The following is a 42,347-nucleotide window of genomic DNA, read 5'->3' as shown; positions in this document are numbered from 1 at the left end:
CCCGAGCGTCGTGCTGGGTCACTCGTTCGAGGTCCCGGTGACCCCGAACGTCAAGTTCCACAACATGGTCACCGTGTCCCTCGGTGGCACCGGCACCATCTCGCACGTCATCAACAACACGGGCGCCGCGGTCAACAGCGGTCACCAGGTGACAAACCTGGTGAGCGGCCCGTAGCTGCCGATCAGACCGGCGATGTGGTTCGTCGCCGGTCTGATCGCGGGGTGCGCCGCGGCGCAGGCCGCGGTCCTCCTGGCGCCCACGACCGGCACGATCGCGGTCGTGGGCGCCGCCGTCACCCTGCTCGCCCTCGCCACCAACGTGCGGCTGTTCGCCCAGGCCACCGGCACCACCGGCCGCGGCCGGCTGGCGTGGCTGATCGCCGGGGTCGCGTCGTCGTGCTGGACCCTCGCCTGCCTGCTGTACCTCCTCGACGTCCTCACCGGCAACGACGGCCCACCACCGCGCGCCGGGGACTGGGCCTCGCTGCTGGCCGTGTGCCTCGCCCCGGGGGTGCTGCTCAGCGCGCCCGCCGCGCCGCAGCCCGTCGAGCAGCGGGTCAGGCTCGCCATCGACGGGACGATGGTGTCCGCGGCGCTGTTCGTGCTCGCCTGGCCGTTGCTGCTGCGCGACACCATGCACGAGATCGGCAACCTCGGCGGGATCGTCGCGATCGGCGTGCCCAGCGTGCACATCGCCTGCATCGCCATCGCGATCGTGCTGCTGTCCCGCAGCCGGCTCGGCGGCACCACCGCGGTCACCGTGCTCACCGGCGGCTTCGCGGTCTTCGCCGTCGCCACGCTCGGCTACCTGTTCCTGGGTCGGCGCGGCGGGAGTTGGTACGTCCATGCCATGCCCGCCGGTTTCGGCACCGCCAGCGGGCTGCTGTACTTCGCCGGCCGCTTCCGGATGCCGGCCGGTGGCGAGGAACCGGCCGTCCCGCTCGGCTGGCGGGCCGCCCTGCCCTACCTGCCGGTCGCCGGTGCCTTCGTCGTCGCGGGTGCCGCGTACCGCTCCGGCGCCGTCGACGGCGTCATGGTGTCCGCGCTGCTGCTCGTGGCCGGCCTGGTGCTCGTGCGGCAGCACCTGGTCCTGCGGACCAACTCCCAGCTGCTCGCCGAGGTCCAGCGGGCCCGCGCCGAGCTGGCGCACCAGGCCACCCACGACCACCTCACCGGCCTGCCGAACCGAGCGCTGCTCTACGCGTCGCTGCCCGACCTGCGCGGCGGGCTGGTCCTGCTCGACCTCGACGGCTTCAAACAGGTCAACGACACCCTCGGCCACCCGGCCGGCGACCGGGTCCTCATCGAGGCCGCCGGGGCGCTGCGCTCCGCGGTCCGCGCCGGCGACCTGCCCGTCCGGCTCGGCGGCGACGAGTTCGCGGTCCTGCTCACCGACGTCCACGACGAGCGGGAGGCGGTCGCGGTCGCCGACCGGGTCATCGCCGCGATCGTCGCCCGGGTGTCCGCGTCCGGCTGCCCGGTGCCCGTCGGCGCGAGCGCCGGCGTCGTGGTGGGGGTGGGCGGCGAGGAGATGTTCCGGCTCGCCGACGCCGCCCTGTACCGCTCCAAGGCCGCCGGGAAGGGCCGCGTCGAGCTGCACGTCCCGGCGTGACATCGTCTCCTGGTGCGCACAGTGCTCATCCTCGGCGGCACCGGCGAGGCGCGGCAGCTCGCGGCCGCGCTGCCGGGGTGGCGGGTGATCAGTTCGCTCGCCGGCCGCGTCGCCTCGCCCACCCTGCCGCCCGGCGAGGTCCGCGTCGGCGGCTTCGGCGGCCCCGCCGGCCTGGCCGAGTATGTCCGCCGGGAAGCGGTCGACGTGGTCGTGGACGCCACCCACCCGTTCGCCGCGAGGATGAGCGCTTCCGCGGCGGATTCAGGTGTACCCCTCGTCGTACTGCGCCGCCCCGGGTGGACCGCCGTCCCCGGCGACGTGTGGCACCGGGTTGCCTCGCTGGACGACGCCGCGGCCTTCATCGCCGGGTCCGCGTTCGAGCGGGTGTTCCTCACCACGGGACGGCAGGGGCTGGGCGCGTTCGCCGGGCTGACCGACCGGTGGTTCCTCGTGCGCAGCGTCGACCCCGTGGCCCCACCGCACCCGCCGCGGCTGGAGTCGCTGCTGGACCGGGGGCCGTTCACGGTCGAGGGAGAGACGGCGCTGCTGGGGTCGTACACCATCCAACTCCTGGTGACGAAGGACAGCGGAGGATCCATGACCGCCGCGAAACTGGCCGCGGCGCGCCTCCTCGGCGTGCCGGTCCTCATGATCGACCGGCCCCCGGTCACGCCCGGCGTGCCCGTGGTGGCGGACGTCACCGGCGCCGTGACATTCCTGCACGGTCTCGGCATCGACTGACACGATCAGCCGATGCTGCCCGCGGATCTGCACACGCACACCGAGTTCTCCTGGGACACCGGCACCGGGGACATGGAGGGCTCGTGCGCGAGGGCCGTCGAGCTGGGGCTGCCGGCGATCGCGTTCACCGAGCACACCGACTTCGTCACCTGGCAGGTCACGCCGGACACCCTGCCGGACCGGCTGCGCGAGCACATCACCGACGGCGTGCACCTCACCCCGCCGCCCCTGGACGTCACCGGCTACCTGGAGGCGATCGACCGGTGCCGTTCCCGCTTCCCGTCGCTGCGCATCATCACCGGTGTCGAGCTCGGTGAGCCGCACTGGTTCCCTTCCGAAGCCGCGACCCTGCTGGCCTCGGCCCCCTTCGAGCGGGTCATCGGCTCCCTGCACTCCGTGGCCGCGGCCGGGCGGCACCGCCTGGTCGAGGACGAGTTCGCGGTGCAGGGCGTGCCCGCCGTGCTGCGCGAATACTTCGCCGAGGCGATCCGCATGATCGAGTCCTGCGACACGTTCTCGGCCCTGACCCACCTGGACTACCCGGTCCGGTACCTGCCCGCGGGTTCCACCTTCACGATCTCCGCGTATGAGGAGGAGATCCGGGCCGTGCTGCGCGCCCTCGCCGGCACCGGCCGCGCGTTCGAGGTCAACACCCGCCGCGGCCCGGAACCCGAGTTCGTGCGCTGGTGGCGCGAGGAGGGCGGCCGCGCGATCTGCTTCGGTAGCGACGCCCACCGCCCCGACCTGGTCGCCACGGGCTTCGCCGACGCCGCCGCGATGGTCGAGGCGCACGGCTTCCGCCCCGGTCGCCACCCGTTCGACCACTGGCTGCTTTAGGGTCTTGCGGCATGGGATGGAATACGTCGGCGCTGTTCGTCCAGGGGTCCTCCACGGCTGAAGCGGTCGCGCTGCTGGCCGCCGCGCAGCTGGAGCCCGGCCGGCTGGTCGGGGCGGACGAGGCGACCAGCGGGCTCGCGGACGGGGTGCTGTTCGCGGCGGAGGCCGGCGGCTGGGTCCAGGTGTGGGACCCGGCGATGGAGTTCGCCCCGATCTGCGAACCGCCCGGCACCGCGCTGACCGTCGTCTTCGCCAGCGTCGCCAGCAGCTACGCGTTCACGCTCTTCGAAGACGGCGAGGTCGTGCGGGAGCTCGTCTACGCCGACGCCGAACCCGTCGTGGACGCCGGGACCCCGCTGCCGGTGGAGGCCACCGTGGAGATCCCGTCGTGGGGCCCGGACGAGGACTTCGTGTGGGCCGTCATCGAGGCCGTGACCGGCACCGGCTACCAGGACTCCCAGCAGTTCGAGGTCTGGCGGCGCTGACGTAGCCGCAGGTCGCCCCGGCGGCGTTGCCGTGACCGCAGGTCGCCCGGGCGGCGTTGCCGTGACCGCAGGTCGCCCGGCGGCGTCGCCGTGACCGAAGTCGCGTGCGTGACCGCGACGACGACTTCGACCAGACGGCGACGACGCCGGGCGCGCGCCGGCAAAGCGTTCACGGGCGGCAGAGGATCTCGCCGTGCAGGATGGACAGCCAGCCGTCCGGGGAGGCGGCCCAGGCGCGCCAGCCGTCGGAGAGGCGCTGCAGGTCCTCCTGCGTCACCCCGCCGGCCAGGGCCTGCGTCGCCATCGCCGAGGCGCGGACGCGGTCCGCCCACATGCCGCCCCACCAGGCGCGGTCCTCGTCGTTGGCGAAGCACCAGGCGCTCGCCGTCGCCGTGACGTCGGTGAAGCCCGCGGCCCGGGCCCAGGACAGCATCCGGCGGCCGGCGTCGGGTTCGCCGCCGTTGGCGCGGGCCATCCGCTGATACAGCGCCAGCCACTCGTCGAGCTCCGGCAGCTGCGGGAACCAGGTGAACGCCGCGTAGTCGCTGTCGCGGGCCGCCACATAGCCGTCCGGCTTGCACACCCGGCGCATCTCGCGCAGCGCCTGGACGGGGTCGGCGACGTGCTGCAGGACCTGATGGGCGTGCACCACGTCGAACGTGTCGTCGGGGAAGTCGAGGGCGTGGACGTCGCCGACCACGTATGCGACGCCCTGCACGCCGGCCCTGGTGACCTCCAGGGCCGACGGGGTCGCCTCGAGCGCGGTCACCGCACCCGGTGCGACGACGGCGGCCAGGTCGGCGGTGATCGTCCCGGGTCCGGCGCCGACGTCGAGCAGGGTCATGCCCGGCCGGAGCACCGGCAGCAGATACGCGGCGGAGTTCGCGGCGGTGCGCCAGCGGTGGGAGCGCAGGACCGACTCGTGATGCCCGTGGGTATAGGTCGTCATGTCCCAGACTTTAATATTCTCGTCTCTAATATTGGGAGAGACTTCCCGTATGATGGAACCCGTAAGATCACGACGGTGAGAACGTCGCTGCTCGTGCTGGCCTATTTCGCGTTCATCAGCCTCGGGCTGCCCGACGGTCTCCTCGGTGTCGGCTGGCCCTTCATGGCCGGCACCTTCCACGTGTCGACCGAGTCGGTCGGCTACCTGCTCGTCGCGGCGACCACTGGCTATCTGACCTCCAGCGTCGCCGCCGGCTTCCTGCTCGCCCGGGTCGGCGTCGGCTGGCTCCTCGCCGCCAGCACCGCCGCGACGAGCCTCGCCCTGGCCGGCTACTCCCTGGCCCCCGGCCTGTGGTTCGTCGTGCCGTGCGCCCTGCTCGGCGGCTTCGGCGGCGGCGCGATCGACGCGGGCCTCAACGCCTACGCGGCCGCCAACTTCAACGCCCGGCACATGAACTGGCTGCACGCGTGCTTCGGCCTCGGCGTGGCCATCGGCCCGCTCATCATGACCTCGGTGATCAGCGCCGGATCGCCGTGGCGGCTCGGCTACGCCGCCGTCGCCGCGGCCCAGCTGGCGCTGTCGCTGTCGTTCGTGACGAAGGCGCGGAGCTGGGGGAGGGCGCCGGCGCCCGTGCACGAGACGCCGCAGCGAGGACGGGACACCCTCAAGCTGCCCGTGGTGTGGGTGCAGGTCGTCGCCTTCGGCGTCTACGTCGCCGTCGAGGCCGGCGCCGGCCTGTGGGCGTTCCTGCTGCTCACCGACGGCCGCGGGGTCAGCGACGCGGTTGCCGGCGTGTGCGTCTCCGGATACTGGGCCATGCTGTTCCTGGGCCGCGTCGTGCAGGGCGCCGTCGCCGACCGCATCGGCGTGCACCGCGTCATCACCGGCTGCATGATCGGCATGGCGGCCGGCGCGTTCCTCGTCGCGCTGCCCGGCCCCGGCTGGCTCGCCGCCACCGGCCTCGGCCTGATCGGCTTCGCCGCCGCACCCGTCTTCCCGCTGCTGACGCTCACCACCGCCGACCGCGTCGGCGCGGCACACGCCGACCGGGCGATCGGCCTGCAGATCGCCGGTGCCGGTCTCGGTGGCGCCCTGGTCCCGACCGCCATCGGCGTCCTGCTCACCCGGGCCGGTGTCAACATCCTCGGATCCACGCTGCTGGCTTTGGCCTTGCTGCTGCTGGTGTTGTACTGGGTCAGCCAGCGCCTGGCGCCGCATGACCAGATGCGTCCGGCCTCCGGCCAGGCGGTGCCTGTCGCGGAGACTCCCGACGGCGCAGGATCGACGGCATGAGAAGCGCGTTGCTCGTCATCGACATCCAGGAGTCCTTCCGCCAGCGCCCCAGCTGGGCCGCCGTCTCCAACCCCGACATCGTCGCGACGGTCAACCCGTTGATCGACGCGGCCCGCTCCCGCGGTGACCTGATCGTGTGGATCCTGCACCACGAGGTCGACAACGTCTTCGACCCCCGCAACGGCCACGTCCGCCCGATCGAGGGCCTCGCTCCGCTGCCGGACGAGCCGGTCATCACCAAGACGTCGGCGAACGCGTTCACCACCACCGGCCTGCAGCAGCTGCTCACCACCGAGGGCATCCGGCACCTGATCATCACCGGCATCCAGACCGAGCAGTGCTGCGAGACGACCACCCGGGTCGCCGGCGACTACGGCTACGACGTCACGTTCGTCACCGAGGCCACCGCCACGTTCCCGATCGCGCACCGCGACGAGAAGCACCTGCCCTACGACGAGATCCTGGCCAGCCCCCGCACCCTGTCCACCGACGACATCATCGCCCGCACCGAGTACGCCCTCGCCGGCCGCTTCGCCACGATCGCCACGGTCAAGGAGCTCATCGGCTGATGAAGGTCGTCTTCCTGCTCGTGCCACAGCTGCATCTGCTCGACCTGGCCGGACCGGCGCAGGTCTTCGCCACGGCCCGCGACTTCGGCCTGGACTACGCACTGCACTACGTGGCCGAGCAGGACGACGTGCCGTCGGCGCAGGGTCTCCCGGTCCGCCGCACCGACCCGCTGCTCGACCTGGCGGCGACCGACCTCGTCGTCGTCCCCGGCTGGCGCAGCCACGGCTTCCCGAACAACGGGCGGCTGTCACCGACGGCGCGGGCCTGGCTGGCGGCCCACCACGACGCCGGCGGCACCTGCGCCAGCGTCTGCTCCGGCGCCGACGCGCTCGGGCAGGCGGGTCTGCTCGACGGGCGCCGCTGCACCACCCACCACCTGCTGCAGGACCGGCTCGCGACCCGGTACCCCAGCGCCAAGGTGCTCAAGGACGTCCTGTTCGTCATCGACGAGCGGGTCGTCACCTCCGCCGGGATCGCCAGCGGCATCGACCTCGCCCTGCACCTCGTCGCGACCCGGCACGGCCCCGGCCTCGCCGCGCGGATCGCCCGCGAGATGGTCGTCTACGCCCGGCGCAACGGCGACGAGCCGCAGGACAGCGCCATGCTCCGGCACCGCGGCCACCTGTCCGACGTGGTCCACCGCGTCCAGGACCTCATCGACGCCCGGTTCGCCGACCGCCTGCCGCTGCGCGACCTCGCCTTCGCCGCCGGCGTCAGCGAACGCACCCTGACCCGTGCGTTCGGCGACGCGACCGGGCTGACCCCGCTGCGCTACCAGCAGCTGCTGCGGCTCGAACGCGCCGAACACCTCATCGGCCACGGTGCCACCGTCGAGGCCGCCGCCCGCGCCGCCGGCTTCGAGGACGCCCGCATGCTGCGCCGCCTCCGTGCGCGGTAGGTTCGACTGAACTCGATCCCGACCCCTTGCTGGTGCACGCGGATGCGCTGGCCTCGCTGGTGCCGGGGGAGCGGGCCCTCGCCGCCGTGGTGACGAAACCGCCGATCGGCGTCGACCCGCCGCTGCCGCCGTATGAAGGGCCGCACGAATACAGGGCCGGTTCCGCCGCCGCCGGGGTCGTCGGGGCGGTCCTCCCGCCGTCGCTCCCCGGCGCGATGTTCCCTGGTGGCTGCTGTTCGGCCGGTCGGCCGTAGGACACCCGCCTCGATCGCCGTGGGGGACACCCGCCTCGATTGCTGCCGGGATACCCGCCTCGATCGCTGCCGGGATACCCGCCTCGATTGCTGCCGGGACACCCGCCTCGATCGCTGCGGCGTCCCGCCGCGCCTGCGCCGGAAGCGCCACGGTGCTGCGGCTGTTCGAGCCCCGCGACGCCGCCCACTTCATCTTCGAGCCCGGCAAGGACTACGGCCCGGCCGCACAGCGCCTGCGACCACTGTGGGAGACGCCGCTGCCGACCGTCCGGTCCGCCAGGGTGGGTTGGTGCCGCCTCCACCCGTGCCGCCTGACCATCGAGTTCACGGACGGTTCGTGGACGGCGTTCGCGAGCCTGTTCGAGATGCCACGCCGCAAGGCTCGCACCGCCGTGCGGGCGCTGTCCTGGCCGCTGGTGTCGCGAGCAGGGCACCACCAGCGCACAGGACAGTCGCCGAGGCCGGTGCCGCTGGAGTAGACGGTGATCGGCTTCATGCTGCCCGCCGCTGCGGCGAGCCGCGCCGACAGGATTGCGCCGGCGATGAACACCAGGGCGCCGCCGAGCCCGCCGAGCGCGCGGCCGGCCAGCAGCAGTGGACAGCGACCCGTCGCGGCGGTCCCGGCGAGGGACGTGGCGGTGAGCAGCATGCCCGCCGACGCCGTCCTGAGCGCCAGCCCGGCGGCCCGCCAGAGTCCTCGCACGGACGCCTCCAACGCAGATGGCACCGATCGGTTCGACTCACCCCACCGGGCAATCGAACCGATCGGTACCATCTGGCGCGTCGTGGGTCCCGGTGTCGATCCGGGCACACCGCCGTTATGAGCAGCGGCCGGGCAGCCAGCGCCCGCACCCACGGTGGTCCGCAGCGGACGGCATGAGGGCGATCGTCGGGAGTCGAACCCGAACCACCAGGGCCACAACCTGGCGTGCACATCCGGTACACCACGAACGCCATGCTTTTGCTTCTGCTCTTGCTCTTGCCTTTTTGCGTGCCCGCGGAGGGACTCGAACCCCCAACATCCTGTTTGTAGGACAGGCGCTCTTCCATTGAGCTACCCGGGCAGAGTGGACAACCTCGGTATCGAACCGAGCAGGCGCTGCTTGCAAGGCAGTGCTGCACACCTGTGCGTCGCCCAAGAGCCAACGGTCGGACTCGAACCGACTACCTTCCGATTACGAAACGGATGCACGACCAGTCGTGCTGCATTGGCATTGAGATGGTGGTGGAGCCGAAGACCGGAGTCGAACCGGTGAACCTCTGTCGTACCAGGACAGCGCTCTGACCAAACTGAGCTACATCGGCAGACAAACGCTGGGAGCGGAGGACTCGAACCCCCACAGCGAGGACCAAAACCTCGTGGCCTGCCATTAGCCGAGCTCCCATCGGCATCGTGTCCTCACCCGGAGTCGAACCGGGACCCGCTGGGCTTCAACCAGCCGCGCTACCGCTTACGCCAAAAGGACAAGGAACACCGCGTGGAGAAGCGGGGAATCGAACCCCGGGCCTCCGGCCTGCCGAGCCGGCGCTCTTCCAACTGAGCTACAACCCCATGTGTCGGGAGCCGGGGAATCGAACCCCGCGCTTCCTGGCCCCAAACCAGGTCCGGTCACCAAGCCGGTCGCTCCCGAAATTGCCGTCCGCTGTGGAGTTTTCAATGTGGTGCCGTGTGCCCGCAGCCGTGCTGGGGCCTTGCGAAAGGTGCGTGGTGCGGAAAAAGCGCATGGTGCGCAGGGGCGACAGGACTCGAACCTGCAGCCTTCGGTTTTGGAGACCGACGCTCAACCAGTTGAGCTACGCCCCTATGGATGCATGAAAAACCGCCCGGTCCCTGTGCGGGGCGGGCGGTTGGAAGGCTCGGGTTTCTAGCCTTTCCACCGTCCCGCGGTGCGCATGGCCGGCATGCTGTGCGGGTGGGCCGCCGCGACTCGGGTCACGGGCAGCACAGCGGCAAACGCCGGCAGCTGCCGGGTTTGCGTGGCGGTCCATGTCCTCATCGTGGGCTCCTGTGCGATCGGGTGTGGTCGTTGCCTTGTGCATTCAACGATAAGCGGCCGGCGCGTCATAGCCAACCGATTTTCCGTGCGGATTCTTGACTGCAGGACTACGAATGCCGCGAAGCTTCGCGGGCCATGGCGCGCAGGGCGCGGGCGAAGCCGATCCTGCCGATCGTGGACACGACGGCGGGCGCGAGCCGGGTGAGGCGGTGCGGGCGCACGGTGACATCCTCGAACCACACGACGTGGCTGTGGCCGCCGGGTCGCGGGCTCACCTCGAACCAGGCGATGCCGCGGATCGCGTGGCCGTGTTTGTCGATCTCGCAGCGGCCGGCCGTGTCGCCGGGCTCGTCGCCGCCGGGTGGTTGCCAGTGTGTGACGGACATCGGGTCGTCGAAGCCCAGCGGTCCGATGCCGGAGCGGGCGACGAAGGAGGCGCCGACCCCGTCCGGGCGCGGTGAGGTGACGCGGACGGTCGTCAGCGGCGCCCAGTCGCCGTGTCTGGGCCAGTCCACGAGCGTCGTCCACACCCTCGTGGCGGGCGCGCGCACATCCAGGGTGACGGTGAAACTGGCCATGGACGGTCCCTCCTGCACCACGCGACAAAGCGCCCGTGCGCCAAGCGTCCGCGCGGCAAACACCCGTGGATCCCATCAAAGCACGGGCGAAGCCCAGCCGGAGCTCAGCGCACGGCGTGCAGTGCCTGGTGGACCACGCCACCCGCCGCGCGCAGCGCCTGGCGGGCCTGGTCGACGTCGGCCCGGGTGAGCAGGGTCAGCAGGGCCACCTTCGCCTCGTTGCCGGCGGCGGTGAGGGCGGTCTGGCAGGTGTCGGCGGGCAGGCCCGTCGCCTGGACCAGCATGCGGACCTGGCGCACCCGCAGCTTGGCGTTGCTGGCGACCATGTCCGTCATGAGGTTGGAGTAGGTGCGGCCGAGGCGGATCATCACCGCGGTCGACAGGGCGTTCAGGACGAGCTTCTGCGCGGTGCCGGCCTTCATGCGGGTCGAGCCGGTGACGACCTCGGGGCCGGTGTCGACGGCGATGTGGATGTCGGCGTGCGCGGCGAGGGCGGCCATGGGGTTGGCGGAGAGCAGGACGGTGCGGGTGCCGCGGTCGCGGGCGGCCTGCAGCGCGCCACCGACGAACGGGGTGCCGCCGCTGGCGGTGATGCCGAACGCGACGTCGCCGGCGGTGAGGACCTCGGCGGCGGTGGCGGCGCCCGCCTCGGCGTCGTCCTCGGCCGCCTCGACGGCGTCGGTGAGCGCGCGGATGCCGCCGGCGAGGTGCGCGACCACGTGGCCGGGCTCGACCCCGTACGTGGGGCGCAGCTCGGTCGCGTCGAGGACCGCCATGCGCCCGGAGGTGCCGGCGCCGAAGTAGTGCAGGCGGTGACCGGAGCGCAGGGCGTCGACGCAGCGGTCGACGGCCTCGGCGAGGTCCGGCAGGACGGCGGCGACGGCGGTGGCGACGGTCGCGTCCTCGGCGTTGATCAGTTCGAGGATGCGCAGGGTCGGCAACCGGTCGATCTGGTGGGTCCGAGCGTTGCGTTCCTCCGTCGGGGCGAGCGGGGGAGAGACGGTCACCAGGGGCCTCGTTCCGGTCGCACCCGCCGGCTGCGGACGGCCTCGCGGGTCTTCTCCACGGCCGCCTTGGTCTGTGCGTAGGTCTTCTGGGCGACGCCGACGAACACGCAGTCCACGACGGTGAGCTGGGCCAGCCGGCTGGCCATCGCGCCGGAGCGGAAGGTGGTCTCGCGGGCGGCGGTGGTGAGGGTCAGGTCGGCGATGCGGGTCATCGGCGACTTGGGGAAGTTGGTGAGGGCGACGGTCGTGGCGCCGCGGCGGCCGGCCTCGGCGAAGGCCTCGATCGTGTCCATGGTGGTGCCGGTGTGCGAGATGCCGATGGCGACGTCGCGTTCGTCGAGCAGCGCGGCGCTGGTGAGGGCCAGGTGCAGGTCCGACCATGCGTACGCGACCAGGCCGACGCGGTGCAGCTTCATCTGGAAGTCGCGGGCGACGAACGCGCTGGCGCCGACGCCGTAGATGTCGACGCGGCGGGCGGCGGCGACGGCGTCGATCACCTGCTGGAGGATCGCGAGGTCGAGCTGGGCGGCGGTGTCCTCGACGGCCCGGGCGTCGGCGAAGGCGATGGTCTTCACGACGGTGGCGAGGTCGTCGGTCTGGCTGATGTCGCTGCCGGGTGCCTCGCCGGCGCCGCCGTCGTCGAGCGCGCGCCCGGCTTCTGCCGCGAGTCTCAGCCGCAGCTCCGGGTATCCGGAGAAGCCGATCGCCCGGCAGAACCTGATGACGGTCGTCTCGGACGTCTCGGCGCGTTTGGACAGCTCCGTGATCGTCAGCTGAGCGGCGGTGGCGGACTCGTCGGCGATGATCCGTCCGACGCGCTGCTCCGCCGGGGAGAGCGAGGGCAGCAGCCCTCGGATCTTCACCGCGGTGGACGTTGCGCCGCCTTCGGCCGGCTGCCGGCTCACCTTCATGTGGGAAAGTTTCCGTTCTCGGAACCTTTTCGTCAATGCAGTACGGTGTTCGGGTGCGTACACCACTGGTCGTCGGTGTGGACGCGGGTGCGACGAGCACCCGCTGCCTGGTCAGCGCCATCGATGGGACGGTGCTGGGCCGCGGCCACGCGGCCGGGGCGAACCAGAACTCCAGCGGCGGCCGGCCCGCCGAGGCCCTCGCGGGGGCGCTGCGGATGGCCCTGGACGGTCTCGATCCGGCGGACGTGGCGCTGGGCGTGATCGGTGCGGCCGGTGCCGCGGCGGCGGGTGCGGCGGAGGCACGGCAGGCGGCCGAGGAGGCGTGGCACGCCACGGGACTGCGCGGGGCGCTGCACAGCGTCACCGACCTCGAGGTCGCATTTTCCGCCGGTACATCCCACCGCCAAGGCCTGCTTCTGCTCGCCGGGACCGGTGCCGCGGCGGTCGCGTTCCGCGACGGGGTGCCGTTCGTGCGGTGCGACGGCTACGGCTGGCTGCTCGGCGACGAGGGCTCGGCCGTGTGGCAGGGCCGGGAGGCGTTGCGCGCGGTGCTGTGCGCCCTGGACGGCCGGGGGCCGGCGACGCTGCTCACCGGCCCGGTCACCGCTGCCTTGGACGTCGACGCGCAGGACGACCCGGAGGGGCACGCCCAGGCGCTCGTGCGGGTCGCGTACCGCCGTCCACCCGCCGCCCTCGGCCTGCTCGCGCCCCTGGTGGGTGCCGCCGCCGGCGCCGGCGACGAGGTGGCCCGAGGCATCGCGGCGGCCGCTGCCGGGCACCTGCTGCACGCGCTCGACGTGGTCGCCCGCCGGGCCGGCCGGCCGGACGGGTCGCCGGTCGTCCTGGCCGGGTCGGTGCTGCTGACCGCCGGTCCGGTCGCCGCTCTCGTCCGCACCGGCATCCAGGAACGGTTCGGGGCCGGCCCGGCCGAGGCGCGCGACGGTGCCGCCGGAGCCGCCGCCCTGGCCGTGGCCGCGCTCACCGGGTCGCCGGTCGGCGCGGCCGTGCACGCCCGGCTCACCGTTACCAGGTAATGGTCCGGCAACGATTTCGTCAATATTTTACCGGGCGGCAAGGTTCGCCGTGGCCGCGTGCATACTTCGACATTGACATATATGGGCAGGTCGACAAGCATGATCGCGGCCCCTGGGGTGGTGCCGCAGGGCCCGCCGCCGCTGCCGGACCGCCAGTTGGCAGGAATCTTCCGACTCTTGAAACTTCCGTTGGAAACCTTCATTCTCGTCATCAGCGAGCGCCCCCTCGAACCCCCACGAAGGAGCACGACGGATGAACACGTTGACCCGCAGGGGCGTCCTGCAGACGGCGGCTGCCGCCGGGCTGCTGGCCACCGCCCCGGCCGCGCTGAGCGCCTGCGCCATGGGCGGCGGCGACGGGGACACCAAGACCGAGCAGGACGACAAGACCAACGTCAACCCGCTCGGTGTCAAGGACGACGCCCCGCTCGAGGTCGTCATCTTCAACGGTGGCTTCGGCGAGGACTACGCCAAGGCCCACGAGGCCATGTACAAGGAGAAGTACCCGAAGGCGGAGATCAAGCACTCCGCCACCGCGGAGATCAGCAAGACGCTGCAGCCACGGTTCGTCGACGGCAGCCCACCCGACTTCATCAACAACTCCGGCGCGGCGCAGATCGACTTCAACGGGCTCGTCTCGCAGAACGCGCTCACCGACCTCGCCCCGCTGCTCGACGCGCCGAGCCTCGACGTGCCGGGCAAGAAGGTCCGCGACACGCTGCTGCCCGGATCGCTGCTGCCGGGCACCTACAACGGCAAGGTGTTCTCGCTCAACTACGCGTACACCGCCTACGGCATCTGGTACGACGAGAAGCTCCTCGCCGACAAGGGCTGGCAGTACCCGAAGACCTGGGACGAGATGATCGCCCTGTGCAAGACCATCAAGGCGGCCGGCCTCGCGCCCTGGACGTACCAGGGCAAGCACCCGCGCTACATGAGCTGGCCGATCCTGTCCGCGGCGGCGAAGCTGGCCGGGCCGGAGATCCTGCTCGCCATCGACAACCTCGAACCCAACGCGTGGAAGCACGAGGCCATCAAGACCGCCGCCGACGCGTACTCGCAGCTGGCCGTGGACGGCTTCATCCTGCCCGGCTCGGAGGGCCTGGACCACATCCAGTCGCAGACCGAGTGGTCGCTGGGCAAGGCCGTGTTCATCTCCTGCGGCTCATGGCTGGAGAGCGAGCAGAAGAAGGTCACGCCGCCCGCGTTCAGGATGGCGATCGCGCCGACGCCGAGCCTGACCTCCGGCGACAAGCTGCCGTTCGCGGCGCTGCGGGGCACGGCGGGTGAGCCGTACATCGTCCCGGCGAAGGCCAAGAACGCCAACGGCGGCATGGAGCTGATGCGCATCATGCTGTCGAAGAAGGGCGCCTCGGACTTCACGAAGAAGACCTCGAGCCTGACCTGCGTCGCCGGTGCCGAGGAGGGTGTCGAGCTGCCGCCCGGCCTCACCAGCGTCACCAAGGCGCTGAAGGCGTCCGGCGACAAGGGCTTCAACTGGGTGTACAACTCCTTCTACCGCAAGCTGGAGCGCAACCTCGTCGACGCGGCCTGCGGGGACCTGTTCACCAAGCGGATCAACGCGCAGCAGTTCGTGGACGCGTGCCAGAAGGGCGCCGACGAGATCGCCAAGGACACGTCGATCACGAAGTACAAGCGGAGCTGATCGATGCGGCACGGCAGGCGCCTGTTCGTCTTCACGTTTCTCGTACCGCCGCTGGCGCTGTACGCCGTGTTCGTCCTCTCGCCGTACCTGCAGGCGTTCCAGATCTCGCTGACCAACTGGCGGGGCCTGTCGCCGACGTACGAATACGTGGGGCCGGAGAACTTCACCCGGCTCCTGCACGACCACTACGTGTGGAACGCGCTGAAGAACAACGCCATCATCCTCGTGGCACTGCCGATCATCACGATCGTGCTGGCGTTGTTCTTCGCGTCGATGCTCAGCGTCGGCGGCCAGTCCGGGAAGGCGGGCGTCCGCGGCGTCCGTGGCGCCGCCTTCTACCGCATCGTCTACTTCTTCCCCCAGGTGCTGTCGGTGGCGATCATCGGCGTGCTGTGGAAGGAGGTGTACGCCCCGCGCAGCGGCATGCTGAACGGCTTCCTCCGCGGGATCGGGCTGGACGGCCTGGCCAAACCCTGGCTCGGCGATCCCGACCTGGCGTTCTGGTGTGTCCTGGCCGTCATGGTGTGGAGCAACGTCGGCTTCTACGTCGTGCTGTTCAACGCCGCCATGCAGTCGATCCCCAGGGAGATCTACGAGGCGGCGCTGCTGGACGGCGCCGAACGCGGCGAGACCCTGCGCAAGATCACGGTGCCGCTGCTGTGGGACACGATCCAGGTGGCGTGGGTGTACCTGGCGATCCTGGCGATCGACGCCTTCGCCATCGTGCAGATCATCACCGAGGGCGGGCCGGGCAACAGCTCCGACGTCATCGGGCTGCGCCTCTACGGCGACGCCATGAACGAGTCCAAGTTCGGTTACGCCTCCGCGATCGGGGTCGCGATGTTCTTCCTGACGCTGTCCATCGCGGTCGTGTCGCTGCGCATGACCCGCCGTGACCGGATCGAACTGTGAGGCCCGACATGCGACGTCGAGCGCCACGGGGGCGCTTCGGCGTCGTCAACGCCTTCTCCCACACCTTCCTCGTCGGGTGGGCGGTGCTGACCACGTTCCCGCTCGTGTGGGCGTTGGTCAGCTCGTTCAAGGACGACCGGGAGATCCTCACCAGCGCGTGGAGCCTGCCGGCGAAGCTGCGGTTCGACAACTGGGTCCGTGCCTGGACCGAGGCGAACATCGGCCGGTACTTCCTCAACACCGCAGTCGTCGTCTCCGGCGCGCTGGTGCTCACGATGCTGCTCGGCGCGATGGCCGCCTACGTGCTGGCCCGGTACACCTTCAAGTTCAGCCGGACGATCTACTTCGTGTTCGTCGGCGGCATGATGTTCCCGGTCTTCCTGGCGCTGGTCCCGCTGTTCTTCGTGGTGAAGAACCTCGGCCTGCTCTCCACCCACCTCGGCCTGATCCTGGTCTACACGGCGTACTCCCTGCCGTTCACCGTCTTCTTCCTCACCGCGTTCTTCCGCACGCTGCCGTCGGAGGTCGCCGAGGCGGCGATGGTGGACGGCTGCTCCCACTGGGGCCTCTTCTTCCGGATCATGCTGCCGATGGCCCGTCCCGGCCTGATCAGCGTCGGCATCTTCAACCTGCTCGGGCACTGGAACCAGTACGTGCTGCCGATCGTGCTCATGCAGGGCCAGGGCGCGGAGAGGAAATGGGTCCTCACCCAGGGGCTGACCGCGCTCACCATCAACCAGGGGTACGCCGGCGACTACAGCGCCCTGTTCGCCGGTATGGCGATCGCGATGCTGCCCGTGCTCATCCTGTACCTCGTCTTCCAGCGCCAGGTCCAGTCCGGCCTCACCGCGGGGCACCTCAAGTAGATTCGACGGCGTGGATCGCGACGAGTTCGCCGCCCGGTTCGCGGCGTCGGCGGCGGCCGCGCGGGAGATCGCGCTGCCGATGGTGATCGAGCCGCTCCCGGCGCCGCTGCTGTTCCGGGTGCGGCTCAACCAGTCCTACGACGGCAACCCGCCGGCGCCGAGCGAGGTGCGCTACCCGCAGGACAGCTCGGTCGAGCGGGCGGTGGCGCTGCACCGGTGCGACGCGGAGACGGCCCTGGCCGAGCTGTGGCGCGACGGCCGCGTCCCGCAGTGGATCAACGTCGCGGTCGTCGACGAGACCGGCGATGCGACGGTCGTCGAGCTCGTCTGCTGCGGCCGATTCGACCCGTCCCCGCAGGGCCCGGTGGAGCTGCCACCGTTCAACGTGGGCGGGCCGACGATGGGGTTCGGCCGTGACGAGGTCCCGTTCAACCTCCGCGCGGTCGCCGAGTGCTGGGACGCCGCCGACCTGCGCCGGCTGGCGACCCGGCCCGACGTGGTGCGGTCGCTGACCCTCATGACCGGCGACCTCGACACCACCCTGCCGGCCCTGCCGAACCTGGAGATCCTCGAACACGGGATGTGGACGCTCGGGGACCTCTCGATCTTCGCCCGCTTCCCGAAGCTGCGGGTCCTCCGGCTGCACGCGCCGGCCATCCTCCCGCCGCACGGTGCCGTGCCCGCGTCCGTGCGGGGCCTGCGGATCACCGCCGGCGAGCTCGCCGGGTCCGCTCAGGTCGACGAGCTGGACAGCCTGGACCTGCACCTCGCCCGCGGCACCGACCGGGACGTGGAGCGGCTCCTGGAGGGCGTCGCGGGGCTGCGGTTCCTCGACCTGAGCGGTACCCCCGTCACCGACGCGATCATCCCCGCGCTCGACCGGCTCGACCTGGCCGTGCTCGACCTGCGGCGCACGGCGGTGACCGACACGGCCCTGGCCCGCTTCCGCGAAGCGCGTCCAGGCGTCCGGCTGCACCCCTACGTCCCGCCGCCGGGCTACGTGCCGCCGCCGTCCGGCTATGAGAACGTCCAGATCCGACTGGCCGGCTCTCCGTAGGTCGGGTTTTTCGTAGGTCGGGTCCCCGCCCGGACGGGCCGCACCCCTACGATCACCGGATGACCTCGGATGCCCAGACCGTGCCGTCCCCGGTCGCCGACGTGGTCCGTCGCCGGCTCGCCCGGCCCGCACCCGCCACGCCGGGGTTCTGGTTGGCGGCGATCCTGGTCACGGGGATCGGTCTGCTGCTGCGGATGGTGAATCTGTCGCATCCGAAGGAGACGATCTTCGACGAGGTCTACTACGCGAACGAGGCGTGGGACCTGTTGCAGCACGGGGTGGAGTGGAACCCGGAGGACAGCACCCCGCAGTATGTGGTGCATCCGCCGCTGGGGAAGTGGATGATCGGGCTCGGCGAGCAGATCTTCGGGTACAACTCGTTCGGGTGGCGGATCGCGGCGGTCACGGTCGGGGTGGTGTCGATCCTGCTGATCGTCCTGGCGGCGCGGCGGTTGTTCCGTTCGACGTTGCTGGCGGCGACGGCGGGGTTGTTGATGTCGCTGGACGGCATGCATTTCGTGCTGTCGCGGGCGGCGTTGCTGGACATCTTCCTGATGTTCTGGATCGTGGTCGCGTTCTACTTCCTGGTCCTGGACCGCGAACACCGCCGCGCCCAGTGGCTCAGGCTGCTGGAGACCGGCGGCGACCCCGACCACCCCCGGCTCGGCATCCCCTGGTATCGCCTGGCCTGCGCCGTCTCCCTCGGCCTCGCCGCCGGCGTCAAGTGGAGCGCCCTGTGGTACATCCTGCTCTTCGCCGCCCTGACCGTCGTCTTCGAGGCCAGCGCCCGCCGTACCGCCGGCGCCCGCCACCCCCTCCACACCGCGATCGCGAGCGACGGCCGGTGGGTGCTCGTCTTCGGCGCCCTGATCCTCGTGACCTACCTCGCCACCTGGACCGGCTGGTTCGCCTCCGACGACGGCTACTTCCGCCACTGGTACGCGCAGGCCAACGGCCTCCCGCACGACCGCCTGATCGACCCGCTGGTCAACCTGTGGCACTACCACCAGGAGGCCTACGGCTTCCACACCACGCTCCACGAGAAGCACCCCTACCAGTCGTGGCCGTGGATGTGGCTGCTGCTCGGCCGCCCCGTCAGCATGTACGTCAACACCGACGGCCCCTGCGACGCGACCAGCTGCGTCTCGCAGGTCCTGATGCTCGGCACCCCGGTCCTGTGGTGGTCGTTCCTGCCGGCGCTGATCGCGCTGGGCTGGCTCGCGATCGCCCGCCGCGACGGCCGCGCCTGGCTCATCATGGCGTGCGCCCTCGCCGGCATCCTCCCGTGGTTCCAGTCCATGCCGTCGCACCGCACGATGTTCGCCTTCTACGCGCTGCCCGCCGAGCCGTTCCTGATCCTCGCCGTCGTGTACGTCCTCGGCGCCATCATCGGCCCGCCCCGCCACGTGAACCCGACCAGCGACCGCCGCCTGATCGGTGCGATCGTCGCCGGGACGTACGTGACGCTGGTCGCGGTGTGCTTCGCCTACTTCTATCCGATCTACGCCGCTGTGGACATCACCAACGCTGAATGGCTGTCCAGGATGTGGCTGGGCTCCCGCTGGATGTAACCGCCGCGACCGTCCGGTCTTCATGATGACGGTGATCTCGCGAGGGTCTTGGTCCCAACGGCGGTGTGGCACCACCGAATGATGACCTCGACGGTGCTGGATCGTGTGAGTGCGGGCCTGGCTTGGGATCAGGACCGGGACCACGCCACCCTGTCGCACGGACGCGCCAGCGGCCGGGCGGGAACCCCGAAGTCCCCTTGCGCGAACGTGCATATATTTGAAGGTCTGGTCGGAATCCCTACGCGAACCCCAACCAGCGACCTTCCACGCCCATGCGCGATCGAAGGAGCGCCGGCCCGCGCGACCACCCGGCAAGAGCGACGAACGTCGTAAGGCGCCGGACGATGCGTCGGCGGAATCCCTGCGCCAACCCGCAGTCAGCGGTCAGGCGGCCGTGCCCGTGGCGTCCGGGGCGCCGAGCACCTCCATCAGCCCGAGCAGGTTCAGCACCCGTCGCACCCCCGGGCTGGGGTTCACGATCCACAGGTCGCTGTTGTTGGACCGGGCGTGGGCCCGGGCGCTGACCAGCTTGCCGATGCCCGTCGAGTCGATGAACGCCACCAGGCTCAGGTCGACCTCGACCGCGGTGGCGCGGACGTCGTCAATGGCCCGGTGCAGGACGGTGCGCAGTTGGGCCACGTTCTCCAGGGTGACCTCGCCGGCCACCCTGACCTTGATGGCCTGGTTCGGGAGGGGGTCGACCGTGATGTGCAACTCCGGGAACACCGCGAAACGATCGCCCTGGTTCATGTGGCTCACCTTCTCAATATCCGAGCCGGTCTCACGATACGGGTTGCGCGGCCGTCCCGCATCCGTCGAGGGATCGAACCCGATCAGGCGACGCCGGTGGGGCGGAACTGCACGCTGACGCGAGGGCCCACAGGGCGGGCGGTCTTCGGGATGGAGTGCTCCCAGGTGCGCTGGCAGGAGCCGCCCATGACGACGAGGTCGCCGTGGCCGAGCGGGAAGCGGATGCTGTCGCCACCACCGCGGGGGCGCAGCAGCAGGGATCGTGGGGAGCCGAACGAGACGATCGCGACCATCGTGTCGAAGCGGGCGCCGCGGCCGATGGTGTCACCGTGCCAGGCGACGCTGTCGCGGCCGTCGCGGTAGAGGCACATGCCCGCGGTGACGAAGGGCTCACCGAGCTCCTCGACGTAGTGCCGGGTCAGGTCGCGGCGGGCCTCGGTGAGCAGCGGGTGTGGCAGCTCGTCGCGTTCGCCATACCAGCGGAGGAGGCGGGGGACGTCGACGACGCCGTCATACATCTTGCGGCGCTCGGCGCGCCAGTCGACCTCTTCCAGCAACACGGAAAGGATCGCGTCGGAGCCGAGGACCCAGCCGGGGAGGTGGTCGACCCAGGCGCCGCGGCTGAGCTCGTGGCGCACCATTCCGCCGGCGAGCGGCCCCACGGCGGGCATGACCGTGTCCAGCATCGAGGGCTGATACGCGAGCTCCATCATGCGATCAAGCCTACACCGCATTTCGAACACACGTACGAGCAACACGCCGAACCGGCAAACCCGTATCGTATGGGTCACCATGAGTAGCAGGAAGATCGATCGCAGCTACGAGCCCGACGGCATGGCGGTGCGGGTCACCGGATATGCGCAGGCCAGGGAGGTGCTGCGCAGCACCGGCACGGTGCAGGCGGGCCTCGGCGTGGAGACGGTGGAGAAGCTGCCGCCGAGCATCCGCCGCCCGGTGCTGTATCGCGACGGCGAGGAGCACCGGGAGCACCGCCGGCAGACGGCCAGGTACTTCACGCCGAGACGGGTCGACGAGCACTACCGCGAGCTGATGGAGCGGGTCGCCGACGAGCAGCTCGCGCACCTGCGGTCCGAGCCGACGGTGGACCTCGCCAAGCTCAGCTTCCGGATGGCGATCGAGGTCGTGTCGGCGGTGATCGGCCTGACGGAGAGCCGCCCGGGCCTGGACAAGCGCCTGGACAGGTTCTTCCCGGAGAAGTTCGGCAAGCCGGGGTTCACGAGCCTCCACGGCATCTTCTGGGTGCTCAAGCAGAACTTCCAGTTCCTCGGCATCTACCTCGCCGACGTGCGTCCCGCGGTCAAGGCCAGGCGCAGGCAGCGACGCGACGACCTCATCTCGCACCTGATCGACGAGGGTTGCCGCGACGGGGAGATCCTGGGGGAGTGCCTGACGTTCGCCGCGGCCGGCATGGTGACGACCCGGGAGTTCGTCAACGTCGTCGCGTGGCATCTGTTCACCGATGACGCGCTTCGCCAGCGGTACACCGGCGGCGATGAGACCACGAGAGTGCTGCTCCTGCACGAGTTGCTCCGGCTGGAGCCCGTGGTCGGCAACCTCAAGCGGCGCACGACGGAGGCGCTCGGCGACGGGATTCCGTCGGGCCGGTTGGTCGACGTCGACGTCAGCACGGCCAACCTGGAGACCGGCGTGGAAGGGCCGGGGCTGGCGTTCGGCGACGGGCCGCACAAGTGCCCGGGCGCCTACGTGGCGATCCAGGAGGCCGACATCTTCCTCAGCAAGCTGTTCGCGATCGACGGCCTGCGGATGGTCAAACCGCCGCGGGTCGCGATGAAACCGGATATTTCCAGCTACGAGCTGCGGGACTTCACCATCAGCGTGCGGCCGCCAGCGTAGGCGCGGGCGCGAGGGACACCGCGGTCGGATCCTCGATCATGCGCTCGACCACGACGCCGGCGCCGCCGCGGGCGGCAGCGGTGAAGCCGAGGTGCGACGCGACGAAGTGGCAGCGGGCGGCGGTGCTGGCGACCGCCAGGCGGGCCAGGTTGGCCTGCGCCGAGGGGATCAGGTGGTCGGCGAGCTCGGCGAAGTAGCCGCCGAGCACGATCACCCGCGGGTTGAACAGGTTGACCAGGATCGCGCCGCCGTGGCCGAGCCAGCGGCCGACCTCGGCGACCGCCGCGGCCACCGCCTTGTCACCGCGGCCGAGCCGGCGCAGCACCTCCGCGACCCGCTCCTCGGGGTCCGGGATCGGGCCCTGCTCCAGGCCGTAGGCGGCGTCCGGGGTGGCCCGGCGGACCAGCTCCGCGAGGCCGACCTTGGTCTCCCAGCAGCCGATCCGGCCGCAGCCGCAGAGGTCGCCGCCCGGGTCGAGCGGCAGGTGCCCGACCTCGCCGGAGAAGCCGTCGGCGCCGCGCAGGAGGCGGCCGTTGACGATCACCCCGCCGCCCACGCCGACCTCGCCGGTCAGGTAGACGAGGTCGTCGGTGCCGGCGGCGACGCCCCAGGTGTACTCGGCCAGGGCGGCCAGGTTGGCGTCGTTGTCCACGCCGATCCACAGGTCGGGGTCGAGGCCGTGGGCGAGCCGGGTGGCGACGGGCACGTCGCGCCAGCCGAGGTTGGGGGCGAGCACGACCACGCCGCGGGCCACGTCGACGAGGCCCGGCACGGCGACGGTCAGCCCGACCGGGGTCACGCCGCGGCGGACCAGCTCGGCGAGGGTCCGCTGGGCGGCCTGGGTGAGGTCGTCGAGGCAGCGCTCGACGTCGCGGCCCTTGGCGTCGAAGCTGACCCGCTTCTCGATGACCGTGCGGCCGGTGAGGTCGCTGCCGTGCACGGCGAGGTAGTCGACGTTGATCTCGATGCCGACCGCGCCGACGTCGGGCGACAGCGCGATGCCGCGGCCGGGACGCCCGGCCGCGCCGGAGTGCTCGGTGCCGATCTCGCGGACCAGGCGCCGGCTGAGCAGCTCGTCGACGAGGCTCGACACCGTCGCCTTGTGCAGGCCGGTCGCGGCGGCGATCGCGGCCCGGGAGCGGGGCCCGTTGGTGCGGATGTGCCGCAGGGTCCGGCTCAGGTTGGCCCGGCGCAGGGCGAGCTGGTCCGTGGGCTCGTCGACGGAACCGGCGCCGGCCCTCTCCTTGCTCACCATCGGAGACTCCAATCGAGTGGCCTGCGAAGGTCGAGTGGCCCGCGAAGGCCGGGTGGCCCGCGAAGGCCGGGTGGCCCGCGCGGGCCGGGCACTATCGACGCAGCCCATTCGTCTGTCAGTCCGACGAATCAACCACGAAACATCCCAGCAACACCAGCCCCCCGGGCAACGAATCCAGAACGTTTCGAAACTCATTTCAACACCCGTGTCGAGGTGCCCACGATCCAACGCAAGAACCCCACGCGATGCCACAGAACCCCTCGCTGCCGATTCCAGTGACAACCGTTGACTTCTCGGTAGCAAGTCTGCAACATTTGGGCCAACGCTATGCAAGATTCCAACAAGCTGACGGCAGACTCTCGCCACTCTCCGCAACTCACGCCGTGACCTCACCGCCAACGGGTCACGCGTGCCACACCGCACCACCACTGCACGAGGGATCCCGACCGCCAACCCCGCGGTCCCTCGCGGAGCCGCCAACTCCCGCACCGCACACCCCGTCCCTGGAACGTCACTGAACAAAAGGATCGCCATGAGTAAGAGGCACGTGACGCGAAGGGTGCTCTCGGCGTTCGCCGTGGCAGCCCTGGTCGCGGTTACGGCTCAGATTCTGCCGGCGGAAGCCGCCGGTGGACCCAACCTCGCCAGCGGCCGACCCGCCACGTCGAGCAGCACCAACGGCGCCAACGGCATCGGCAACATCAACGACGGCAACCAGGCCACCTACTGGGAGAGCGCCAACAACGCCTTCCCGCAGTGGGCACAGATCGACCTGGGCAGCGCCAAGAACATCGACCAGGTCAAGCTGAAGCTGCCCAACGACACCGCCTGGGCGACGCGGCAGCAGACCCTGTCGGTGACGGGGAGCACGGACGGCAGCTCGTTCAGCACGATCGCCGGGTCGCTCGGGTACAGCTTCAACCCGGCCCAGCAGAACACCGTCACCATCAACTTCACCGCGGCCAACACCCGGTACGTGCGGCTGAACTTCACCGCCAACACCGGCTGGCCCGCCGCGCAGATCTCCGAGTTCGAGATCTACGGCGTCGCGTCGTCGAGCACCAACCTGGCCGCCGGCAAGACGTTCTCCTCCAGCAGCACCAACGCCGCCTACACGGCCGCGAACGCCGGCGACGGCAACCAGGCCTCCTACTGGGAGAGCAGCGGCGCGCTGCCGCAGTGGGTGCAGGTCGACCTCGGCTCGGCCGTGCCGGTCAGCTCCGTCGTGCTGAAGCTGCCCACCAACTGGGGCACCCGCAGCCAGACGCTGACCCTGCAGGGCAGCACCACCGGCAGCTCGTTCACCAACATCCTGGGCTCCGCGCAGTACGAGTTCAACCAGGGCACCGGCAACACGGTGACCATCCCGTTCACCCAGCTGACCACCCGCTACATCCGGGTGAGCATCTCGGCCAACACGGGCTGGACCGCCGCGCAGCTGTCCGAGCTCGAGGTCTACGGCCCGTCGACCGGTGACACCCAGGCGCCGACCGCGCCCGGGAGCCTCGCGCTGACCCAGCCGGCCAGCGGCCAGATCAAGCTGACCTGGAACGCCTCCACGGACAACAGCGGCTCGATCGCGGGCTACGACGTCTACGCCAACGGCGTGCTGCGCACCAGCGTCGCGGGCAACATCCTGACCTACACCGACGCGCAGCCGGACACGGCCACGGTGCAGTACTTCGTGAAGGCCCGCGACGCGGCCGGCAACCAGTCGCCGAGCAGCAACACGGTCACCCGCACCGGCACCACGCCGGACACGCAGGCGCCGACCGCCCCGTCGAACCTGGCCTACACCCAGCCGGCCAGCGGCCAGATCAAGCTGACCTGGTCCGCGTCGACCGACAACAGCGGCAGCATCGCCCGCTACGACATCTACGCCAACGGCTCCTACCGGGCGAACGTGGCCGGCACGCTGCTGACGTACACCGACAACCAGCCCGACACGGCGACGGTGGCCTACCAGGTGAAGGCGGTCGACGCGGCCGGCAACAACTCTGCGGCGAGCAACACCGTCACCCGCACCGGCACCGGCAACCCGCCGGCCGGCACCAACCTCTCGGTGAACAAGCCGGTCACGGCCAACGGCTCGATCTTCACGTTCATCCCGGCCAACGCCGTGGACAACAGCGTCACCACCTACTGGGAGGGTGCGGGCGGCTTCCCGGCCACCCTGACCTCCAACCTGGGTGCGAACGCCGACATCAGCAAGATCACGCTGAAGCTCGACCCCAGCACCGCGTGGGGGGCCCGGACCCAGAACATCGAGGTCCTCGGCCGTGAGCAGAGCGCGTCCGGCCTCACCAGCCTGGTGCCGGCCCGGGACTACCGCTTCGACCCGGCCACCGGCAACAGCGTGGACATCACGCTGACCGCCCGCGTCGCGGACGTCCAGCTGAAGATCAACTCCAACACCGGCGCACCGTCCGGCCAGATCGCCGAGTTCCAGGTCTTCGGCGTCGCGGCGCCGAACCCGGACCTCGTCGTCACCGGCATCTCCAGCTCGCCGGCCAACCCGATCGAGACCGACGCGCTCAGCCTCACCGCCGTGGTGAAGAACCAGGGCACCGCGGGTTCGGCGGCGACGAACGTCAAGTTCTACTTCGGCACCACGCTCGTCGGCACGGCCAACGTCGGCGCGCTCGCCGCCGGCGCGACCGCCAACGTGACCGCCAGCATCGGCGCCCGCGACGCGGGCTCCTACACGCCGATCGCGAAGGTCGACGAGAGCAACACGGTCGTCGAGCAGGACGACGCGAACAACACCTTCACCGGCTCCGCGTTCACCGTCGCGCCGGTGCAGACGTCCGACCTGATCGCCTCGCCGTCGGGCTGGTCGCCGAGCAACCCGTCGGCCGGCAACACCGTCACCTTCACCGTCGCCATCAAGAACCAGGGCACGCAGGCCTCGGCCGGCGGCGCGCACGGCATCACGGTGACCCTGAAGGACGCCACCAGCGGCGCGACCGTCAAGACGCTGACCGGCTCCTACACCGGCGTGATCAACGCCGGCGCCACCAGCGCCCCGGTCAACCTGGGCACCTGGACGGCGGCCAACGGCAAGTACACGGTGACCACGGTGATCGCCGCGGACACCAACGAGCTGTCGGTCAAGCAGGCGAACAACACGAGCACGACGTCGTTCTTCGTCGGCCGCGGCGCGAACATGCCCTACGACATGTACGAGGCCGAGGACGGCACTGTCGGCGGCGGCGCGCAGGTCGTCGGCCCGAACCGCACCGTCGGCGACATCGCCGGTGAGGCCTCCGGCCGCAAGGCCGTCAACCTGAACAGCACCGGCAACTACGTCCAGTGGACCACCAAGGCGCAGACCAACACGCTCGTCGTGCGGTTCTCGATCCCGGACAACACCACCACCACGCTCAACATCTACGTCAACGGCACGCTGCTCAAGAACATCCCGCTGACGTCGAAGTACGCGTGGCTGTACGGCAACGAGACGGCGCCGCAGAACTCCGGCACCGGCCCGCGCCACATCTACGACGAGGCCAACGTGCTCCTCGGCACCACGGTCGCGGCGGGCGCCACGATCAAGCTGCAGAAGGACGCCGCCAACACCGGTCCGATCGCGGTCGACTTCATCAACCTCGAGCAGGCCACGGTCATCCCGAACCCGGACCCGACGAAGTACATCGTCCCGGCCGGCTTCACCCACCAGGACGTGCAGAACGCCCTGGACCAGGCCCGGCAGAGCAGCACCGCCCTCGGTGTCTACCTGCCGACCGGTGACTACCAGACGGCCAGCAAGTTCCAGGTCTACGGCAAGGCGATCAAGGTCATCGGCGCCGGCCCGTGGTTCACCCGGTTCTACGCACCGTCCACGCAGGACAACACCGACGTCGGCTTCCGGGCCGAGGCGGCCGCCGGCGGCTCCACGTTCTCCGGCTTCGCCTACTTCGGTAACTACATCATCCGCAACGACGGACCCGGCAAGGTCTTCGACTTCGCCAACGTCGCCAACATCACGATCGACAACATCTGGACCGAGCACATGGTCTGCATGTACTGGGGTGCCAACACGGACTTCATGACGATCAAGAACTCGCGGATCCGGGACACCTTCGCCGACGGCATCAACATGACCAACGGCAGCACCAACAACCTGGTGACCAACAACGACGCGCGCTCGACCGGTGACGACAGCTTCGCGCTGTTCTCGGCGATCGACGCCGGCGGCTCCGACGAGAAGGACAACGTCTACGAGAACCTGTCCACGACCCTGACCTGGCGTGCCGCCGGGCTCGCGGTCTACGGCGGCTACGCGAACACGTTCCGGAACATCTACATCGCCGACACCCTGGTCTACAGCGGCATCACCATCAGCTCGCTCGACTTCGGTTACCCGATGAACGGTTTCGGGGCCAGCCCGCCCACCCAGTTCTCGAACATCTCGGTCGTCCGTTCCGGTGGCCACTTCTGGGGCAACCAGGTGTTCGGCGCGATCTGGGTGTTCTCGGCATCCAAGGTGTTCCAGGGCATCCGGGTCAACGACGTGGACATCATCGACCCGACCTACTCCGGCATCATGTTCCAGACGAACTATGTCGGCAGCTCCCCGCAGAACCCGATCACGGACACCATCTTCACGAACGTGAGCATCTCCGGCGCCCAGCGCTCCGGTGACGCATACGACGCGAAGTCCGGCTACGCGATCTGGGCCAACGAGCTCCCCGAGGCGGGCCAGGGCCCGGCGCGAGGCGCGGTCACGTTCAACCACCTGACGCTGTCGAACAACTTCATCGACGTCAGGAACCTGAACCCGACCCTGCTCGTCATCACGATCAACCCGTAACACCGTGCAACGAGGGGGGCCGTCGGTTCATCCGGCGGCCCCCTTCAATCTGCGGACCCCCTCCCGCAACTGCTCCGGCGCCGCGGCGGCGAACGTCAGCCGCAGATACGCGCCGTCGGGCTCCGCCGCGAACCACGGCCGGCCGGGAAACACCACCACCTGCAGTGCCGCCGCCGCGTTGGTCACGGCGACGTCGTCGACGCCCTCGGGCAGCCGACCCCACACGTGCAGCCCTCCCGCAGGAACCAGAGCCAACCGCAGCGTCGGTACGTCCACCGCCAGCGCTTTCACCAGCGCTTCGCGGCGGGCCCGCAACGCGGTCCGCAACGACTTCAGGTGCCGGGGCCAGGCCGGCGACGTCACCAGATCCAGGGCCGCCTGCTGCAACGGGCCGGAGACGAAGAAGTCGTCGAGGACCCGCGCCGCGCGCAACCGGGCCCCGGCCGCCCCACGGGCCCCGATCGCCGCGACCCGCAGCCCCGGCGCGGCGGACTTCGTGAGCGAGCGCAGATACACCACGTGCCCGTGCGGGTCGTCGGCGACGAGGGGGCGCGGGGGATCGCCGTCGATCGCCAGGTCCCTGGCGTAGTCGTCCTCCAGCAGGAACGCGCCCGCGGCCCGGACCGCCGCCATCACCTCCGGCCGGCGGGCCGCGGACAGGGTCGCGCCGTGCGGGTTCGCATACAGTGGCTGGCAGTAGAACAGCCGGGCGCCGGTGCGCTGGAACGCGGCCCGCAGCAGGTCCGGGCGCACGCCCTCGGCGTCGGTGGGCACCGGCACGACCCGGAGCCCGGCGGCGCGGGCGGCGGCGAGCGCGCCGAGATAGGTCGGTGCCTCCACCAGGATCGGGTCGCCGGGCGCGCACAGTGCCCGGAACGCGGTCGACAGCGCCGACTGCCCGCCGGGGCAGACGGTCATGTCCTCGGCCCGCAGCGCACCGCCGGCCGTGCGGGCGAACCAGGCCCGCAGGTCCTCGCGCCCCTCGACCGGCCCGCGCCCCCACGAGGCGGGCTGGCGGGCGGCGCGGGCGAGCGCCGCGCCGAGCACCGCGACCGGCTGCAGGTCCGGCTCGAGGTAGCCGCTGGACAGCGGGATCATGCCGGGCCGGGGGACGGCGAGCAGCGCCTGCATCGCGTCCTCGCCGGCCGGCCGGGCGCCGAGCGCGATCGACTGCCAGCTGAGATCCTGCGGCCCGGCGGCGGGCGCCCGGCGCTGGACGAACGTGCCGCGGCCGGGCTGCGCGTCCAGGACCCCCTCGGCGGTCAGCGTGCGGATCGCCCGGGTCACGGTCACCGGCGAGGCCTGATGGCGGGCGCTGAGCTCGCGGACCGTCGGCAGCCGCGATCCCGGTGCCGCCACGCTGGCCGCCGCCCGGAGATCTTGGATAACGCGGGCCGCTGCGTTATCGTCATTCATGAGAGAGAAGAATAGCGTTACTGCGCCGAAGGCGATAACAGGCGTGGTCCTGGGCCTGCTGGGGGTCCTGTCGTTCAGCATGTCGCTGCCGGCCACCCGGGTCGCCGTCGGCGACCTCGACCCCTGGTTCGTCGCGTTCGGCCGCGCCGTCGGCGCCGGTCTGCTCGCGCTGGCGTACCTCGCCGTGACCCGCGCGCCCCGCCCCACGCCGGCGCAGTGGCGGCGGCTCGCGGTCGTCGCGCTCGGCGTGGTCGTCGGCTTCCCGCTCTTCACGTCCCTCGCCCTCGTCACGAGCACCGCGTCGCACGGTGCCGTGGTCATCGCGCTGCTGCCCGCCATCACCGCCGGATTCGCCGTCCTGCGCAGCGGCGAGCGACCGTCGCCGGCGTTCTGGATCGCCGGTGGCGCCGGGCTCACCGCGGTCCTGGTGTTCCTCGTCGCCAGCGGCGCGGTGCACGGGTCCGTCGGGCCCGCCGACCTGTTCCTGCTCGCCGCCGTCGCCCTGTGCGGCCTCGGCTACGCCGAAGGCGGCGCGCTCGCCCGCGACCTCGGCGGCGCCCGCACCATCTGCTGGGCCCTGGTCCTGTCCCTGCCCGTGACGGTCGCGGTGACGGTGGTCTCCGTCGCGCACCGGCCGCCGCACGCGTCCGCGGCGGCCTGGACCGGCTTCACCTACGTGACCTTGATCTCGATGTTCCTCGGCTTCTTCGCCTGGTACGGGGGCCTCGCCCGGGGTGGTGTCGCGAAGATCGGGCAGCTCCAGCTCTCCCAGCCGGTCCTGACCCTCGCCTGGTCGGCGCTGCTGCTGCACGAGTCAGTCCCGCCGGTCGCGATCGCCGCCGCGGTCGCGGTCCTGGTGTGCGTCGCGCTCACCCAGCGGCTGCGCGCCGCTACCGTCGCGCGCCCGATTGATGACATTGGCCGGTATGCGACTGATCTTCGGTGAACCGGGCACCAGCATCACCGCGTGAAGAAAGTCTTTCTCATCCTCGGAATCATCGCGGGCTCGCTGCTGCTGCTGTGTTGCGGCGGCGGCGTGGCCCTGTACTTCTTTGCTGACACCAACACCTATGCCAAGCCCGCCGACGTCTGCGCCACCGTGAACGAAGCGGACGGCTCGGGCGCGTGGGGCATCCCCACCGGCACGAAGACCAAGGACACCAACGCGTTCGGCCGGACCTACAGTTCCTGCGTCGTCACCCTTCCCTCGGACGGCACGCTGACCGTCGCGATCGATGTGACGTCCTCGAAGTCGGACGCACGCGAGCACTACGACGCGGTGAAGAAGATCGCCGACAACGCCACGAGCGCCGGTGCGACCGTGGCGACGATCGGCGGCATCGGTGCCGCGGCGTTCTCAATGAGCACCAACCAGAACAACGCCCTCATGTACGAGCTCGACTTCTACGACGACAACCTCTACATCAGCCTCAACCTCACCACCCCGACCGGCACCACGCTCACCGCGGACAAGGTCCGCACGGACTTCACCTTCATCGCCAAGGGGCTGATGAAGACCCTGAAGGCTTCGTCGTCGTCCGGGAGCGACTGGGACGACTGAGGCCGTAGTTTGGTTGCACGCGAACGCGTTACGGTGAATGCGTGCGTATCGCGTTCGCGGCAGACGACTCCAACGAGACCACCGCAGCCGTCGTCCGGCACCTCACCGAGCAACATGAGGTGCTGGACGTCGGCGCGCCCGGCACGCCCTGGCCGGACCTCGGCACCGCCGTCGGCCGTGCCGTCGTCGACGGCCGGGCCGACCTCGGCGTCGTGATGTGCTGGACGGGCACCGGCACGGCGATCGCCGCGAACAAGGTGCCGGGCGTGCGTGCCGCGCTCGCCTGGGACCCGTGGATCGCCCGTGGCGCCCGGCTCTGGAACGACGCCAACGTCCTGGCGATGAGCCTCAAACGGCTCGCGCCCGACGTCGCGGTCGAGGTCCTCGCCGCGTTTCTCGCCGTCGAGGACCCGGACCCCGCGGAGTCGGACAACATCGCGTCGCTCGATTGAGTGACCGATCCGGCCCTTAATCGAAGCGTGACCTGAACCGTCGCAACCGCATCGCGGTGCCCGAGGTCTTTGCTCAATGAACGGCGACGCACATCGCCGTCATGCGAGCAGCTTCGTAGCCCCGTACAGACGACTCGACGACCCACACGGTGGGCGCGGTGCATGCCCGCGCCTGTCCACAGTAGAGGGTCCATCGTGGACGCCTGGCGATGCGTGCTGCCCGTGTGCCGAAACACCCTCCACGACCGCACAGTCGTGGCATCCGGGAAGGTTCAACACACGTGAATATCAGAACAGGTGCGCTGGTGGCCGGAGCGGTCACCGCGACGCTTGTGCTGTCCGCCTGTGGCAGCGGCTCAAGCAGCAACAATAGCAGCAAGGACAACACGCAGAAAGGTGTCAGCGGGTTCAACGCGGCAATCACCGGTGTGGTCAACCCTTCGGACAAGAAGGGCGGCACGCTCAAGCTCACCAACCACGACAACCCCGACTCCTACGACCCGGTGCGCGCGTACTACGCGAACATCTGGAACTTCATGAAGGGCTACTACGTCCGCACGCTGGTGACCAACCAGGCCAAGCCCGGCGCCGACGGTCTGGTCCTCACGCCCGACATGGCCACGGACCTGCCGAAGATCGAGGACGGTGGCAAGAAGTACACCTTCACCCTGCGCAACGGGCTGAAGTTCGAGGACGGCTCGCCCATCACGTCCAAGGACGTCAAGTATGGCATCGAGCGGGTCTTCGCCTCCGACGTGCTGTCCGGCGGCCCGAGCTACCTCATCGACGTGCTCGACCAGGGCCAGAAGTACCCGGGGCCGTACAAGGACGCCGACCCCGAGAAGCTGGGCCTCAAGTCGGTGCAGACGCCCGACGACAAGACCATCGTGTTCACGCTCAAGGAGCCGCTGAGCGACTTCACCTACCTGCTCGCGATGCCGGGCGCCGGCCCCGTGCCGAAGGCGAAGGACACCGGCGAGCAGTACGCGAACCACCCGGTCTCCTCCGGGCCGTACAAGTTCGAGACCTACGACGAGGGCAAGAAGGCCGTCCTGGTCCGCAACGACCAGTGGGACCCGAAGACCGACCCGATCCGCAAGGCGCTGCCGGACCGCATCGAGGTCGTCTTCGGCACCGCCGTCGAGGAGATCGACAACCAGCTGATCGCCGGCGACGTCGACCTCAACCTCGCGCAGACCGGTGTCCAGCAGGGTGCGCAGCCGAAGATCCTGCTCAACCCCGAGGTGAAGAAGTACGCGGACGCGCCGACCACCGGCTTCCTGCGCTACTTCGCCATCAACACGAAGGTCGCGCCGTTCGACAACATCCACTGCCGCAAGGCCGTGGTGTACGCCACCGACAAGATCACGCTGCAGACGGCCCGCGGCGGCCCCGATGCCGGCGGCGAGATCGCCACCAACATGATCCCGCCGACCATCGCCGGCCACGACCCGAACCTCGACCCGCTGAACACCAAGTCGGGCAAGCCGCAGATCGACAAGGCCAAGGAGGAGCTGGCCCTGTGCGGCAAGAAGGACGGCTTCGACACGGTCCTCGCCACCCGGAACTCCGGCAAGGAGCCGAAGACGGCCGAGGCGCTGCAGGCCGCGCTGAAGAGCATCGGCATCAACGCCCGCCTCGACCCGAGTGACGCCTCGCTGTACTTCCGGTCCATCATCGGCGCGCCGTCCAACACCCACAGCAAGGGTTACGGCCTGATGATGGCCGGCTGGGGCGCCGACTTCCCGACCCCGGCGGGCTTCCTCCAGGTGCTGGTCGACGGCCGCCTGATCCTGCCCAGCGGCAACCAGAACTTCGAGGAGCTCGACAACCCCGAGGTCAACAAGCTCATCGACCAGGCCAGGGCCGAGTCGGACCCGAAGAAGTCCGCCGAGATCTGGGGCCAGGTCAACAAGATCGTCATGGACGAGTCGGTGCTGGTGCCGTTCACCGTCGACAAGGCGCTCAACTACCGCAACCCGCGGCTCACCAACGTCTTCATCAGCCAGTACTACGGCATGGTGGACTTCGGCAGCCTCGGGGTGAGCTGACCGCACCGGGAATGCCCGGGTTGACGAGGGACTTCCCGGGCATGCGGTGACGCTCGAGGCCGCCTTGCCTCCTTGGGGTGGCCGCGAGTCGTCCGGCCCGGATCCGTGCCCGTCGGATCCGGGCCGCGGTGCTCGAAGTCTTCGGGATCACGGTGTTTCAGTAGGCGATGTTGACGCGGCGGTGGATGTGGGTGGCGTCGGGGACGGACTTCAGCATCGCGTCGGCGACGTCGGCCCGGGACAGCGTCCGTCCACCGTGGACGTTGCGATCGACGACCGTCCGGTATGGACGGTGGCCGCCGTCGGTGAGCCGGGGCGGGCTGATCAGCGTCCAGTCCAGGCCGCTGGCCCGCAGGACCCGCTCCGCCTCGGCGAGATCGTCGAAGCCTTCCTTCAGGAGTCGCTGCAGCAGCGGCTTCGCCACCGCGCGCATGAGCAGGCTGTCGCCGTGGTCGGCGACCCGCCCCGCCGCGTCGACCGACACGATGCGCCGCACGCCCGTTGCCCGCATCGCGGCGACCGCGGCCCGGGCGCCCTCCGCCTGCACGGTGGCGGGGCCGCCCTTGCGCTGGCCGAGCGCGCTGAGGACGGCGTCCCTGCCGGCGACCGCGCCTTCGAGGGCCGCCGTGTCGTCCAGCGTCGCGCGGACCACCGTCGCACCCGGCACGTCGTGGTCGCGCCGGACCACCGCGGTCATCTCGTGCCCCAGCCGCAGCCCCTGCTCGACCAGCTGCCGCCCGATCCCGCCCGTCGCCCCGAACACGGTGAGTTTCATGACGTCCCCCCTGATGGTGAGTGAGCACTTACTAACCACTATGATGGTGGGTGAGTGTTCACTAACTTGTCAAGGGAGCCGGCTTGGCCACGCGTGAGGTGATCCTGGACGCCGCCGCTCTGGTGCTGCGGACCAAGGGGTTGGCCAACTCCACCACCAAGGAGATCGCCCGCGCCGCCGGCTACTCGGAGGCCACGCTCTACAAGCACTTCCGCGACAAGGTCGAGCTGATGGTGGCGGTCCTGCACGAGCGCGGCCCGCAGTTCATCCCGATGCTGCTGACCCTGTCCGACCGGGCCGGCACCGGCACCGTCCGGGACACCCTCACCGAGCTCGCCACCGTCGCGATCGGCTTCTACCGCGACGGCTTCCCGATGTTCGCCTCGATCTTCTCCGACCCGGCGATCCTCAACGCCCACCGCGACCGGCTCCGCGCCCAGAACCTCGGCCCCCACCGCGCCAACGACGGCCTGGTCGACTACCTGCGCGCCGAGCAGCGCCTCGGCCGCATCGCCCAGGACGCCGACCTGGAGGCGATCGCCGGCCTGCTCCTCGGCGCGTGCTTCCAGCTCGCCTTCATCGGCCACTTCGCCGACCGCCGCGCCGACCTCGAGTCCGCCGCCGCCTTCGTCGCCCAGCTCCGCCTGTAGTGCCGCGCCGCCGCGGGTCGGTCGGCGCGGAGGGCGGTCAGTAGCGCAGGATCAGGGCGACCCTGCCGTCCGTGGCGAGGCTGCCGTCGCCGACGAAGGTGACGTCGCCGCCCTGGCGGGCGACCAGCTCGACCACGTCGTCGACGGCGTCGTCGACGAGGGTGCCGGCCGGGGCGCTGGTCGGCTGCTGCTCGGCGGGGTGCAGGTGGTCGTCGTGGATCCAGGCGGCGCTGTGGTAGTCCTCCTCGACCAGCAGGTGCGCGCCGCGGCCCTGGCGGGCCAGTTGCCACACCTCGGGCAGGCCGGCGGCGTAACGGTTCGCGCCGCGGGCCACGTCGAGGTGTTCCAGGGCGGCGATCTGCTCGAACGCCTGATACGCGGCGAGGTGCGGGGCCAGGATGCGGTGCAGGTCGTGCGGGCCGGAGTGGTCGTAGTTGCCGGGGACCGTGCCGGCGATCGCCGCGGTCCATTCGGCGCTGAAGAAGGCCAGGTAGCGCTCGACGCCGAGCACGAAGACCGGCCGGGTGTCGAGGGCGTCGACCTGGGTGAGGCCGGTGACGATGTCGCGGAAGAACTGGCGGTGCCGTTCGTCGCGGTGGGCGCTGGGGTTCTGGCCGTAGTCGCGGGGCAGCCCCTGGGTGCCGCCCGGACCCTCGTGGGTGAAGGGGAAGCCGTGCGTGGTCACCTCGACGAGGGTGCTGCCGTCGCCGCTCCACAGCCGGGTCGGCTGTTCGGACAGCACCAGCGCCCAGTACCGGTGGCGGCGGGCCGCGTCGGCGACGACGTCGCGGATCTCGTACGTGTCGGCCACGACGACCCGTTCGTGGACCGGGGTCTCCAGCAGGCGGACGTGCACCTGCCCGGGCGAGGCGAACAGCGCCAGCCCCTCACCCACCTGCCGCAGGTCGACGTGCGCGGCGGCCTCGGCGATCTCGTCGTACACCGCGGCGGCGACGTCGGCGGGCACGCTCTCGTCCGCCTCGAGGCGGCGGCGGGTCTCCGTGAGGAGGTTCCGCAGCCGGATCGGATCCTGCTGGTTGTCGGGCGGGGTCCTGTGCGTCGGCATCAGCAGGGACACCGCCGGGTAGCCGCTCGGCGTCAGGGTGGCCAGGTCCTTCACCGTCATGCGACCACGGTCGCTCGTTTCACCGGGCGGCGGCTCACCCGTACCACATGAAAACGGGTCAAAAGGTGAACAGACGTCCGCTGAGCGCGCCGTGTCGTGCCGCGCCGGCGAGCCGGTGCATGCCGACCCGGAAGCGGGCGTCGTCGGGGGCGGTGAAGGACAGCTCGGTGAAGCCGTGCTCGGCGAACAGTGCCCGGATCTCCTGCGCCGGCTCGGTTCCGTTGTCGCCGCGGGCGCGGGTCCAGATCACGATGCCGCCCGGGACGAGCAGGGTGGGCAGCGCGGCGATGGTGCGCCGGACGTCGGCGGCGCTGATGTTGCCGAAGACCCCGCAGGCCAGCAGGACGTGCGCGGGCGGCACGTCGAGATAGGCGTCGGCCTCGCCGGCGTCGGCGGTGCGGACCTCGACCCGGGACAGGCCCAGGTCATCGGCCGTCTCGCCGGCCCGCCGCGCCAACACCGGGTCGAGCTCGATGAGCAGCGCGTGCACCCGGCGGTCGTGTTCGGCGATCACCGGCAGCACGTCGCGGCCCTCGCCGGCGCAGATGCTGATGACCCGCCGCGTGCCGTCGGGCTCGGCGGGGGAGGTGCCCAGCGCCTTGCGGAGCTCGCGCCGCACGACCTCGAGCCGGCGGTCGAGTGAGGAGCCCGGCGTGTCGTACTCCTGATGCCAGTGGACCCAGTCTCTGCTCACCGCGCCATTCAACCAGGACAGTCATGGTGTGGATGGCCACATATTGACAGCTGTTGAAGCGTGTGGCTTGAATTCCAACGATGACGGCAGCGGTCGTGGTGGAGTTCAGTGGCAGCCGGGGCGGGGACTGCGCGCTGAGCTGGGGTCAGGTCGCGATCTGGCGGGCGATCCAGCGGATGGTCCCCGACGACGCGGTGCTCAACATGAGCTGGGTCACCGATCTGGAGGGCGAGGGCATCTCGTCCGGGACACCGCTGGCGCGGATCACCGGCACCGTCCGGGCGGTGGTGGAACGGCACGAGTCGTTGCGCACCAGGGTCCGCGTCGACGCCGACGGCGCGCCGCGGCAGGTCCTCGCCGCGGCCGGCACGATCGAGGTCCAGGTCGTCGACGCGACCGCCGAAACCGCCACGGCGGCGGCGAAGGCGCTGCAGGCGCGGCTGACGGAACCCGCGTACGACTACCCGCACGAGTGGCCGCTGCGGGTCGGCGCGGTGCGGGTCGGCGACGTCGTCACCCACGCCGTGTTCGGCATCTGCCACCTGGTCACCGACCGCGGCGGGCTGACCGCCCTCGTCCGCGACGTCGTGCTGGGCCTGCGCGGCGAGCCCCTCGCGGAGTCGTCGGACCGGCAGCCCTACGACCAGGCCCAGCACCAGCAGTCCCCGGCCGGCCGGCGGCAGAGCGCCAAGGCGCTGCGGTACTGGCGGCGGCACCTGGAAACCGTGCCGTTGCAACGGTTCCCGGATCCTGTGGCGCCGGCGGCGGGCGAGCCGCCGTTCTGGTCCGCGACGCTGAGCTCGCCCGCCGGTGACCTCGCCGTCGCCGCGCTCGCCGGCCGGGAGCAGGTCAGCACCTCGGCCGTCATCCTCGCCGCCGCCGCCGTGCAGCTGGCCCGGCAGACCGACACGCGGCTGGCGGTGCTGCAGGTGATCGTCAGCAACCGGTTCCGGCCCGGGCTCGCCGGCTCGGTCGGCCCCGCGTCGCAGGACGGCCTGTGCGTGGTGGACGCCGGCGCGGGGGACCTGCCGGCGGTCATCCAGGACGCGATGCGGGCGTCGCTGCAGGCGTACCTGCATGCCCAGTACGACCCGGCCGACCTCGACGAGCTCGTCGCCGGCGTCGGCACCGCGCGCGGTGGCGAGGTCGACCTGTCGGTGTCGTTCAACGACCGCCGGTTCGACGCGCAGACCCCGGTCGCCGCCGGCGGGGACGTGTCGCCCGCCGCGATCGAGGCGCTGCTGCCGGCGACGACCCTGCGCTGGGAGCGGGTCGAGCACTACGGTGCCCGCTACTTCCTGCACGTCAACGCGGTGCCCGGCAGCATGGACCTGACGCTGTTCGCGGACACGACGGTGCTGCCGGCCGCCGCGGTCGAGGCGCACCTGCGGGGCATCGAGGCGCTCGTGATCAACGAGGCTGCGAAAGTTCCGAGCGGGACCCTGTCGATCTGAGGTCCCACCGTTCGTCGTGAGCACGACAGCGACACGGACGGAAGGGGTGTGGTCGTGAAGTACCTGATGCTGGTCGTCGCCGACGGCAAGCCGAGCGAGGACCCGACCGGCGACGACATCGTCGCGTGGGTGACGGAGATGGACAACAGGGGCATCCGGCTGTTCGGCAACCGGGTGGTGTCTCCGGACGAGGCGACGACCGTGCAGGTCCGCGACGGTGAGGTGCTGCTCACCGACGGCCCGTACGCCGAGACCAGGGAACAGATGGCGGGCTTCGACATCATCGAGTGCGGCGACCTCGACCAGGCGATCGAGGTCGCGGCGCGGCACCCGATGGCCCGCCACGGGCGGATCGAGGTGCGGCCGTTCTGGCGGGAGTGAGGGAGCTCCTCGCCGCCGTCTACGCCGAGGAATGGGGCCGGATCGTGGCGACACTGATCCGGTCCACCGGCGACTGGGACCTCGCCGAGGAGTGCGCCCAGGACGCGTTCGCCCAGGCACTCGTGCGCTGGCCCGTCGACGGCGTGCCGCGGCGGCCGGGGGCCTGGCTCACCACCACCGCCCGGAACCGGGCCCTCGACCGGCTGCGCCGCGACGCCGTCGAGGCCGGGAAGCTGCGGGAGGTTGCGATGTCGACGCCGGAACCCGACCCCTGGGACGAGGAACCCGACGCCGTGCCCGACGACCGGCTGCAGCTGATCTTCACCTGCTGCCATCCGGCGCTGTCGCTGGACGCCCGGGTGGCGCTGACCCTGCGCAGCCTCGCCGGGCTCAGCACGGCGGAGATCGCGCGGGCGTTCCTGGTGCCGGAGCGCACCATGGCCCAGCGCCTGGTGCGCGCCAAGAACAAGATCCGCCGGTCCGCGATCCCGTTCCGGGTGCCGCCCGCGCACCTGCTGCCGGAGCGGCTCGAGGCGGTCCTCGCCGTGGTCTACCTGCTGTTCAACGAGGGCTACGCGGCGACCGCCGGCGAGGTGCTCATCAGGGGTGGCCTCAGCGCCGAGGCGATCCGGCTCGGCCGGGTCCTGGCCGCGCTGATGCCCGACGAGCCCGAGGTGCACGGCCTGCTCGCGCTGATGCTGCTGCACGAGGCCCGCCGCCCCGCCCGCCTGGACGCCGGCGGGGACCTGGTGCCGCTCGAGGAGCAGGACCGCACGGCCTGGGATCACCCGCGGATCGAGGAGGGCCTGGCGATCCTCGACCGGGTGCTGCGCCGCCGCCGGGCCGGCCGCTACCAGGTGCAGGCGGCGATCGCGGCGTGCCACGCGTCCGCGCGCCGCGCCGAGGAGACCGACTGGCCGCAGATCAGCCTGCTGTACGGGCAGCTCACCCGCCTCGCCCCGGGGCCGGTCGTGGAGCTGAACCGGGCGGTCGCGGTGGCGATGGCCGACGGGCCCGCGGCCGGGCTGGCGCTCGTCGACGCGCTGCGTGACGACGGTCACCTCACCGGATATCACCTGCTGCCGGCGACCCGGGCGGATCTGCTGCGCCGGCTCGGGCGGCGGGAGGAGGCGGTGGTGGCATACCGTGAGGCGCTGTCGATCGTCGGCACGGACGCGGAGCGGCGGTACCTCGCCAGGAGACTCGGGGAACTCGCTTAGTCAAGTTACCGGCGCGTGCCGTGAGGTTGATCACCAGCCATTGGTTGATCTTGCCTAATGTGCAAGTTTCAACTCTTGAACACCTGGAATGTGCAAGGTCACGGGGACCTTCACAGGAAAGGAGGTGATCGAGTGAGACGGATCAACCCGAAAGGGAGACCCGAGCACGAGCGCGCGGTGGCCGTGCTGCGAGCCTCGTATGCGGCGGTGCCGGACGGCAGCCCGGTCCGCTTGGCCAAGAAGACATCCAACCTGTTCCGCCCGAGATCCGCGGCCGGACCTGCCGGCCTCGACGTCAGCGGCCTCGACGGCGTCATCGAGATCGACCCCCTGGGCCGGACCGCCGACGTGCAGGGCATGTGCACGTATGAGGACCTCGTCGACGCGACCCTGCCGCACGGGCTGATGCCGCTGGTCGTGCCGCAGCTGCGCACCATCACGCTCGGCGGCGCCGTCACCGGCCTCGGCATCGAGGCCACCTCGTGGCGGCACGGACTGCCGCACGAGTCGGTGATCGAGCTCGACATCCTCACCGGTGCCGGTGAGGTCGTCACGGCCCGGCCCGACAACGAGCACGCTTCGTTGTTCGCCGCGTTCCCCAACTCGCTGGGCAGTCTCGGGTATGCCACCCGGCTGCGCATCGAGCTGCAGCCCATCAGCCCGCAGGTGGCGCTGCGCAACATCCGTTTCGACGACGTCGAGGACCTCCTCGAAGCCGTCGGCGAGGTGATGCGCACCGGGCGCTGGGACGGCGTGGACGTCGACGTCATGGACGGCGTCGTGTTCCGCCCGGAGGAGTCCTACCTGGTGCTGGGCAGCTTCGGCGGCACCGGCACGACGAGCGACTACACCGGGCAGTCGGTCTACTACCAGTCGCTGCGGTCCAAGGCGACCGACCACCTCACCGCCTACGACTACCTGTGGCGGTGGGACACCGACTGGTTCTGGTGCTCGGCCGCGTTCGGCGCGCAACAGCCGCTCCTGCGGCGGTTGTGGCCGACCAGGCTGCGCCGCAGCGACGTCTACCACCGCATCGTGCGGCTGGAGAACCGCTACGGCGTCGCCGCGAAGGTCGACCGCTGGCGGGGCAACCCCGACCGGGAGCGGGTGGTGCAGGACGTCGAGCTGCCACTGGCCCTGACCGGGAAGTTCCTGCACTGGTTCACCGACAACGTGCCGATGGCACCGATCTGGCTGTGCCCGCTGCGCCTGCGCTCCGGCACCGCCTGGCCCCTCTACCCGATGCACGCGGGCGAGCCCTACGTGAACGTCGGATTCTGGGGCACCGTGCCGATCGTGCCCGGCGCCGCCGACGGCGACGTCAACCGGGCCATCGAGGCAAAGGTGTCCGAGTTCGGCGGCCACAAGTCGCTGTACTCCGACGCGTACTACGACAGGGAAACCTTCGACCGGCTCTACGGTGCCGCCGCGTACCGCGCCGCGAAGGACCGCTACGACCCCGACCACAGATTGACCGACCTCTACGACAAGGTAGTGGGGCGACGATGACCATCACCAACAAACGTTCCTCGGCGCCGCGGCAGCGGCCGCCGATGCCCACCGTCGCGGACATCGTCCGCGCCGTCACGACGAGCGAGCCGGCCGTGCGCATCACCGCGTACGACGGCAGCGCGGTCGGCCCCGCCACGGCGGCGATCGGCCTGCACGTCGCCTCCGAACGTGGCCTGACCTACCTGCTCACCGCCCCCGGTGACCTCGGCATGGCCCGCGCGTATGTGACGGGCGACCTCGAACTGCGCGGCGTGCACCCCGGCGACCCGTATGAGGCACTCAAGGCCCTCGAGGGTCTCGAGCTGCGCATGCCGTCACCCGCCGACGCCCTCCGGCTGGTGCGCGGCCTCGGCTGGGAGCGGCTGCGCCCGCCGCCGCCCCCGCCGCAGGAGCACCTGCCCAACTGGAAGCGGACCCTGCAGGGCCTGCGCCACGGCCGAGGCCGCGACGCCGAGGCCATCCACCACCACTACGACGTCTCCAACGCCTTCTACGAGAAGGTCCTCGGCCCGTCGATGACCTACACCTGCGCGGTGTACCGCTCGCCGAGCGACACCCTCGAGCAGGCCCAGTCCAACAAGTACGACCTGGTGGCCGGCAAGCTCGCGCTCAAGCCCGGCATGCGGCTGCTCGACGTCGGGTGCGGCTGGGGCGGCATGGTCCGGCACGCGGCCCGCGAGTACGGCGTCAAGGCCCTCGGCGTGACGCTGTCGCGCGAGCAGGCCGCGTGGGCACAGGCCGCGATCGAACGCGAGGGGCTGGGTCACCTCGCCGAGGTCCGCCACCTGGACTACCGCGACGCGCCGCTGGAGCACTTCGACGCGATCAGCTCCATCGGCCTCACCGAGCACATCGGGCTGCGCAACTACCCGCGGTACTTCAAGACGCTGCGGGACCGGCTCAAACCCGGCGGCCGGCTGCTCAACCACTGCATCACCCGCGCCGACAACCGCACCTCGCACCGCACCGGCGCGTTCATCGACCGGTACGTCTTCCCGGACGGCGAGCTCGCCAGCCCCGGCAAGCTCGTCAGCGCGGTGCACGACGCGGCGTTCGAGGTGCAGCACGAGGAGAACCTGCGGATGCACTACTCGCACACCCTCGCCGGGTGGAACCGCAACCTC

Annotated in this window: 38 protein-coding genes and 8 tRNA genes (1 of these 46 only partly in view); 26 read left to right on the top strand and 20 right to left on the bottom strand. The window is 70.8% G+C overall.

Going from position 1 to position 42,347, the window contains the following annotated elements; translation table 11 throughout:
- Positions 1-193 precede the first annotated feature (193 nt).
- From Dsi01nite_RS03100 to Dsi01nite_RS03085, 4 genes are read left to right on the top strand one after another with little or no spacing between them, the layout of a single operon-like run.
- The gene (locus Dsi01nite_RS03100) at positions 194-1,612 is read left to right on the top strand and encodes a GGDEF domain-containing protein (protein ID WP_203844432.1); all 1,419 of its coding nucleotides are present in this window, start codon (positions 194-196) and stop codon (positions 1,610-1,612) included.
- Positions 1,613-1,624: 12 nt separating this feature from the next.
- Positions 1,625-2,353, top strand: a complete 729-nt coding sequence (locus Dsi01nite_RS03095) for a cobalt-precorrin-6A reductase (protein WP_239135641.1) — start codon at positions 1,625-1,627, stop codon at positions 2,351-2,353.
- A gap of 12 nt (positions 2,354-2,365) precedes the next feature.
- Entirely contained in the window at positions 2,366-3,190 is an 825-nt protein-coding gene (locus tag Dsi01nite_RS03090) for a histidinol-phosphatase HisJ family protein (RefSeq protein WP_203844431.1), read from the top strand.
- An 11-nt stretch (positions 3,191-3,201) separates the two neighbouring features.
- Positions 3,202-3,675, top strand: a complete 474-nt coding sequence (locus Dsi01nite_RS03085; RefSeq protein ID WP_203844430.1) for a hypothetical protein — start codon at positions 3,202-3,204, stop codon at positions 3,673-3,675.
- A 169-nt stretch (positions 3,676-3,844) separates the two neighbouring features.
- Here Dsi01nite_RS03085 and Dsi01nite_RS03080 read toward each other — a convergent pair whose 3' ends face one another.
- Complete coding sequence (locus tag Dsi01nite_RS03080) at positions 3,845-4,624, bottom strand: class I SAM-dependent methyltransferase (protein WP_203844429.1); 780 nt, start codon at positions 4,622-4,624, stop codon at positions 3,845-3,847.
- Positions 4,625-4,699: 75 nt separating this feature from the next.
- Here Dsi01nite_RS03080 and Dsi01nite_RS03075 point away from each other — a divergent pair, with 75 nt between their 5' ends.
- The 4 genes from Dsi01nite_RS03075 to Dsi01nite_RS03060 are packed head-to-tail and all read left to right on the top strand — an operon-like array spanning position 4,700 to position 7,639.
- Complete coding sequence (locus Dsi01nite_RS03075) at positions 4,700-5,917, top strand: MFS transporter (RefSeq protein ID WP_239135640.1); 1,218 nt, start codon at positions 4,700-4,702, stop codon at positions 5,915-5,917.
- Entirely contained in the window at positions 5,914-6,486 is a 573-nt protein-coding gene (locus Dsi01nite_RS03070; protein WP_203844428.1) for a cysteine hydrolase family protein, read from the top strand. Before Dsi01nite_RS03075 ends, Dsi01nite_RS03070 begins: the two co-directional genes overlap by 4 nt.
- Positions 6,486-7,385 (top strand): GlxA family transcriptional regulator, encoded by a 900-nt coding sequence (locus tag Dsi01nite_RS03065; RefSeq protein WP_308442004.1) that lies wholly within the window; start codon positions 6,486-6,488, stop codon positions 7,383-7,385. The genes Dsi01nite_RS03070 and Dsi01nite_RS03065 overlap by 1 nt, the downstream gene beginning before the upstream one ends.
- A 32-nt stretch (positions 7,386-7,417) precedes the next feature.
- Positions 7,418-7,639 carry a hypothetical protein gene (locus Dsi01nite_RS03060; RefSeq protein ID WP_203844427.1) on the top strand — a complete coding sequence of 74 codons (222 nt, stop codon included), beginning with the start codon at positions 7,418-7,420 and terminating at the stop codon, positions 7,637-7,639.
- Positions 7,640-7,850: 211 nt separating this feature from the next.
- On the opposite strand, the gene Dsi01nite_RS03055 is transcribed toward Dsi01nite_RS03060, so the two are convergent.
- From Dsi01nite_RS03055 to Dsi01nite_RS03000, 12 genes are all read right to left on the bottom strand, one after another.
- Entirely contained in the window at positions 7,851-8,342 is a 492-nt protein-coding gene (locus Dsi01nite_RS03055) for a hypothetical protein (RefSeq protein ID WP_203844426.1), read from the bottom strand.
- A 177-nt stretch (positions 8,343-8,519) separates the two neighbouring features.
- Positions 8,520-8,594: transfer RNA gene (locus tag Dsi01nite_RS03050), tRNA-His, on the bottom strand.
- Between the two features lie 37 nt (positions 8,595-8,631).
- Positions 8,632-8,703: transfer RNA gene (locus Dsi01nite_RS03045), tRNA-Val, on the bottom strand.
- A gap of 76 nt (positions 8,704-8,779) precedes the next feature.
- Positions 8,780-8,852, bottom strand: a tRNA-Thr gene (locus Dsi01nite_RS03040).
- Positions 8,853-8,865: 13 nt separating this feature from the next.
- Positions 8,866-8,944 (bottom strand) — tRNA-Thr (locus tag Dsi01nite_RS03035).
- Positions 8,945-8,953: 9 nt separating this feature from the next.
- Positions 8,954-9,024: transfer RNA gene (locus tag Dsi01nite_RS03030), tRNA-Gln, on the bottom strand.
- A 9-nt stretch (positions 9,025-9,033) separates the two neighbouring features.
- Positions 9,034-9,105: transfer RNA gene (locus tag Dsi01nite_RS03025), tRNA-Phe, on the bottom strand.
- 13 nt (positions 9,106-9,118) lie between these two features.
- Positions 9,119-9,191: transfer RNA gene (locus tag Dsi01nite_RS03020), tRNA-Ala, on the bottom strand.
- 179 nt (positions 9,192-9,370) lie between these two features.
- Positions 9,371-9,443, bottom strand: a tRNA-Trp gene (locus Dsi01nite_RS03015).
- 300 nt (positions 9,444-9,743) lie between these two features.
- The gene (locus Dsi01nite_RS03010; protein WP_203844425.1) at positions 9,744-10,214 is read right to left on the bottom strand and encodes an SRPBCC family protein; all 471 of its coding nucleotides are present in this window, start codon (positions 10,212-10,214) and stop codon (positions 9,744-9,746) included.
- Between the two features lie 104 nt (positions 10,215-10,318).
- Positions 10,319-11,221 (bottom strand): N-acetylmuramic acid 6-phosphate etherase, encoded by a 903-nt coding sequence (murQ, locus tag Dsi01nite_RS03005; RefSeq protein WP_239135639.1) that lies wholly within the window; start codon positions 11,219-11,221, stop codon positions 10,319-10,321.
- On the bottom strand, positions 11,218-12,132 hold the full coding sequence (locus Dsi01nite_RS03000) for a MurR/RpiR family transcriptional regulator (RefSeq protein ID WP_203844424.1): 915 nt from the start codon (positions 12,130-12,132) through the stop codon (positions 11,218-11,220). Before Dsi01nite_RS03000 ends, murQ begins: the two co-directional genes overlap by 4 nt.
- Positions 12,133-12,185: 53 nt before the next feature.
- On the opposite strand from Dsi01nite_RS03000, the gene Dsi01nite_RS02995 reads away from it, so the two are divergent.
- From Dsi01nite_RS02995 to Dsi01nite_RS02970, 6 genes are all read left to right on the top strand, one after another.
- On the top strand, positions 12,186-13,166 hold the full coding sequence (locus Dsi01nite_RS02995; protein ID WP_203844423.1) for an N-acetylglucosamine kinase: 981 nt from the start codon (positions 12,186-12,188) through the stop codon (positions 13,164-13,166).
- 253 nt (positions 13,167-13,419) lie between these two features.
- The gene (gene ngcE / locus Dsi01nite_RS02990; RefSeq protein WP_239135638.1) at positions 13,420-14,832 is read left to right on the top strand and encodes an N-acetylglucosamine/diacetylchitobiose ABC transporter substrate-binding protein; all 1,413 of its coding nucleotides are present in this window, start codon (positions 13,420-13,422) and stop codon (positions 14,830-14,832) included.
- A gap of 3 nt (positions 14,833-14,835) precedes the next feature.
- Positions 14,836-15,744, top strand: a complete 909-nt coding sequence (locus Dsi01nite_RS02985) for a carbohydrate ABC transporter permease (protein WP_203844422.1) — start codon at positions 14,836-14,838, stop codon at positions 15,742-15,744.
- 8 nt (positions 15,745-15,752) lie between these two features.
- A complete protein-coding gene (locus Dsi01nite_RS02980) occupies positions 15,753-16,610 on the top strand; it encodes a carbohydrate ABC transporter permease (RefSeq protein ID WP_203844421.1) in 858 nt (285 codons plus the stop codon).
- A 10-nt stretch (positions 16,611-16,620) separates the two neighbouring features.
- Positions 16,621-17,667, top strand: coding sequence for a leucine-rich repeat domain-containing protein (locus tag Dsi01nite_RS02975; RefSeq protein WP_203844420.1), 1,047 nt, complete (start codon positions 16,621-16,623; stop codon positions 17,665-17,667).
- Positions 17,668-17,726: 59 nt separating this feature from the next.
- A complete protein-coding gene (locus tag Dsi01nite_RS02970; protein ID WP_203844419.1) occupies positions 17,727-19,238 on the top strand; it encodes a dolichyl-phosphate-mannose--protein mannosyltransferase in 1,512 nt (503 codons plus the stop codon).
- A gap of 384 nt (positions 19,239-19,622) precedes the next feature.
- Here Dsi01nite_RS02970 and Dsi01nite_RS02965 read toward each other — a convergent pair whose 3' ends face one another.
- Both Dsi01nite_RS02965 and Dsi01nite_RS02960 read right to left on the bottom strand, forming a co-directional pair.
- Positions 19,623-19,988 carry an STAS domain-containing protein gene (locus Dsi01nite_RS02965; protein WP_203844418.1) on the bottom strand — a complete coding sequence of 122 codons (366 nt, stop codon included), beginning with the start codon at positions 19,986-19,988 and terminating at the stop codon, positions 19,623-19,625.
- 83 nt (positions 19,989-20,071) lie between these two features.
- Positions 20,072-20,698: an alpha-ketoglutarate-dependent dioxygenase AlkB gene (locus Dsi01nite_RS02960; protein WP_203844450.1), complete on the bottom strand. Its 627-nt coding sequence runs from the start codon at positions 20,696-20,698 to the stop codon at positions 20,072-20,074.
- A gap of 82 nt (positions 20,699-20,780) precedes the next feature.
- Between Dsi01nite_RS02960 and Dsi01nite_RS02955 the strand changes: the two genes are divergently transcribed.
- Complete coding sequence (locus Dsi01nite_RS02955; RefSeq protein WP_203844417.1) at positions 20,781-21,863, top strand: cytochrome P450; 1,083 nt, start codon at positions 20,781-20,783, stop codon at positions 21,861-21,863.
- Here the strand turns inward: Dsi01nite_RS02955 and Dsi01nite_RS02950 are convergent.
- Complete coding sequence (locus tag Dsi01nite_RS02950; RefSeq protein ID WP_203844416.1) at positions 21,841-23,118, bottom strand: ROK family transcriptional regulator; 1,278 nt, start codon at positions 23,116-23,118, stop codon at positions 21,841-21,843. The genes Dsi01nite_RS02955 and Dsi01nite_RS02950 overlap by 23 nt on opposite strands.
- 532 nt (positions 23,119-23,650) lie before the next feature.
- On the opposite strand from Dsi01nite_RS02950, the gene Dsi01nite_RS02945 reads away from it, so the two are divergent.
- Complete coding sequence (locus Dsi01nite_RS02945) at positions 23,651-27,931, top strand: galactose-binding domain-containing protein (protein WP_203844415.1); 4,281 nt, start codon at positions 23,651-23,653, stop codon at positions 27,929-27,931.
- 27 nt (positions 27,932-27,958) lie between these two features.
- Here the strand turns inward: Dsi01nite_RS02945 and Dsi01nite_RS02940 are convergent, their stop codons facing one another.
- Positions 27,959-29,347 (bottom strand): aminotransferase-like domain-containing protein, encoded by a 1,389-nt coding sequence (locus Dsi01nite_RS02940; protein ID WP_203844414.1) that lies wholly within the window; start codon positions 29,345-29,347, stop codon positions 27,959-27,961.
- On the opposite strand from Dsi01nite_RS02940, the gene Dsi01nite_RS02935 reads away from it, so the two are divergent.
- The 4 genes from Dsi01nite_RS02935 to Dsi01nite_RS02920 all read left to right on the top strand — a co-directional run bounded on the left by Dsi01nite_RS02935 (position 29,346) and on the right by Dsi01nite_RS02920 (position 33,411).
- Positions 29,346-30,293, top strand: a complete 948-nt coding sequence (locus Dsi01nite_RS02935) for a DMT family transporter (RefSeq protein ID WP_203844413.1) — start codon at positions 29,346-29,348, stop codon at positions 30,291-30,293. The two genes, Dsi01nite_RS02940 and Dsi01nite_RS02935, sit on opposite strands and share 2 nt — an antisense overlap.
- Positions 30,294-30,314: 21 nt before the next feature.
- Positions 30,315-30,908 (top strand): hypothetical protein, encoded by a 594-nt coding sequence (locus Dsi01nite_RS02930; RefSeq protein ID WP_203844412.1) that lies wholly within the window; start codon positions 30,315-30,317, stop codon positions 30,906-30,908.
- Between the two features lie 41 nt (positions 30,909-30,949).
- Complete coding sequence (locus Dsi01nite_RS02925) at positions 30,950-31,360, top strand: RpiB/LacA/LacB family sugar-phosphate isomerase (protein WP_203844411.1); 411 nt, start codon at positions 30,950-30,952, stop codon at positions 31,358-31,360.
- Positions 31,361-31,641: 281 nt separating this feature from the next.
- The gene (locus Dsi01nite_RS02920) at positions 31,642-33,411 is read left to right on the top strand and encodes an ABC transporter substrate-binding protein (RefSeq protein ID WP_239135637.1); all 1,770 of its coding nucleotides are present in this window, start codon (positions 31,642-31,644) and stop codon (positions 33,409-33,411) included.
- A gap of 157 nt (positions 33,412-33,568) precedes the next feature.
- On the opposite strand, the gene Dsi01nite_RS02915 is transcribed toward Dsi01nite_RS02920, so the two are convergent.
- Positions 33,569-34,186, bottom strand: a complete 618-nt coding sequence (locus Dsi01nite_RS02915; protein ID WP_203844409.1) for an NAD(P)-dependent oxidoreductase — start codon at positions 34,184-34,186, stop codon at positions 33,569-33,571.
- Between the two features lie 83 nt (positions 34,187-34,269).
- Between Dsi01nite_RS02915 and Dsi01nite_RS02910 the strand changes: the two genes are divergently transcribed.
- Entirely contained in the window at positions 34,270-34,836 is a 567-nt protein-coding gene (locus Dsi01nite_RS02910) for a TetR/AcrR family transcriptional regulator (protein ID WP_203844408.1), read from the top strand.
- Between the two features lie 37 nt (positions 34,837-34,873).
- Here the strand turns inward: Dsi01nite_RS02910 and Dsi01nite_RS02905 are convergent, their stop codons facing one another.
- Together Dsi01nite_RS02905 and Dsi01nite_RS02900 are read right to left on the bottom strand one after the other, a co-directional pair.
- Positions 34,874-35,962 (bottom strand): baeRF3 domain-containing protein, encoded by a 1,089-nt coding sequence (locus Dsi01nite_RS02905; protein WP_203844407.1) that lies wholly within the window; start codon positions 35,960-35,962, stop codon positions 34,874-34,876.
- A gap of 58 nt (positions 35,963-36,020) precedes the next feature.
- A complete protein-coding gene (locus Dsi01nite_RS02900) occupies positions 36,021-36,656 on the bottom strand; it encodes a class I SAM-dependent methyltransferase (RefSeq protein WP_203844406.1) in 636 nt (211 codons plus the stop codon).
- 80 nt (positions 36,657-36,736) lie between these two features.
- Between Dsi01nite_RS02900 and Dsi01nite_RS02895 the strand changes: the two genes are divergently transcribed.
- From Dsi01nite_RS02895 to Dsi01nite_RS02875, 5 genes are all read left to right on the top strand, one after another.
- Positions 36,737-38,110, top strand: coding sequence for a condensation domain-containing protein (locus Dsi01nite_RS02895; RefSeq protein ID WP_203844405.1), 1,374 nt, complete (start codon positions 36,737-36,739; stop codon positions 38,108-38,110).
- 54 nt (positions 38,111-38,164) lie between these two features.
- Positions 38,165-38,491 carry a YciI family protein gene (locus Dsi01nite_RS02890; RefSeq protein WP_203844404.1) on the top strand — a complete coding sequence of 109 codons (327 nt, stop codon included), beginning with the start codon at positions 38,165-38,167 and terminating at the stop codon, positions 38,489-38,491.
- Entirely contained in the window at positions 38,479-39,711 is a 1,233-nt protein-coding gene (locus tag Dsi01nite_RS02885; RefSeq protein ID WP_203844449.1) for an RNA polymerase sigma factor, read from the top strand. Before Dsi01nite_RS02890 ends, Dsi01nite_RS02885 begins: the two co-directional genes overlap by 13 nt.
- Before the next feature lie 141 nt (positions 39,712-39,852).
- The gene (locus tag Dsi01nite_RS02880) at positions 39,853-41,220 is read left to right on the top strand and encodes an FAD-binding oxidoreductase (protein ID WP_239135646.1); all 1,368 of its coding nucleotides are present in this window, start codon (positions 39,853-39,855) and stop codon (positions 41,218-41,220) included.
- On the top strand, positions 41,217-42,347 hold the 5' portion of the coding sequence (locus Dsi01nite_RS02875) for a class I SAM-dependent methyltransferase (RefSeq protein WP_203844402.1). 186 nt of this gene lie beyond the right edge of the window; the window shows 1,131 of its 1,317 coding nt (coding positions 1-1,131); it begins with the start codon at positions 41,217-41,219; the stop codon falls past the right edge of the window. Before Dsi01nite_RS02880 ends, Dsi01nite_RS02875 begins: the two co-directional genes overlap by 4 nt.

Source organism: Dactylosporangium siamense, assembly GCF_016862795.1.
Lineage (GTDB): Bacteria > Actinomycetota > Actinomycetes > Mycobacteriales > Micromonosporaceae > Dactylosporangium > Dactylosporangium siamense.
This window is presented reverse-complemented; position numbering and strand designations above follow the sequence as displayed.

Bases quoted from the DNA above. Each gene is read 5' to 3' on its own strand.
- Dsi01nite_RS03100 (WP_203844432.1), top strand. From the start codon at position 194: ATGTGGTTCGTCGCCGGTCTGATCGCGGGGTGCGCCGCGGCGCAGGCC.
- Dsi01nite_RS03090 (WP_203844431.1), top strand. From the start codon at position 2,366: ATGCTGCCCGCGGATCTGCACACGCACACCGAGTTCTCCTGGGACACC.
- Dsi01nite_RS03085 (WP_203844430.1), top strand. From the start codon at position 3,202: ATGGGATGGAATACGTCGGCGCTGTTCGTCCAGGGGTCCTCCACGGCT.
- Dsi01nite_RS03080 (WP_203844429.1), bottom strand. From the start codon at position 4,624: ATGACGACCTATACCCACGGGCATCACGAGTCGGTCCTGCGCTCCCAC.
- Dsi01nite_RS03070 (WP_203844428.1), top strand. From the start codon at position 5,914: ATGAGAAGCGCGTTGCTCGTCATCGACATCCAGGAGTCCTTCCGCCAG.
- Dsi01nite_RS03065 (WP_308442004.1), top strand. From the start codon at position 6,486: ATGAAGGTCGTCTTCCTGCTCGTGCCACAGCTGCATCTGCTCGACCTG.
- Dsi01nite_RS03010 (WP_203844425.1), bottom strand. From the start codon at position 10,214: ATGGCCAGTTTCACCGTCACCCTGGATGTGCGCGCGCCCGCCACGAGG.
- Dsi01nite_RS03000 (WP_203844424.1), bottom strand. From the start codon at position 12,132: ATGAAGGTGAGCCGGCAGCCGGCCGAAGGCGGCGCAACGTCCACCGCG.
- ngcE (WP_239135638.1), top strand. From the start codon at position 13,420: ATGAACACGTTGACCCGCAGGGGCGTCCTGCAGACGGCGGCTGCCGCC.
- Dsi01nite_RS02985 (WP_203844422.1), top strand. From the start codon at position 14,836: ATGCGGCACGGCAGGCGCCTGTTCGTCTTCACGTTTCTCGTACCGCCG.
- Dsi01nite_RS02980 (WP_203844421.1), top strand. From the start codon at position 15,753: ATGCGACGTCGAGCGCCACGGGGGCGCTTCGGCGTCGTCAACGCCTTC.
- Dsi01nite_RS02970 (WP_203844419.1), top strand. From the start codon at position 17,727: ATGACCTCGGATGCCCAGACCGTGCCGTCCCCGGTCGCCGACGTGGTC.
- Dsi01nite_RS02965 (WP_203844418.1), bottom strand. From the start codon at position 19,988: ATGAACCAGGGCGATCGTTTCGCGGTGTTCCCGGAGTTGCACATCACG.
- Dsi01nite_RS02960 (WP_203844450.1), bottom strand. From the start codon at position 20,698: ATGGAGCTCGCGTATCAGCCCTCGATGCTGGACACGGTCATGCCCGCC.
- Dsi01nite_RS02955 (WP_203844417.1), top strand. From the start codon at position 20,781: ATGAGTAGCAGGAAGATCGATCGCAGCTACGAGCCCGACGGCATGGCG.
- Dsi01nite_RS02950 (WP_203844416.1), bottom strand. From the start codon at position 23,118: ATGGTGAGCAAGGAGAGGGCCGGCGCCGGTTCCGTCGACGAGCCCACG.
- Dsi01nite_RS02945 (WP_203844415.1), top strand. From the start codon at position 23,651: ATGAGTAAGAGGCACGTGACGCGAAGGGTGCTCTCGGCGTTCGCCGTG.
- Dsi01nite_RS02935 (WP_203844413.1), top strand. From the start codon at position 29,346: ATGAGAGAGAAGAATAGCGTTACTGCGCCGAAGGCGATAACAGGCGTG.
- Dsi01nite_RS02940 (WP_203844414.1), bottom strand. From the start codon at position 29,347: ATGAATGACGATAACGCAGCGGCCCGCGTTATCCAAGATCTCCGGGCG.
- Dsi01nite_RS02915 (WP_203844409.1), bottom strand. From the start codon at position 34,186: ATGAAACTCACCGTGTTCGGGGCGACGGGCGGGATCGGGCGGCAGCTG.
- Dsi01nite_RS02905 (WP_203844407.1), bottom strand. From the start codon at position 35,962: ATGACGGTGAAGGACCTGGCCACCCTGACGCCGAGCGGCTACCCGGCG.
- Dsi01nite_RS02895 (WP_203844405.1), top strand. From the start codon at position 36,737: ATGACGGCAGCGGTCGTGGTGGAGTTCAGTGGCAGCCGGGGCGGGGAC.